This window comes from Bradyrhizobium sp. HKCCYLRH3059 (genome assembly GCF_051168035.1).
Lineage (GTDB): Bacteria > Pseudomonadota > Alphaproteobacteria > Rhizobiales > Xanthobacteraceae > Bradyrhizobium.
On the sequence record NZ_JBNPUF010000012.1, the window covers coordinates 1 to 55,669 of the forward strand.

Annotated in this window: 52 protein-coding genes and 2 tRNA genes (1 of these 54 cut by a window edge); 33 read left to right on the forward strand and 21 right to left on the reverse strand. The window is 64.1% G+C overall.

The window, feature by feature from the left end:
* The first annotated feature begins 297 nt into the window (after positions 1-297).
* Complete coding sequence (locus ACQR13_RS29085; RefSeq protein ID WP_434863482.1) at positions 298-891, forward strand: hypothetical protein; 594 nt, start codon at positions 298-300, stop codon at positions 889-891.
* An 84-nt stretch (positions 892-975) separates the two neighbouring features.
* On the opposite strand, the gene ACQR13_RS29090 is transcribed toward ACQR13_RS29085, so the two are convergent.
* The gene (locus ACQR13_RS29090) at positions 976-2,283 is read right to left on the reverse strand and encodes an NAD(P)H-dependent oxidoreductase (RefSeq protein ID WP_434863483.1); all 1,308 of its coding nucleotides are present in this window, start codon (positions 2,281-2,283) and stop codon (positions 976-978) included.
* Between the two features lie 96 nt (positions 2,284-2,379).
* Positions 2,380-3,183, reverse strand: a complete 804-nt coding sequence (locus ACQR13_RS29095) for a phytanoyl-CoA dioxygenase family protein (protein ID WP_315718085.1) — start codon at positions 3,181-3,183, stop codon at positions 2,380-2,382.
* Positions 3,184-3,392: 209 nt separating this feature from the next.
* Here ACQR13_RS29095 and ACQR13_RS29100 point away from each other — a divergent pair, with 209 nt between their 5' ends.
* Positions 3,393-3,935 (forward strand): methylated-DNA--[protein]-cysteine S-methyltransferase, encoded by a 543-nt coding sequence (locus ACQR13_RS29100; RefSeq protein ID WP_315753793.1) that lies wholly within the window; start codon positions 3,393-3,395, stop codon positions 3,933-3,935.
* Between the two features lie 31 nt (positions 3,936-3,966).
* Here ACQR13_RS29100 and ACQR13_RS29105 read toward each other — a convergent pair whose 3' ends face one another.
* The 4 genes from ACQR13_RS29105 to ACQR13_RS29120 form a co-directional block, all read right to left on the reverse strand.
* Entirely contained in the window at positions 3,967-4,833 is an 867-nt protein-coding gene (locus ACQR13_RS29105; protein ID WP_315753791.1) for an MBL fold metallo-hydrolase, read from the reverse strand.
* Between the two features lie 19 nt (positions 4,834-4,852).
* Positions 4,853-5,467 carry a glutathione S-transferase family protein gene (locus tag ACQR13_RS29110; RefSeq protein WP_315753790.1) on the reverse strand — a complete coding sequence of 205 codons (615 nt, stop codon included), beginning with the start codon at positions 5,465-5,467 and terminating at the stop codon, positions 4,853-4,855.
* A gap of 119 nt (positions 5,468-5,586) precedes the next feature.
* On the reverse strand, positions 5,587-6,429 hold the full coding sequence (locus ACQR13_RS29115) for a fumarylacetoacetate hydrolase family protein (RefSeq protein WP_315718081.1): 843 nt from the start codon (positions 6,427-6,429) through the stop codon (positions 5,587-5,589).
* Positions 6,430-6,506: 77 nt separating this feature from the next.
* Positions 6,507-7,370 (reverse strand): MBL fold metallo-hydrolase, encoded by an 864-nt coding sequence (locus ACQR13_RS29120; RefSeq protein WP_315753788.1) that lies wholly within the window; start codon positions 7,368-7,370, stop codon positions 6,507-6,509.
* 116 nt (positions 7,371-7,486) lie between these two features.
* Here ACQR13_RS29120 and ACQR13_RS29125 point away from each other — a divergent pair, with 116 nt between their 5' ends.
* Positions 7,487-7,936 carry a DUF3775 domain-containing protein gene (locus tag ACQR13_RS29125; RefSeq protein ID WP_315718078.1) on the forward strand — a complete coding sequence of 150 codons (450 nt, stop codon included), beginning with the start codon at positions 7,487-7,489 and terminating at the stop codon, positions 7,934-7,936.
* A gap of 293 nt (positions 7,937-8,229) precedes the next feature.
* Here the strand turns inward: ACQR13_RS29125 and ACQR13_RS29130 are convergent, their stop codons facing one another.
* Together ACQR13_RS29130 and ACQR13_RS29135 are read right to left on the reverse strand one after the other, a co-directional pair.
* Positions 8,230-9,012, reverse strand: coding sequence for an SDR family oxidoreductase (locus tag ACQR13_RS29130; RefSeq protein ID WP_315753786.1), 783 nt, complete (start codon positions 9,010-9,012; stop codon positions 8,230-8,232).
* Positions 9,013-9,153: 141 nt separating this feature from the next.
* Entirely contained in the window at positions 9,154-9,669 is a 516-nt protein-coding gene (locus ACQR13_RS29135) for a CvpA family protein (RefSeq protein WP_315718075.1), read from the reverse strand.
* A 110-nt stretch (positions 9,670-9,779) separates the two neighbouring features.
* Between ACQR13_RS29135 and ACQR13_RS29140 the strand changes: the two genes are divergently transcribed.
* Positions 9,780-10,541 carry an SDR family NAD(P)-dependent oxidoreductase gene (locus ACQR13_RS29140; RefSeq protein ID WP_315718074.1) on the forward strand — a complete coding sequence of 254 codons (762 nt, stop codon included), beginning with the start codon at positions 9,780-9,782 and terminating at the stop codon, positions 10,539-10,541.
* Positions 10,542-10,586: 45 nt separating this feature from the next.
* On the opposite strand, the gene ACQR13_RS29145 is transcribed toward ACQR13_RS29140, so the two are convergent.
* Both ACQR13_RS29145 and ACQR13_RS29150 read right to left on the reverse strand, forming a co-directional pair.
* Complete coding sequence (locus ACQR13_RS29145) at positions 10,587-12,188, reverse strand: GMC family oxidoreductase (protein ID WP_315753784.1); 1,602 nt, start codon at positions 12,186-12,188, stop codon at positions 10,587-10,589.
* A 176-nt stretch (positions 12,189-12,364) separates the two neighbouring features.
* Complete coding sequence (locus ACQR13_RS29150) at positions 12,365-13,798, reverse strand: coniferyl aldehyde dehydrogenase (RefSeq protein WP_315753782.1); 1,434 nt, start codon at positions 13,796-13,798, stop codon at positions 12,365-12,367.
* Between the two features lie 486 nt (positions 13,799-14,284).
* Between ACQR13_RS29150 and ACQR13_RS29155 the strand changes: the two genes are divergently transcribed.
* Positions 14,285-14,361 (forward strand) — tRNA-Met (locus ACQR13_RS29155).
* Between the two features lie 284 nt (positions 14,362-14,645).
* Here the strand turns inward: ACQR13_RS29155 and ACQR13_RS29160 are convergent.
* From ACQR13_RS29160 to ACQR13_RS29170, 3 genes are all read right to left on the reverse strand, one after another.
* Positions 14,646-15,731 (reverse strand): YeeE/YedE family protein, encoded by a 1,086-nt coding sequence (locus ACQR13_RS29160; protein ID WP_315718316.1) that lies wholly within the window; start codon positions 15,729-15,731, stop codon positions 14,646-14,648.
* Between the two features lie 121 nt (positions 15,732-15,852).
* On the reverse strand, positions 15,853-16,203 hold the full coding sequence (locus ACQR13_RS29165; protein ID WP_315718315.1) for an ArsR/SmtB family transcription factor: 351 nt from the start codon (positions 16,201-16,203) through the stop codon (positions 15,853-15,855).
* 24 nt (positions 16,204-16,227) lie between these two features.
* Positions 16,228-16,617, reverse strand: coding sequence for a thioredoxin (locus ACQR13_RS29170; RefSeq protein WP_315754880.1), 390 nt, complete (start codon positions 16,615-16,617; stop codon positions 16,228-16,230).
* Between the two features lie 121 nt (positions 16,618-16,738).
* Between ACQR13_RS29170 and ACQR13_RS29175 the strand changes: the two genes are divergently transcribed.
* A complete protein-coding gene (locus ACQR13_RS29175; RefSeq protein WP_315778323.1) occupies positions 16,739-17,473 on the forward strand; it encodes a cytochrome c biogenesis CcdA family protein in 735 nt (244 codons plus the stop codon).
* Here ACQR13_RS29175 and ACQR13_RS29180 read toward each other — a convergent pair whose 3' ends face one another.
* On the reverse strand, positions 17,474-18,190 hold the full coding sequence (locus ACQR13_RS29180) for a hypothetical protein (RefSeq protein ID WP_316166779.1): 717 nt from the start codon (positions 18,188-18,190) through the stop codon (positions 17,474-17,476).
* A 94-nt stretch (positions 18,191-18,284) separates the two neighbouring features.
* Here ACQR13_RS29180 and ACQR13_RS29185 point away from each other — a divergent pair, with 94 nt between their 5' ends.
* The 17 genes from ACQR13_RS29185 to ACQR13_RS29265 all read left to right on the forward strand — a co-directional run bounded on the left by ACQR13_RS29185 (position 18,285) and on the right by ACQR13_RS29265 (position 34,108).
* On the forward strand, positions 18,285-18,875 hold the full coding sequence (locus ACQR13_RS29185; RefSeq protein WP_316166780.1) for a thioredoxin family protein: 591 nt from the start codon (positions 18,285-18,287) through the stop codon (positions 18,873-18,875).
* Positions 18,876-19,004: 129 nt separating this feature from the next.
* Positions 19,005-19,448, forward strand: coding sequence for a sulfur oxidation c-type cytochrome SoxX (gene soxX, locus ACQR13_RS29190; RefSeq protein ID WP_434863484.1), 444 nt, complete (start codon positions 19,005-19,007; stop codon positions 19,446-19,448).
* 20 nt (positions 19,449-19,468) lie between these two features.
* Positions 19,469-19,921: a thiosulfate oxidation carrier protein SoxY gene (soxY, locus tag ACQR13_RS29195; protein ID WP_315718310.1), complete on the forward strand. Its 453-nt coding sequence runs from the start codon at positions 19,469-19,471 to the stop codon at positions 19,919-19,921.
* A gap of 18 nt (positions 19,922-19,939) precedes the next feature.
* Positions 19,940-20,266, forward strand: coding sequence for a thiosulfate oxidation carrier complex protein SoxZ (gene soxZ, locus ACQR13_RS29200; RefSeq protein ID WP_315718309.1), 327 nt, complete (start codon positions 19,940-19,942; stop codon positions 20,264-20,266).
* Positions 20,267-20,299: 33 nt separating this feature from the next.
* Positions 20,300-21,124 (forward strand): sulfur oxidation c-type cytochrome SoxA, encoded by an 825-nt coding sequence (soxA, locus tag ACQR13_RS29205; RefSeq protein ID WP_315772267.1) that lies wholly within the window; start codon positions 20,300-20,302, stop codon positions 21,122-21,124.
* Between the two features lie 24 nt (positions 21,125-21,148).
* Positions 21,149-22,843, forward strand: coding sequence for a thiosulfohydrolase SoxB (gene soxB / locus ACQR13_RS29210; protein ID WP_315718307.1), 1,695 nt, complete (start codon positions 21,149-21,151; stop codon positions 22,841-22,843).
* 5 nt (positions 22,844-22,848) lie between these two features.
* Positions 22,849-24,132: a sulfite dehydrogenase gene (gene soxC / locus ACQR13_RS29215; RefSeq protein ID WP_315826663.1), complete on the forward strand. Its 1,284-nt coding sequence runs from the start codon at positions 22,849-22,851 to the stop codon at positions 24,130-24,132.
* On the forward strand, positions 24,071-24,829 hold the full coding sequence (locus ACQR13_RS29220; protein WP_315754837.1) for a c-type cytochrome: 759 nt from the start codon (positions 24,071-24,073) through the stop codon (positions 24,827-24,829). The genes soxC and ACQR13_RS29220 overlap by 62 nt, the downstream gene beginning before the upstream one ends.
* A gap of 26 nt (positions 24,830-24,855) precedes the next feature.
* Positions 24,856-25,290, forward strand: a complete 435-nt coding sequence (locus ACQR13_RS29225) for a DsrE family protein (RefSeq protein ID WP_315718331.1) — start codon at positions 24,856-24,858, stop codon at positions 25,288-25,290.
* Positions 25,291-25,300: 10 nt separating this feature from the next.
* Positions 25,301-26,203 (forward strand): alpha/beta hydrolase, encoded by a 903-nt coding sequence (locus ACQR13_RS29230; protein ID WP_315718304.1) that lies wholly within the window; start codon positions 25,301-25,303, stop codon positions 26,201-26,203.
* An 8-nt stretch (positions 26,204-26,211) separates the two neighbouring features.
* The gene (locus ACQR13_RS29235) at positions 26,212-26,652 is read left to right on the forward strand and encodes a DsrE family protein (protein WP_409978004.1); all 441 of its coding nucleotides are present in this window, start codon (positions 26,212-26,214) and stop codon (positions 26,650-26,652) included.
* A gap of 68 nt (positions 26,653-26,720) precedes the next feature.
* The gene (locus tag ACQR13_RS29240; protein WP_315754833.1) at positions 26,721-27,821 is read left to right on the forward strand and encodes a YeeE/YedE family protein; all 1,101 of its coding nucleotides are present in this window, start codon (positions 26,721-26,723) and stop codon (positions 27,819-27,821) included.
* 418 nt (positions 27,822-28,239) lie between these two features.
* On the forward strand, positions 28,240-29,928 hold the full coding sequence (locus tag ACQR13_RS29245; protein ID WP_316171756.1) for a methyl-accepting chemotaxis protein: 1,689 nt from the start codon (positions 28,240-28,242) through the stop codon (positions 29,926-29,928).
* Positions 29,929-30,380: 452 nt separating this feature from the next.
* Positions 30,381-30,923 carry a YeeE/YedE thiosulfate transporter family protein gene (locus ACQR13_RS29250; RefSeq protein WP_315754875.1) on the forward strand — a complete coding sequence of 181 codons (543 nt, stop codon included), beginning with the start codon at positions 30,381-30,383 and terminating at the stop codon, positions 30,921-30,923.
* A gap of 10 nt (positions 30,924-30,933) precedes the next feature.
* On the forward strand, positions 30,934-31,491 hold the full coding sequence (locus ACQR13_RS29255; protein ID WP_315718301.1) for a YeeE/YedE thiosulfate transporter family protein: 558 nt from the start codon (positions 30,934-30,936) through the stop codon (positions 31,489-31,491).
* A 48-nt stretch (positions 31,492-31,539) separates the two neighbouring features.
* On the forward strand, positions 31,540-31,881 hold the full coding sequence (locus tag ACQR13_RS29260) for a rhodanese-like domain-containing protein (protein ID WP_315718300.1): 342 nt from the start codon (positions 31,540-31,542) through the stop codon (positions 31,879-31,881).
* Between the two features lie 259 nt (positions 31,882-32,140).
* Positions 32,141-34,108, forward strand: a complete 1,968-nt coding sequence (locus ACQR13_RS29265) for a methyl-accepting chemotaxis protein (RefSeq protein WP_316187105.1) — start codon at positions 32,141-32,143, stop codon at positions 34,106-34,108.
* A 98-nt stretch (positions 34,109-34,206) separates the two neighbouring features.
* Here ACQR13_RS29265 and ACQR13_RS29270 read toward each other — a convergent pair whose 3' ends face one another.
* The gene (locus ACQR13_RS29270; protein WP_315754829.1) at positions 34,207-35,046 is read right to left on the reverse strand and encodes an SDR family NAD(P)-dependent oxidoreductase; all 840 of its coding nucleotides are present in this window, start codon (positions 35,044-35,046) and stop codon (positions 34,207-34,209) included.
* A gap of 151 nt (positions 35,047-35,197) precedes the next feature.
* Here ACQR13_RS29270 and ACQR13_RS29275 point away from each other — a divergent pair, with 151 nt between their 5' ends.
* Positions 35,198-35,587 carry a response regulator gene (locus ACQR13_RS29275; protein WP_315718298.1) on the forward strand — a complete coding sequence of 130 codons (390 nt, stop codon included), beginning with the start codon at positions 35,198-35,200 and terminating at the stop codon, positions 35,585-35,587.
* A gap of 105 nt (positions 35,588-35,692) precedes the next feature.
* On the opposite strand, the gene ACQR13_RS29280 is transcribed toward ACQR13_RS29275, so the two are convergent.
* Positions 35,693-35,920, reverse strand: a complete 228-nt coding sequence (locus ACQR13_RS29280; protein ID WP_315754828.1) for a hypothetical protein — start codon at positions 35,918-35,920, stop codon at positions 35,693-35,695.
* A 227-nt stretch (positions 35,921-36,147) separates the two neighbouring features.
* Between ACQR13_RS29280 and ACQR13_RS29285 the strand changes: the two genes are divergently transcribed.
* A complete protein-coding gene (locus ACQR13_RS29285; RefSeq protein WP_434863485.1) occupies positions 36,148-37,383 on the forward strand; it encodes a GGDEF domain-containing protein in 1,236 nt (411 codons plus the stop codon).
* Positions 37,384-37,404: 21 nt separating this feature from the next.
* On the forward strand, positions 37,405-38,034 hold the full coding sequence (locus ACQR13_RS29290; protein WP_434863499.1) for a peptidoglycan recognition protein family protein: 630 nt from the start codon (positions 37,405-37,407) through the stop codon (positions 38,032-38,034).
* Between the two features lie 75 nt (positions 38,035-38,109).
* Here ACQR13_RS29290 and rpoH read toward each other — a convergent pair whose 3' ends face one another.
* Positions 38,110-39,009, reverse strand: coding sequence for an RNA polymerase sigma factor RpoH (gene rpoH / locus ACQR13_RS29295; protein WP_315754871.1), 900 nt, complete (start codon positions 39,007-39,009; stop codon positions 38,110-38,112).
* 219 nt (positions 39,010-39,228) lie between these two features.
* Positions 39,229-40,209, reverse strand: a complete 981-nt coding sequence (locus tag ACQR13_RS29300; RefSeq protein WP_434863500.1) for an RluA family pseudouridine synthase — start codon at positions 40,207-40,209, stop codon at positions 39,229-39,231.
* A 31-nt stretch (positions 40,210-40,240) separates the two neighbouring features.
* On the opposite strand from ACQR13_RS29300, the gene ACQR13_RS29305 reads away from it, so the two are divergent.
* The 6 genes from ACQR13_RS29305 (at position 40,241) to ACQR13_RS29330 (ending at position 47,653) form a co-directional block, all read left to right on the forward strand.
* Positions 40,241-40,579, forward strand: coding sequence for a hypothetical protein (locus tag ACQR13_RS29305; RefSeq protein ID WP_316183578.1), 339 nt, complete (start codon positions 40,241-40,243; stop codon positions 40,577-40,579).
* 404 nt (positions 40,580-40,983) lie between these two features.
* Positions 40,984-41,058: transfer RNA gene (locus tag ACQR13_RS29310), tRNA-Glu, on the forward strand.
* A 901-nt stretch (positions 41,059-41,959) separates the two neighbouring features.
* Positions 41,960-44,269 (forward strand): sensor histidine kinase, encoded by a 2,310-nt coding sequence (locus ACQR13_RS29315; protein ID WP_434863486.1) that lies wholly within the window; start codon positions 41,960-41,962, stop codon positions 44,267-44,269.
* A 3-nt stretch (positions 44,270-44,272) separates the two neighbouring features.
* A complete protein-coding gene (locus ACQR13_RS29320; RefSeq protein ID WP_434863487.1) occupies positions 44,273-45,379 on the forward strand; it encodes a hypothetical protein in 1,107 nt (368 codons plus the stop codon).
* A gap of 4 nt (positions 45,380-45,383) precedes the next feature.
* Positions 45,384-46,130 carry a hypothetical protein gene (locus ACQR13_RS29325; RefSeq protein ID WP_434863488.1) on the forward strand — a complete coding sequence of 249 codons (747 nt, stop codon included), beginning with the start codon at positions 45,384-45,386 and terminating at the stop codon, positions 46,128-46,130.
* Between the two features lie 98 nt (positions 46,131-46,228).
* Complete coding sequence (locus tag ACQR13_RS29330) at positions 46,229-47,653, forward strand: Eco57I restriction-modification methylase domain-containing protein (RefSeq protein WP_434863501.1); 1,425 nt, start codon at positions 46,229-46,231, stop codon at positions 47,651-47,653.
* 189 nt (positions 47,654-47,842) lie between these two features.
* On the opposite strand, the gene ACQR13_RS29335 is transcribed toward ACQR13_RS29330, so the two are convergent.
* From ACQR13_RS29335 to ACQR13_RS29345, 3 genes are all read right to left on the reverse strand, one after another.
* Positions 47,843-49,039 carry a cytochrome P450 gene (locus ACQR13_RS29335; RefSeq protein ID WP_434863489.1) on the reverse strand — a complete coding sequence of 399 codons (1,197 nt, stop codon included), beginning with the start codon at positions 49,037-49,039 and terminating at the stop codon, positions 47,843-47,845.
* A 363-nt stretch (positions 49,040-49,402) separates the two neighbouring features.
* A complete protein-coding gene (locus tag ACQR13_RS29340) occupies positions 49,403-54,172 on the reverse strand; it encodes a DUF3320 domain-containing protein (RefSeq protein WP_434863490.1) in 4,770 nt (1,589 codons plus the stop codon).
* 164 nt (positions 54,173-54,336) lie between these two features.
* Positions 54,337-54,981 (reverse strand): glutathione binding-like protein, encoded by a 645-nt coding sequence (locus ACQR13_RS29345; RefSeq protein ID WP_315753963.1) that lies wholly within the window; start codon positions 54,979-54,981, stop codon positions 54,337-54,339.
* Positions 54,982-55,071: 90 nt separating this feature from the next.
* Here ACQR13_RS29345 and ACQR13_RS29350 point away from each other — a divergent pair, with 90 nt between their 5' ends.
* Positions 55,072-55,669 carry the 5' portion of a TetR/AcrR family transcriptional regulator gene (locus ACQR13_RS29350; RefSeq protein WP_316166856.1) on the forward strand. 74 nt of this gene lie beyond the right edge of the window, so 598 of the gene's 672 nt are visible here — the first part of the coding sequence; its start codon is at positions 55,072-55,074; its stop codon lies beyond the right edge, outside the window.

The window sequence follows — 55,669 nt, forward strand, 5'->3', positions numbered from 1 at the left end:
ATGGTACTATGGCTCAAGCCCTGGGAGAGTAGGTCGCTGCCAGGCCTGCAAAGGACATCCCCTCTTCACAACCCAAAACGACAACGCCGCGCTGAAACCTCAGCGCGGCGTTGTCGTTTGTGCCGATGCCTGCGCCCCGTCGCTCGTTCGTCACGATGCGCTTGTTCGCGTCGCAAGTGCTGCTGCACAACCGTGTGATCGGAGTCTCCGGAACCGATTCAGGCGCGGTTCATTCCCCAGAACGTACGCAATGCTGCGCTCTCTGTCGTCGTAGCCATTGTCCCACAGGAGATCTTCATGCGCATGTTCGTCCGGACCACCTTCTTCGCGCTGGCCCTTGCGGGCTCAGGAGCCGCGATGACGGCCATTACAACGCTTCCGGCGCTTGCGCAGGCTGCCAAGGATTCGCCGGCCCAGCCGCCCGGACCCACGATCAGCCAGCCGCCGCAGCTCAAGCAGATCGCGCTGACCGACAAGCAGATCGAAAACGTGCTGGCATCGCAAAAGGACATGGATGCCGTCACCGACAAGCTTCCCGAAAATGCGCCGCCGGACCAGAAGGTGGTGACGCAGCTCGATGGCGTCGCCAAGAAATACGGCTTCGCCAGCTATGACGATTTCAACATCGTCGTCGACAACATCAGCCTGGTGATGGGCGGCATCGATCCGAAGACGAAAAAGTACATCGGTCCCGAAGCCGTCATCAAGCAGCAGATCGATCAGGTCCAGGCCGACACGAAGATGAAGCCCGACGACAAGAAGCAGGTCCTCAGCGATCTCAACGCGGCGCTGAAGGCGAAACCACCCGAGGTCGAGAACAAGGGCAACATCGATCTCGTCGTCAAATACTACGACAAGCTCGCCGCGGCGTTCGGCGAGGACGACAACTGAGCCCCGGACGTCATGTGAACTCAGAGCCCCGGCCTGTTGGTCGGGGCTTTTTATTGACCGTGAGAGGTCATGCGCGGGAGCGAATCAGCGCGCGAACGTCCTTTCCATCTCTTTGCGGGTCGCGACGATATCCTTGTCCATGTCGTCGACGTCGACGTCGCTCCACCGTACGACTGAACCATGAGCAACGCCGTCGGTGAGCTTCACGCGATGCGCCAATCCGATCGGCAGCGCCCCAAGCTGGAGGCTCTTACGCGCCGGAATCACCTTGCCCCAGACCGTGTAGCCGCCCTCACCATCGAGCATCTCGCCGGCGCGCAGATCCTTCTTGGCGACGGCGACGACGTCGCCGCGGAAACCGAGCGGCTGTCCGGTCGGCTCGCGCCGCAGCGCCGCCGACAGCACCGAGACGTTCAGCTCCAACCCGATCAGGTGATAGGGCTTGTACATCGCCGCATAGCGGCCGCTGGCGTCCGTCTTCAGGCCATATTGGCGGAAGCAGTCCGCGGCGTAGTCGTTCGGCGCCTCCAGCACGACATAGACGCCCCAGCGCAGATCGCGAAACACCGGCCGTCCGTCGCGCTCGAGCGATGACACCACCTCGACCATGCCCGATCGTTCCAGCATGCCGCCGCGGTCGCGCGGACGCAGGACATGGGGCAGATCATCGACGCCGCAGGGGGGAAACAGCAGTCCGTCCGTGGGCACGTCGAGCCCGGTCGCGTTGGCGATCGCGGCCATCTCGATCGCCGACTTGGTGCCGTCGAGGAAGGAATTGAACATCTGCGGATTCATGCCGGCGGACTGTGCTTCGCCGGCCGTCAGCCCGTAATGCTGCCAGACGCCATCGGGCGTCACGTCGTGATAGGCCGGCAGATATTTCGTGCCCTTGCCGGCCGCGACCACGTGGAAGCCGGTCGCGCGCGCCCAGTCGACGAGCTCGGCCGTCAGCGCCGGCTGGTCGCCATAGGCCAGCGAATAGACAACGCCCGCCTTGCGCGCCTCTTCCGCGAGAAGCGGCCCGGCCAGCACGTCGGCCTCGACATTGACCATCACGATGTGCTTGCCGGCCTTGATCGCGGCGCGCGCGTGGCGGATGCCGGCAGCAGGGTTGCCGGTCGCTTCGACAACGACGTCAATGCCGTCACCCGTCGCCTTCGAACCGTCGGGGCTGAAATTCGTGCGCGCGATCAGCTCGGCGCTCCAGCCGACCGTCCGGCACGCGTCGCGGGCGCGCTCGGGATCGAGGTCGATGATGACGGGGACCTCGAGGCCCGCGACGTGCGGCACCTGCGCCAGGAACATCGAGCCGAACTTGCCGGCGCCGATCAGTGCGACGCGCACAGGCTTGCCGGCGGCGGCGCGGGCTTGGAGGAGGGCGTGGAGGTTCATTGAAAGATCCAGTGCTTCTTCGACGCAAGTCGATGCGGCCAATACTCACTCGTCAAGCCCGGGCATGACGACCTGTTAGATGGTGGAGTGCGAGCCTCACTCCGCCGCCTCGCGATTTTTCGCGCGAGCGAGCTTCAGCAGCGCGTCATCCGGAAGCATCGCGATCGGGGTGAAGTCGCGATGCGCGATGTACTCCGGCCGCGTCGGGGTGCGGATATGGTTCGAGACGGCGTTGAGCGTGAGGTACACGATCTTGCGCGGGTAAGGCGTGATGTTGCCGGCGGAGCCGTGCACAAGATTGCCGTGGAACATCAGCATGCCGCCGGGCTTTCCGGTCGGCGCGACGATGCCGCCTTCCGCGACCAGCCGCGTCACCGTCGCCTCGTCCAAGGTCCACAACGGATAGGACGTGGTCGCGAGATCATGCGACGCCTCGAGGTCGCCGGCATGCTGGCTGCGCGGCACCAGCATCAAGGGGCCGTTGATCGGCATCACCTCGTCGAGGAAGATCGCGATGTTCATCGCGCGCGGCTCCGGCATGCCGTCGTCGCGCTTCCAGGTGCCGTAGTCCTGGTGCCATTGCCAGACATCACCGGTGAAGGCCGATTTGGCGTTGATCTTGAACTGATGCATGTAGACCTTCTCGCCGAAGATCTGCTCGATCGGCTCGATCATGCGCGGATGCGCCGCGAGCACGCGGAAGGCGTCGTTGTAGAGGTGGGCGGCAAACGCCGTGCGCGGCGCGCCGCTCTTCTCGCGCCAGACCTCGGGACGGTTAGCCGCATAGATCGCCTCGGCCTCGCGGGCGAGAAAGGCGGTCTCCTCGGGGCTGAACAGCTCGGGCAGGAACAGCCAGCCCTCGCGGTTGAAGAATGCGATCTGCTCCGGCGTCAGCTTCATGGCCGTCTCCCTCGCCTTGGTTTCCTCGGATGAGGCGCCCGCTCTTTGCGCCGGGCTGCCCCTGCGCCGTGCTCCCATCCTTTCGGCCTGCCGATGGACATCACGGTGCTTCCGCTGTCGACATTGGCAGAATCCGGGTGGATCGCAACATTCTCCAAGCCTAATTTGACTGGCAGATGATACGGGGCAGAGCGGCGATGGAGTCCGTCATGTCAGAGCAAAGCTTTGCAATTTTCGAGACCGCGATCGGCCCTTGCGCCATCGCATGGGGAGCGCGCGGCATCAATGCGGTGCAACTGCCGATGGGCGGCGTCGCGCAGATCCGCATCCGGATGCAGCAGCGTTACGAAGGCATCGGCGAAGCCGAGCCGCCGCCGCATGTGCGGCGCACCATCACGCGGATCACGGCGCTGCTTGCCGGAGAGCCGGATGATCTCAGCGATGTCGACCTCGATCTCGACGGCGTCAGCGCGTTCCAGCGCGGCGTCTACGAGATCGCGCGCCGGATCCCGCCGGGCCGGACCCTGACCTATGGCGACATCGCCAAGCAGCTCGGCGGCGTCGAGTTGTCGCGCGAGGTCGGCCAGGCGCTCGGGCGCAACCCGTGCCCGATCGTGGTACCCTGCCATCGCGTGCTGGCGGCGGGCAACAAGCCCGGCGGCTTCTCCGCCAATGGCGGTGTCGAGACCAAGCTGAAGATGCTGGCGATCGAAGGCGCCGCGGTGAACCATACGCCGAGCCTGTTCGATTGACGGGCGCGGTGACCGGCGCCGCGCCCGTGTCTCAGACCGCCTCGCAGGCGAAGCCGTTGCCCTTGCGGGTAATGCGGCCGACCGAGGGCGACGGGAAGTGCGCCGTGCAGCACAGCGTCGACGTGTCGCAATAGCGCTCGAGAAAGGCGCGGCGCGTCACCCCGGCCTGAGCCGGGTCGACGTCGAATCTCGGTGACAGCTCGGGAAAGCTGAGCTGCAGCGGCGTGTGGATCAGGTCGCCGGCGAACACCGCATCGTCTCTGCCCCTGCCGACGGCGACTGCGATATGGCCGGGCGTGTGGCCCGGCGTCGGCAGCAGCCGGACATGATCACCGATCGCGAATGCGTCGCCGACGATGTCGGCGCGCTTGGCCTCGACCACCGGCAGCACGCTGTCGGCGAATGGAGGCACCTCGGCCTTGGCATTCTGCGCCACCCAGTAGTCATATTCGCGCTGCGCGAACACGTAGCGCGCATTCGGGAAGGTCGGCACCCAGCGGCCGTTGTCGAGCCGCGTATTCCAGCCGACATGATCGGTGTGCAGATGCGTGCACATCACGACGTCGATGTCGTCGACCGATACGCCCGCGGCCGCAAGCGCAAGCATGTAGCTGTCGTCGGTCTTCATGTTCCAGACCGGCCGCGCGCGCGGCTTGTCGTTGCCGATGCAGCTGTCGATCAGGATGGTGTGGTGAGGCGTCCTCACCACGTAGGACTGAAAGCACAGGATCAGCGTGTCCTGCGCATCGAGGGCACCGGCCGCCTGCAGCGCGCTGCGCTCTGCCGCCAGCATCTCCGATGTCAGCTCGGGAAACATCTCACGCGCCGGCAGGAACGTGGTTTCCTGCTCGATGATGCGATGAATGGTCGTGTCTGCAACCGAGAACGTCAGCGTCACGGCAGCTCCTGTTCAGGGATCAAGCCGCCGGCGGCACCGAGATCTTCACCGATTCGCGTTCGAGCATCTTGTTGTGGAACGCGTCGAGTGCCGGAAATGCCTTGCGCCAGCCGCAATCGGCGAAGCGGAAATCGGCATAGCCGAGTACGCAGACGAGTCCGATCGCGACGATGTCGAACGGGCGTGTCATCAAGTCGGGCTGCGCATTGAAGCGCGCCATGCCCATCCAGGCCCTGTTCCAATGATCGTCGGACCAGGCCTGCCAGCGGAGGCCCTCGGGCCGCACCATCGCCTCGTAGCGGCATAGCAGCATGGAATCGAGCATGCCTTGCAGCATGGAATGCTCGCTCTTGACCTTCCAGCGCGACGGGCCGGAAGCGGGGATCAGCTTGTTGCCGCCGGCGAGCTCGTCGAGATATTCGACGATCACGTAGGAATCCAGGATCACGTCGCCATTGTCGAGGATCAGCACCGGCAGCTTCTTCAGCGGCGTGATCTTCGAATACTCCTCATTGGCCTGGCCCGGCACCACGGCTGCAGGCACGAATTCGAGCCGGTCGATCAGCCCGAGTTCGATGGCAGCGATGCGCACCTTGCGGGCGAATGGCGAGGCGGGCGAGAAGGTGAGTTTCATCGGAAGTGTCCTCTGGCTGGTCATTCCGGGGCGATGCGAAGCATCGAACCCGGAATCTCGAGATTCCGGGTCTGGCGCTACGCGCCATCCCGGAATGACTCACAAGTCGATATCGCGCCTTACGCCTCGATGATCTCCTGGCGCTGCTCGCCGAGGCGCTCGATGCCGAGCGTGACGACGTCTCCGACATTGAGGAAGGTCGGCGGCTTCATGCCCATGCCGACGCCGGGAGGCGTGCCGGTGGTGACGATGTCGCCGGGCAGGAGCGTCATGAACTGCGAGACGTAGGAGATGCACTTCGCCATCGAGAAGATCATCGTCGCGGTGGTGCCGGTCTGGCGGCGCTGGCCGTTGACGTCGAGCCACATCGACAGGTTCTGCACGTCTGGAATCTCGTCCTTGGTGACGAGCCACGGACCTACGGGACCGAACGTGTCGTGCGACTTGCCCTTGGTCCACTGGCCCAGGCGCTCGATCTGGAAGTTGCGCTCGGAGACGTCGTTGCAGATCGTGTAGCCCGCGATGTGGTTCAACGCCTCGGCCTCTGAGACGTATTTGGCGCGAGTGCCGATGATGGCGGCGATCTCGACTTCCCAGTCGAGCTTGGTCGAGCCGCGCGGCTTCTCGACCTGATCATAGGGACCGCACAGCGCGGTGTTGGCTTTCAGGAAGAAGATCGGCTCGGCCGGGATCGGGTTGCCGGTCTCCTTGGCATGGTCGGAGTAGTTGAGGCCGATCGCCACGAATTTCGAGATGCCGGTGACAGGGGCGCCGAGCCGCGGCTTGCCGGCAACGGCGGGCAGGGAGGCCGGATCGAGCGCGGCGAGCTTCTTCAGCGACTCCGGCGCATAGGCCGCGCCATCGAGGTCCTTCACATGCGCCGACAGGTCGCGCAACTGGCCGGATGCGTCGATCAGGCCCGGCTTTTCCGCGCCCTTCTCGCCGTAGCGAACAAGCTTCATTGGTTTCTCTCCCTCAATTCCCTGGTATTCCAGAGCCCTGTCATGGAGCATGGCGGGAGGAAATTCAACCTTGCGGGCTATGCGTCGCCGCTGCCCTGTAATGCCTCGAAGCGGAAGGCGGCGCCGTCCCGCCGGATATGGCCGGCATGGAAATGGCCGCCGATCACCAGCGTCTCGGTGTCGGCAAAACGCGAGAACAGCGCCCGCCGGGTCGCGATCGCCTGCGCCGGATCGGAATCGACCGTCGAGCTCCAATCGAGACGCGCCATCTGGCAGGGATGGTGGGCGACGTCCCCGGTGAGCACGGCCTGCGCGCCATCCGAGCGGATGTGCAGGCTGACATGACCCGGGCTGTGCCCCGGCGTCGGGATCAGGGTGATCTCGTCGGTGATCACCGCTTCGCTTCCGACGAACTCCGCGCGTCCGGCGGCGACGATCGGCTGCACGGAATCGGCGAAGGTCGCCGTCTCGTCGGCGGCCTCGCTGTGATCGCGCCAATGCTCATATTCGGTGCGGCCGAAAACGTAGCGCGCATTGGAGAAAGTCGGGACCCAGCGGCCGTCGACCAGCCGCGTATTCCAGCCGACATGGTCGACATGGAGGTGGGTGCAGATCACCATGTCGATGCTCTCAGGCGGGAGGCCGGCAGCGCTCATCGTTTCCAGGAACGGTGTCGCGCGGTTGTTCCACATTGGCACGCTGCGGCCCTGCTTGTCGTTGCCGAGCCCGGTGTCGACCACGATCCGCATCGTCGGTGTTTCCAGCACCAGGGTGTGGATCGACATCTTCAGCCGACCTTCATCGGTCGCAAAATCGGGCGTGAGCCAGGACAGCTCGCGGATCGTCTCGGGTGTTGCCTGCGGCAGGATGAAGCGGGTGCCGCCGACGGTCTCCAGCTCGACGAATTTGGTGACCCTGACCCGGCCGATCGTCCAAGACATGCGCGCTTCCTCGTCCTATTCTTGATGCCGGTCACGATGCCGCGCGGCTTGTTCCGGCGCAATGGATCAACTGCCCGGAACAGGCGTTGCTGCAGTCCGTCCATGAGGAGAACGCCATGCCAGAGCTGACGATATCGCCCGAGAAGGTCGCCTTCCTGATCGAAAAGGCGCGCGAGTTCGACGTCAAGGAGCAGGCGACCGATGAGGAATCCGGCTCGAATGCCGTCGATGACGACATGGTCGACGTGCTCCAGGATAGCGGCGATGATCCCGTGGTGCGCGAGATCACCGGCTTCATCAACGCGATGACCGAGGACGAGCAGACCGATCTCGTCGCCTTGATGCGGCTCGGCCGCGGCGACGGCGATATCGACGAGTGGGACGATCTGCGCCGCGAGGCCGCCGGCCAGCGCGACCGCCACACCGCGCGTTATCTGCTGGGCGAGCCGATGCTCGGCGACCTGCTGGCGGAGGGCCTCGATGCGTTCGGCATCGATTGGACCGAAGGCCGCACCACGGCGGATTCGTCGAGCCCAAGCCAGCGCGACGAGGACGAGAAGCGGTAGGTCGTTCGGAAAGGCAGAGTCGCTGTATTCATAGCGCGGATGGCAAACAGAACTCACAGCTTTATTAGTTGGATTCGAATTCCTATTGCGCCGGCACTGCGCTCCCTCGCCCCGCTTGCGGGGAGAGGGTTGGGGTGAGAGGGACTCTCCACAGACACCGCGTTCGCGGAGAGCCCCCCTCACCCCGATTGCATCTCGCGATGCAATCCGACCTCTCCCCGCAAGCGGGGCGAGGTGAAAGCCCGGGATCGGCGTAGCAGGTTTCCGCGCCAGACCGCCCAAGGAAGTCTGTCTTACAGCGTGCCTGGGAAGGCGCCGCCGTCGAGCAGGATGTTCTGGCCGGTGATGTAGCCGGCCTTGGCGCCGCACAGGAAGGCGCAGGCGAGTCCAAATTCCTCGGGATCGCCGAAGCGACCTGCAGGGTTCGTCTTGGCGCGGTCGGCGAGGATCTGCTCCGGCGTGACACCGCGCTTCTCGGCCTCGCCCTTTGCCGTCGAGAGCAGGCGGTCGGTCTCGAACGGCCCCGGCAGCAGCGCATTGATCGTGACGTTGTTGATCACGGTCTTGCGCGACAGGCCGGCGACGAAGCCGGTGAGGCCGGCGCGGGCGCCGTTGGAGAGGCCGAGAATGTCGATCGGCGCCTTCACCGCGGCCGAGGTGATGTTGACGATGCGGCCGAACTTGCGCGCCATCATGCCGTCGACGGTCGCCTTGATCAGCTCGATCGGCGTCAGCATGTTGGCGTCGAGCGCCTTGATCCAGTCGTCGCGGGTCCAGTTGCGGAAATCGCCGGGCGGCGGGCCGCCGGCGTTGTTGATCAGGATGTCCGGATCCGGGCAGGCCTTCAGCACGGCGGCGCGGCCCTCGGGCGTGGTGATGTCGCCCGCCACTTCCGTGACGGTGACGCCAGGATTGGCCGCGCGGATCTCGGCCGCGGTCTTCGCCAGCACTTCGGCGCCGCGCGCCGTGATCGTGACATGTACGCCTTCATTGGCCAGCGCGATGGCGCAGGCGCGGCCCAGGCCCTTGCTGGAGGCGCAGACGATGGCGCGGCGGCCCTTGATCCCGAGATCCACGATTGATCACTCCGATATGTCAGTGAGGCTGGAAGAAAGATGGGCGCATTCTAGCCAACCGAATTGCCGCTGATAAGAGCAGCCGGCCTGTGCCGAATTGCATGGCTCGCTATGACCGGAGAGGCGGCGCCGCCGTGTCCGTCAGATGCGCCGTTCCTGCTTCAGCCGGTCGATCAGGCTTGCGAGCTCCGGAGGCAGCGAGCGGAAGCCTTTTGCGCCTGCGAGCGAGAGCATCGGCCGCAGGCGTGATCCCTCGAGGAAGCGCGGCTGACGCTCGGGGGGAACGATCCTGTCGAACACCAGCACCAGCGTGGTCGCGACCATGCCGGTGCGCACGGCGCCCAGCAGAGCGCCGCCGAGCCGGTCGCCAAAACCGGCCTCGGAACCGATCGCTTCGTCGAGCAGGATGCGGCCGATCTTGCCCAGCGCCATGCCGATGACGACGAAGGCGGCGAAGAACTGCAGCCAGTTCTGTGCCAGCGGAGTGCCGTGCACGTCGCGCAGTTGCGGGCTCATCGCCGCAACCGCGCCCATCGCCAGCGGCATCGCGAGCAGGTAGGCCAGAATCGTGATGGCGCTGCGCAACAGCCCGGTCGAGAAGCCGCTGTAGACGGCAACCATCAGTGCGGCACAAGCGGCGAGGTCGAAAGCGTTCATGGTTGCTCCGCCGCGGTTGTAGGCCGGGCCCGGTAAACGATTCCGGTTTGCGCTACTTCAAATCGTCTGTATCAATGCGCCGCAACAAATGAGCAACCGTGGGAGGAACCATGTCCGAGCTGTTCGACGTCAGCCGCGAGGTGATCCTGATCACCGGCGCGAGCCAGGGGCTCGGCCGGCAGTTCGCCCGGGTTCTATCGGCACGTGGCGCCGCCGTCGCGCTCGCGGCACGCCAGACCGGCAAGCTCAAGGCGTTGGAGGCGGAGCTCAAGGCAAGGGGTGGTCGCGCCGCCGCGGTCGAGATGGACGTGACGAGCATGGCATCGATCGTCAGGGGCATGGATGCGGCCGAGGCCGCGCTCGGACCCGTGACGGTGCTGATCAACAATGCCGGCATCGCGGTAGAGAAGCTCGCGGTCGAGCAGAGCGAGGCGGATTGGGACGCCGTGATCGGCGCCAATCTGAAGGGCGCCTATTTTGCCGCAACCGAAGCAGCTCGGCGCATGGCCGCGCGCAAGACCGGCGGCAACATCATCAACATCGCCTCGGTGCTCGGCTTCAGCGTCGTCAAGTTCATCTCGCCCTATGCGATCTCCAAGGCCGGCGTGGTGCAGGCGACCAAGGCGCTGGCGCTGGAGCTCGCGGCGAGCGGCATCCGCGTCAACGCACTGGCGCCCGGCTACATCGACACCGACATCAATCACGAGGTCTGGGAGACGCCGGCGGGCGAGAAGCTGGTCAAGCGGATCCCGCAGCGGCGCGTCGGCCACGAGAGCGACCTCGACGGCGCGATCCTGCTGCTGGCGTCCAACGCCTCGCGCTACATGACCGGCAGCGTCGTCACGGTGGACGGCGGCTTCCTGCTGACGTGAGACCCTGCTGATCGGCAGGTTGATTTCCCTCGATGGCGAGCCGTCTCAGCCTTTCAGCTCGCGCTTGATCATGTCGGCGGCCTTCTCGCCGATCATGATGGTCGGCGCATTGGTATTGCCGCCGATCAGGGTCGGCATGATCGAGGCGTCGACCACGCGCAGGCCGAACATTCCGCGGACCTTCAATTCGGGATCGACCACGGCGAGCGGATCGTCGACGCCCATCTTGCAGGTGCCGACAGGATGGTAGACCGTATCGACGCGGGCGCGCAGGATGGCGCGAATGTCGTCGTCGGTCCTGACATCCGACGTGAACAGGTCGCGCTTGCCGAGGCTACGCATCGCCGGCGTCTGCATCAGCCGCAGCGTGGTCTTGTAGCCGGCCACCATGGTTTCGAGATCGTCGGCCTCGCCCAGGAAGTTGGGATCGATCAGCGGCGCGGCGAGCGGATCGGCATTCTTCAAGCCGACCATGCCGCGGCTCTTTGGCCGGAGCAGACAGAAATGGCAGGAGAAGCCATTGCCGTGGCGCTTGCGGCCGTGATCGTCGGTGACGGCCATGCCGAAATGCAACTGGATGTCGGGCACGTCGAGATCAGGCCGCGTCTTCAGGAAGCCGCCGCATTCGGCGAAGTTCGAGGTCAGGACGCCGCGGCGCTCGCGGCGATATTGGCCGATGCCCGCCAGCAGCCGGCGCAGGCCCTTCGGCGACAGCGAAGAAAAGTTGGGGTTGTCGGAGGTGTAGGCGAAGATGAAATCCGGATGGTCCTGCAGGTTCTGTCCGACACCCGGCAAATGGTGGACGCCGGCGATGCCGAGCCGCGCCAGGGCGCTCGCGTCGCCGATGCCCGACAGCATCAGCAATTGCGGGGTCTGGAACGCGCCGGAGGCGAGGATCACTTCGCGCCGGCAGCGGATCTCCTTGACCTCCTTGCCCTGGCGATACTTGACGCCGACCGCGCGCTTGCCCTCGAACAGGATCATCGACGCATGCGCCGAGGTCTCGACCCGCAGGTTGCTGCGGCTGCCGAGATGCGGCTGGATGTAGGCCCGTGCCGCGCTCCAGCGCTCGCCATTCTTCTGCGTGACCTGATAGAGCCCGAGCCCTTCCTGCGTGTCGGCATTGAAATCGTCGCGGACCGGAAACTGCGCTTCGCGCGCCGCCTGGAGAAAGATGTCGTGCACGGGATTGTCGGTGCGCAGCCGGCTGACCGGCAGTGGTCCCGATTGGCCGTGATACGCGCCGTTGAACTCGGCGTTGTTCTCGGCGCGCTTGAAGTAGGGCAGCACGTCGTCATACGACCATCCGGTGTTGCCGAGGGAAGCCCAATGATCGTAGTCGGCGCGGTGGCCGCGGATGTAGACCATGGCGTTGATCGCGGAGGAGCCGCCGAGCCCGCGGCCGCGCGGCTGATAGCCGCTGCGCCCGTCCAGGCCCTTTTGCGGCACGGTGGTGAAGGACCAGTTGTTGACGGGCCCCGCGACCATCAGGAACAGCATGTAGGGCGTGGTCACGATCCAGTTGTCGTTGCGTCCCCCGGCGTCGAGCAGCGCGACGGATGTCGCCGGATCTTCCGACAGGCGGCCTGCAACCGTTGCGCCGCCGCTGCCGCCGCCCACGACGATGAAATCGACCTCGTCCGTCACGCATCTCTCCCTGATGTTTGTCTTGCTTGTTGTTCGAATGTCGTTCCGGCGGCGCGCGGCAGGTGGCGAAGTCATTTGCGCTGAGCGTCGAACTCGGAATCGAGAGTTTGGTCTGCACCCGATCGTCTCGGGATTCCAGGGGGGGGGCGCGCCCTGCGCCCCCGAACGACGATTGGCTAGGACAGGAATCGCAGCAGCTTTTCGATCCGGGCGATGCTGGCGCCGTAGGGTGGATAGAGATCCTTCATGCGGTTGAAGGGAGAGCGGTAGAACACCGGCTTCAACTTGCTGAAGCTGTTGAAGCCCCATTCTCCGTGATAATGGCCGATGCCGGAGGCGCCGACACCGCCCATCGGCTGGTTCATCTGCGCAAAATGCAGAAGGCAGTCGTTGATGGTGACGCCGCCGGAGACGGTGTGCGCCAGCACCGTGTCACGGGCCGCAGCGTCAGTGCCGAACCAGTACAGCGCGAGCGGCCGGTCGTGGGCGTTGATGTGGCGGATGACGTCGTCGGATTGCCGATAGGTCATGATCGGCAGCAGCGGACCGAAGATCTCCTCCTGCATGATTGCCATGTCCGCGCTCGCACCGACCACGATCGTCGGCGGAAATTTCCGCAGCTTCTTCCAGGCCGGATCTTCCGGGCTGGTCGTGCTCAGCGTCCTGGCGCCGCGCGCGATCGCATCGCGCAGCAATCCTTCCAGCCGGGCATAGTGCCGCTCGGAGATGATCGACGTGTAGTCGCCATTGGCCGGGTTGGTGCCGAACATCTGCAGCATGTGCCGGTGCAGCTTGCTCGCGAATGCGTCCGCGTGCTGTTCGGGCACGAACACGTAGTCCGGTGCGATGCAGGTCTGGCCGGCATTGAGCAGCTTGGCATAGGCGATGCGCTCCGCGGCTTCGTCGATGTCGGCGGAGACGTCGACGATGGTCGGTGACTTGCCGCCGAGCTCGAGCGTCACCGGGGTCAGGTTGCGCCCGGCGGCCTCGGCGACGATGCGGCCGACGCGGGTCGAGCCGGTGAAGACCAGATGATCGAACGGCAGCGCGGCAAAGGTCTCCGCGACGCCGTCCTCGATGCCGGTGACGATGAGCTCAGTCGGGTCGAAATTCGCCGCGATGAGCTCCTCGAGCAGCGCGGAGAAGTGCGGCGTCAGCTCGCTCGGCTTGATCATGACCCGGTTGCCGGCGGCGAGCGCGCCGATTGCTGGCGCCAGCGTCAGCTGCAACGGGTAATTCCACGGCGCGATGATGCCGACCACGCCGAGCGGCTGCGGAATCAGGCGGTTGCGCGCCGGCCAGAACTGCAGCGCGGTGGCGATGCGCCGCGGCGCCATCCAGCGCGGCAGCACCTTGAGCGTGTGCCTGATCTCGGCCTGCAGGAACAGCGTTTCGGCAATCGTCGTCTCGACGGCGCAGCGGTGGCCGAAATCGGCCGAGATCGCCTGCTCCAGGCGCTTCTCGTTGTCCGACAGCATCGCTCGCAGCCGCTTCAGGCCGTCCAGCCGTGCCGCGAGAGCGGGCGGGGGCGCATTGCGGGAGGCCTCGACCTGGGCGTGGAACGCGTCGTCGAGCGCCGAGAGGGCTGGGCTCTTCAGGGACTGGTCCATGGACGTCTCCTCGCGTGTACCGCGGCCGCGTGCAGGGCCGTCATTCTGGTTGGCTTAAAGCTGCCGCGTTGCGGGACCCTTGGCAAGCGCGGCGTCGGTTTTGCGCCGGCTGGGCGCGAGCGTGGAGCCAATCCATTTGGGGTGGGTGTCGTCGGTCCCTGCCGCTGCCCCTCGAAGAACTTGTCCTTGTCCCCAGCCCGGCCCGTGCCGTGGTCCCGGTCGGCAAATAGGTCGCTCTCATATGTATTTGTAATGTTGAGGTAATTTCTGATGTGAGTCGTGAGAGAGGCGGTGTCACAATCCGGCAAAAAAACTTCCCGAAAGGCCTTTCCAAACCGGCCTCGCATTGGTACATACCGCCCGCACCCGACGGCCGGCTAGGCCAACGGGCTCAAGCCTTCTCAGGAAGCCTTTGGGATGGATCGGCAGCGCCTCGGTGTCTGCCAGGACCGCCCGGCGCTTCTCTGAAGGTGACGCACAAGTTAACGCGGGGTGGAGCAGCCCGGTAGCTCGTCAGGCTCATAACCTGAAGGTCATAGGTTCAAATCCTATCCCCGCAACCATTGAGACCGACACTCCCGTAGCCGACGAGGCTGCGGGAGTTTTGGTTTGTGAGCTGCTGTGCAGCTGAGGACAGTGCCGTCTCCCCCTGAAGCGTGGCATCGGAAGATCCGGGAATTATCACCAGGACGGCGCTCAGGCGACCATGCGAGCCGGCAGACAATCTGCGAAGCGCGTGAACTGAAGTATTGAGGCAACGGCGAAATCCACAATCCGTCTGCCTGCGGTACAACCCCATTGCCCTGGTGTGGGAGCGAGCTTGCACATTGCGCGAGCGCAGCCGCCGTCACGATGTCAGACGCAGCAGGTTGCGCACGGCAGGGCGCCATTCGCCGGTCATGGTGTATTCGAGGCCGAGACGTGCGCCGCAGGTGATCGCCAGCATCGTCAGCGGCGCCGAGATCGCCAGCGTCGAGAATGCCGACAGGCCCTGTCCGATCGTGCAGCCCATCGACATGATGCCGCCGGTGCCCATCAGCAGCGCGCCGGTCATGTGACGCTTCAACTCACGCGCGTCATCGCAGGCTTCCCAGCGGAAGACGCGCGAAAACATTGCCGCGACGAACGAGCCCAGGATCACGCCGGCGACGGAGCCGATCGCAAAGTCGGCCCGGCTGCCCGAAAGCGTGGCGATGTAGAGCACGGTATTGCCGAGCGGGGCAACGAAGGTCAGGGATGCCACGCGCGCCGGATCGAAATCGTCATTGCCGAGCCAGCTGGTGGCGAACCAGCCGAACGCCACCGCGCAGCCTACGGCGAGGCCGGAGAGCAGCAGGCGCGGCGATCTCACGAGGCGCCCGTCGGCCAATGCCCAGGCCGCGAGCGCGACCGCTGCGACGGAAACGGTTGCCGGCCGCGCATATGAGCCAAGTGCGGGCGACAGCAGCATATCCATGCCCTGGGTCATCGTTTCGGGCAGGCGTATGGAGAGCGGCTCGATCAGCGAGATGCGCAGGAATCCCGTGAGCCCGCGCATCGCGGCCAGGGCTGACACGCCCAGCACCAGAAACACGACGATGGCGCGCAGATCACCGCCGCCGATACGGACCAGTGTCCCGAAGCCGCAGGTGCCGACCAGGGCCATCCCGATTCCGAACGACAAGCCGCCGAGGATGGCGCCGCCGAGCGGAATGGACGACGTCAAGTAGATCGAGCGCGACAGGTCGATCAGGCCGAAGCTGGCGAGCAGCTGGGTTGCGACCAGCGCGACCGCGGCCGCCAGAGCGAAGGATTTGAGTCGCCGGGTATCGGCGCCGAAGAACGCGTCCTCCAGCATCGCGAGCGTACAGAAGCGGCCGGCGCGACCGGCGACGCCGAGAACGGCGCCCGCGAGGAGCCCACACATGAACGTCAGTGCTGATGGGCTGAGCATTCCTCTCCGACATCCTCGTTGGTTTCCTGGCATTGTGCGCCAGGAGCGGCGGGGACGCCAGACCTCTTGCGCCGCTACGGGGCGCGCCGATGCGAAGCCCGAGACCGCGAGGGCCAACCGGTCAGCGGCGGCGCTTGCGGACCGGCTCGCAATAGACGTCGTAGATCGCCGTCAGGATCTTGCGGACATCTTCGCTCGCAAGGCTGTAGTAGATCGTCTTGCCCTCGCGCCGCGTCGTGACCAGCCGGTCGAGCCTGAGACGGGCGAGCTGCTGCGAGACGGTCGACTGCCGCTCGCCCAGGAACTGCTCGAGCTCGGTGACGGATTTTTCGCCTTCGGCAAGGATGCAGAGCAGCAAAAGCCGGGACTCGTGGGACAGTGCCTTCAGCATCTCGCTGGCTTCCCGCGCCTTCTCGATCATCTGCTCGAGCTCGGCAGAGGTTTCGATGTCCTTCAACTTCGGCAGCGGCATGAATTCTGAATCCCTCGGTTGGCGTCAGGAGCGGGCCGGAGCCCCGCTTGTAGCATTCATTATGCGGCCGAGCAGCCCAAAGAAGAACGCATCGCCGGGATAACCGCGGATGCGTCCGATCTCGCGGCCCTGATCGACCACCACGAAGGTCGGGGTGAACGCTCCCGGATCGATACCGGAAAGGTCCGTCGGCAGCGGCTTGGCAAGGTCGACCCGTCGCAGCGGCAGCGCGCGCCCCTCGTCGGTCTTGTCATAGATCGGACCGATTTCCGCGTTGAAGCGGGCGCACCAGCCGCAGCCCGGACGTTCGAACATCACGAGCTCGGAGGCGAACGCCGGGGACGAGAGGCAAATGCCGGTCACTACGGCTCCTGCGAGCGTTGCGAATCCGCGCGATGCACGTCTGCTGGTCATGCCGAGATCCTCTCTGGACTTGGCGGCCAATCTATCATTAAATTCGAATATGTACTAGTGCGCGATTTCCGAATCCTGCCCGGCAGGCCGGGCACGTAGCGCTGGCCGACCGGGGGGAAAGATGGATCTCGACGTCACGCTGGGCGCCGCGCTGGCCGCGGGTCTGTTGTCGTTTCTGTCACCGTGCATTCTGCCGCTGGTCCCGCCGTTCCTGTGCTACATGGCCGGCGTCTCGGCGGCCGACGCGATCGGCGAAACCAGCATGGCCCAGCGGCGGCGGACGGTGCTGACGGCGCTGTGCTTTGTCGGCGGTTTTTCGCTGGTGTTCGTCGGTCTTGGTGCTACCGCCTCGGTGTTCGGGCGGTTCATCGCCGGCCATCTCAGCCAGCTCGGCATCCTCGCTGGCCTCGTCATCATCACGATGGGGCTGCATTTCCTCGGGGTGCTCCGGATCCCGCTGCTGTACCGGAGCGCGACGATCGACGTCGGAAGCAAGCCGGCCGGCCTGCTCGGTGCGTTCGTGATGGGACTTGCCTTCGCCTTCGGCTGGACGCCGTGTGCGGGGCCGGTCCTTGCCGCCGTCCTGATGATGGCCGGCGCGGAGGCGACGGTGGGTAAGGGCGCGCTGCTGCTCGCCGCCTATTCGGTCGGGACCGGCATCCCGTTCCTCATCGCCGCTGCCTTCACGGGACAGTTCATGACTATGCTCAAGGGCATCAAGCCGCATCTCCCCCTGGTCGAGAAGACGATGGGCGGCTTTCTCGTCCTGACCGGCGCGGCCTTTCTCGCCGGCGTGATCCCGCGGATGTCGGAATGGATCTTCGAGCGCTTTCCGTCGCTCGCCACCATCGGCTGATCAGCCGAAGCGGAAGTCCAATAGATTGACGAAGGACTGCAGTTCGATCTCATAGCGATGCACCAGGCCGGCGTCGCTCTCGCGCGCCGCGCGGCCGATCTCGCCGGCACTCGTCGTGGCGCCGTCGATCAGGCGGCGGAACTCGGCCTGGCTCGCCACGTCGGGCGCGGCGAGGCCGTTGCAGCGTTGCAGCCGGTCGCGCAGCGCTGTGCCGGCCTGGACGACCTCGCCAGGCTCGGCCTTGCCCGCAGCGAACCGCGCAGCTGCGTTGCGCAACGCGTCCATGACGGGTGACAGGTCGAACACGCAATCGCTGAGTTCGACCACGCCGGCGTCCTGCCTCAGGGCGTGAAGCGACCGGCGCAACGCGGCAATGGCCGCCGCAGCGCGTGCCCCGTCACCTGCGGTCAGCGCTTCGTCCGCCTGCTTCAGGCGATCGTTTCCGGTGGCGATCAGCTCTGCAAAGGATTTGGCCGAATAGGGCGCATTGGAGCGCTCGGCGAGCCGGCTGAGCCTGCCCCAGGCGATCCGGGCGTCGTCGAGCTCGATCTGCGCCAGGCCCACATTGCCGGTGCGGCCATAGCTCGCGGCGGTGCGCAGGCTGGCCATCGCCGAGCGCATGAAGGCAGCGACGTCCGTGTTCTCTTCGGCGCGCCCACGGACGCCGTGCGTGAGGCATGACAGCACGAGCGACAGCATGATGACGCGGCGCAGCATCGAATGTCCTTTTCACATTCTCTTATTCGAATATCATGTATCGAAATTCCGTGGACTTGGCAAAGTGGACTTGGCAAAGCGCGCGAGCAGGCTGATGACGACGAACCGGACGATGACGCGGCGCGATCTGGTTGCGCTGCTCTCTGCTGCGGCGGCCGTCGGCCCGGCGTCGGCGCCGGCGCAGGCCGACGCGGCGCTCGGCGACGACGGGCTCTATCACCAGTCCTGGTTTCTCAACAGCTTCCTGGACCTGCGCGAGGATCTCGAAAGCGCGGCGTCGGAAGGCAAGCGGCTTGCGATCATGTGGGAGCTGCGCGGCTGCCCGTATTGCCGCGAGACGCATCTGGTGAACTTTGCCGATCAAGAGATCACGGACTACATCCGCGCCAATTTCGAAGTGCTGCAGCTCAACCTGCTCGGCGCGCGCAAGGTGATCGACTTCGATGGCAACGAGCTTGCCGAGAAGGAGCTCGCCGAGCGCTACGCGATCCGCTTCACGCCGACGTTCCAGTTCTTTCCGCCATCGGCCGAGGGGGTCTCTGCGAAGGAGCCGCTCGCGCGCGAGGTGGCGCGCGCGCCGGGCTATCTCAAGCCGCCGCATTTCCTCGCAATGTTCCGCTTCGTGCGCGAGAGGGCCTATGAGCGCGGCACCTTCCGCGACTATCTCGCTTCGACCAAGGGTTGAGTGCAGTGCGGCATCGAAATACGCTTGACACCAATCACATTATCAAATCATAATTCTTGAATATGATGGATCGTAAGTCCGTCGTGTCATCGTAAGGCGAGGGGACGCCTCGTCGGTCAGGGTGGAAACATGCGCCGTTTGATTCCGGCCGCCTTGCTCTGCGTGTTGCTGTCGGCAGCCGCGCGGGGTGACGAGCCGATCAGGCTCGATGTCGTCGACTATGTCATTCCGAAATCGCTGACGGGCGCGCCCGGCAATGCCGATGCCGGCAAGAAGGTGTTCTTGACGCGGACGCTGGGCAATTGCCTCGCCTGCCATCAGGTGTCGTCGCTGAAGTCGGAGGAGTTTCACGGCGAGTTCGGTCCGTCGCTCGACGGCGTCGCGACCCGCTACAACGCGGCGCAATTGCGCCTGATCGTCGCCGATCCCAAGCGCATCTTCACCGATACGGTGATGCCCGCCTTCTACAAGAACGACGGACTCAATCGCGTCAGGCCGGAGTTCGTCGGCAAACCCGTCCTCACCGCCGCGCAGGTCGAGGACGTCGTCGCCTTTCTCGAAACATTGAAGTAACCGCCTCTGGAGGATGATGCATGGGCGCAATCAACAGACGACAGGCGTTCCTTCTCGGCGGCGGTTTCGTCGCCCTGACGGTGCTGCCGATGGCCGCCAACGCCGAGCCGAGCAACGACGCGGCCGAGATGATCAAGAAGTTCACCGGCGGCAAGGAAGCGGCCAAGGGCAAGATCACGCTCGATCTGCCTGAGATCGCCGAGAACGGCAACACCGTGCCGCTCGCGCTCTCGGTCGAAAGCCCGATGACCGCCGAGAACTACGTCAAGGAAGTGCTGTTCGTGGCCGACGGCAATCCGAATGCCGGCGTCGCCACGCTGATGTTCACGCCGATGTCCGGCAAGGCCGAGGCATCGATCCGCATCCGTCTGGCGCAGACCCAGAACGTGATCGCGGTCGCGAAGATGAGTGACGGCTCGCTCTTCACGGAGCGCAAGACCGTCAAGGTCACCATCGGCGGCTGCGGCGGCTGAGACAGGGGAGAGACGAACATGGCAGACAAGCCGCGGATCAAGCTTCCGAAGGAAGCCAAGAAGGGCGAGATCATCCAGATCAAGACGCTGGTCTCGCATCTGATGGAATCGGGTCAGCGCAAGGATGCGCAGGGCAAGCCGATCCCACGCAAGATCATCAACAAGTTCACCTGCGAGTTCAACGGCAAGCCGGTGTTCTCCTGCGCGCTGGAGCCGGCGATCTCCGCCAACCCGTACATCCAGTTCGACGCAAGGATCGACGAGGAAGGTACGTTCAAGTTCGCATGGACGGATGATGATGGCTCCGTGGTGACGGCCGAAGAGAAGATCGCGTTGAAGGCCTGATCGGCAGCGTGTGATCGCTAGGAGGAGTGACGGATGTCCATTCGCTACGGTTCTCTCGCCGTCCTGGCTTCGGCCGCGCTGGCCCTGTCGGCAGTCGCGACGTTCGGCCAGGAGGCCGAACGGAAGGGCATTCCGGCGCCTCCCGGTCACGTCTTCAAGACCATCATCTCGGGCTATCAGTTCCGCACCAAGGAAACGCGCGCGCTCCAGGATGACGACCTGGAGAATCCCGGCTTCCTCGCGGTGGAGCGGGCCGCCGACGTCTGGAAGACGGTCGACGGCAGCGAAGGCAAGTCGTGCATGAGCTGCCACGGCGAGGCGGAAAAGACCATGAAGGGCGTCGGCGCCGCCATGCCCAAATGGAGCGATAAGCTCAACAAGCCGGTCAATCTCGAGCAGCAGATCAACATCTGTCGCACCGAGCACATGAAGGCGCAGCCCTGGGCCTTCAAGTCGAAGGAACTGACGGACATGACGGCGTTCGTCCGCTACCAGTCGCGCGGCATGCCGGTGGCGGTGAAGACCGATGGTCCGATGTCGCCATGGTTCGAGAAGGGCAAGGAGATCTACTATACGCGGGTCGGGCAGCTCGATCTCGCCTGCGCGTCCTGCCACGAGAAGAACAACGGCAAGTTCATGCGCGCCGATTTTCTGAGTCAAGGCCAGACCAACGGCTTTCCGACCTACCGGCTGCGCGATCAGCGCCTGATCCCGCTGCACGAACGGTTCGAGGGCTGCATGTTCGACGTTCGCGGCGTGCCCTACAAGCCGCTGTCGGACGAGTTCCTCGCGCTCGAAGTCTACGTCGCCTGGCGCGGCATCGGGCTGCCCGTCGAGACACCGTCGGTCCGCAACTAGCCGCGGACACAAGGAAGATACATCATGATATCGCGTCGCGAATTCGTTCAGGTCGCATTGGCGGCGGCTGCCCTGGCGGGTGGCTCCGGTCTTGCGGGTGCGACCCGCGCCTTTGCTCAGCAGAAGCTGACCGAGAAGGAGCTGCTGGCGTTCGATCCGGTCGGCAACGTCACCTTGGTGCATGTCACCGACATCCACGGCCAGCTGATGCCGCTGTATTTCCGCGAGCCGTCGACCAATCTCGGCGTCGGTGACGCCAAGGGCCAGCCGCCGCATGTCACCGGCAAGGATTTCCTCACCCGCTTCGGCATCGCGCCGGGCTCGTCGTCGGCCTATGCGCTGACCTCGGAGGATTTCGAGGCGCTCGCCAAGACCTACGGGCGGATCGGCGGGCTCGACCGCGCCGCCACCGTCATCAAGGCCATCCGCGCCGAGCGCGGCGACAAGGTCGTGCTGCTCGATGGCGGTGACACCTGGCAGGGCTCATGGTCGTCGCTGAAGACCCGCGGCCAGGACATGATCGACTGCATGGCGCTGCTGAAGCCGGATGCGATGACGGGGCATTGGGAGTTCACCTACGGCACCGAGCGCGTCAAGCAGGCGGTCGATGGTCTGGGCTTCCCTTTCCTCGGCCTCAACATCCGCGACACCGAATGGAACGAGCCGGCGTTCGAAGCCTCGACGATGATCGAGCGCGGCGGCGTCAAGATCGCGGTGCTCGGCCAGGCATTCCCGTACACGCCGGTCGCCAATCCCCGCTGGATGATTCCGAACTGGTCGTTCGGCGTGCGCGAGGAGGATGTTCAGACCCAAGTCGACAAGGCACGCAAGGACGGCGCCGGCCTCGTGGTGCTGCTGTCACACAATGGCTTCGACGTCGACCGCAAGCTGGCCAGCCGCGTCAAGGGTCTCGACGTCATTCTCACGGGTCATACCCATGATGCATTGCCTGAAGCGGTCAAGGTCGGCAAGACGCTGCTGATCGCGTCGGGCTCCTCCGGCAAGTTCGTCTCGCGGCTCGATCTCGACGTCAAGGACGGCGAGGTGAAGGGCTATCGTTACAAGCTGATTCCGCTGTTCTCCGACGTGATCACGCCGGATCCGGCGATGGCGGCCAAGATCGCCGAGGTGCGCAAGCCGTTTGCCGCCGATCTCGCCCGCCCGCTGGGACGGACCGAGACGCTGCTGTATCGCCGTGGCAATTTCAACGGCACGTTCGATGACCTCATCTGCCAGGCGCTGCTGCAGGAGCGCGATGCGGAGATCGCGCTGTCGCCGGGCTTCCGCTGGGGCACCAGCGTGATGCCGGGCCAGGACATCACGTTCGAGGACGTCACCAACGCCACCGCGATCACCTATCCGGCCGTCTATCGCATGGGCATGACCGGCACGCGGCTGAAGGAGATCATTGAGGACGTCGCCGACAACCTGTTCAACGTCGATCCTTACTACCAGCAGGGCGGCGACATGGTCCGCATCGGCGGCATGTCCTACGCCATCGACGTCAACAAGCCGCAGGGGCAGCGCATCTCCGACATGCGCCTGATCAAGACCGGGGCCGCGATCGATCCGACGCGGGAGTATCAGGTCGCGGGCTGGGCCAGCGTCAACGAAGGCACGCAGGGGCCGCCGATCTGGGAGGTCGTGTCGAGCTATCTGCAGCGCCAGAAAACCGTTCGTCTCGAGCCCAACCGGGCCGTCAAAGTCTCCGGAGTGTGACGACGATGTCCAAGGACAAACTACTTCCCTCAGCCCCACGCGCGTCGCGCCGTGGTTTCCTGACTGCAGCCGGCGGTCTTGCCGCCACGGCGCTGGCCTCGCAGGCGCGTGCCGGCGTCGGCAATCCCGCCAACCAGCCGCCAAACGTGCCGGAATGGACGCGGACCCTCGGCGAGGGCGTCGCTGTGCGCCCCTATGGCAAGCCGTCGAAGTTCGAGAAGGACGTCGTCCGCCGCGACGTCGAATGGCTGACGGCTTCGCGCGAATCCTCGGTCAGTTTTACGCCGCTGCATGAGCTCGAAGGCATCATCACGCCGAACGGGCTGTGCTTCGAGCGCCATCACGGCGGCGTAGCCGACGTCGATCCGGCCGATCACCGGCTGATGATCCATGGGCTGGTCGAGCGGCCGCTGCTGCTGACGCTCGACGAGCTCAAGCGCTACCCGCGCGTCAACCGCATCCACTTCATGGAATGCGCGGCCAACTCCGGCATGGAGTGGCGCGGCGCCCAGCTCAATGGCTGCCAGTTCACGCATGGCATGATCCACTGCGTGCAATATACCGGCGTCTCGCTGCGCACCCTGCTCGAAGAGGCCGGCGTCAAGACCAACGGCAAATGGCTGCTGGTGGAGGGCGCCGACTCCGCGTCGATGGATCGCAGCCTGCCGATCGAGAAGGCGCTCGACGACTGCATCATCGCCTACAAGATGAACGGCGAGGCGCTGTATCCCGAGCAGGGCTATCCGATGCGCCTGGTCGTGCCGGGCTGGCAGGGCAATCTCTGGGTCAAGTGGCTGCGCCGTATCAAGGTCGGCGACCAGCCCTGGCACACCCGCGAGGAAACCTCGAAATACACCGATCTCTTGCCGAACGGAAAGGCGCGGCGCTTCACCTGGGCGATGGATGCCAAGTCGGTGATCACGAGCCCGAGCCCGCAGGCTCCGATCAAGCATGGCAAGGGCTTCACGATCGTCTCGGGACTGGCGTGGTCGGGCAACGGCAAGGTCAAGCGCGTCGACGTGTCGCTCGATGGCGGCCGCAACTGGTGGCCGGCGCGGATCGACGGCCCGGTGCTCGACAAGGCGCTGACCCGGTTCTACTACGAGTTCGACTGGAACGGCGAGCCGCTGCTGCTGCAGTCGCGCGTCCAGGACGAGACCGGCTACGTCCAGCCGTCCAAGGCCGAGCTGCGCAAGGTCCGCGGCTACAACTCCATCTATCACAACAATGGCATCCAGACCTGGCATGTGCAGGCAAACGGTGAGGTCGAGAATGTCGAGGTCGCCTAAGCTCATCATTGCCGCCGCAGCGCTGGCAACGCTTGCGGGCTCGGTGGCGTTCGCCGGCGGTCCGAGCGAGAAGACCGAGGCCAAGTCCGATGCCAAGGCGCCGCAGCGCTTCAACATCGGCCGCGCGCCGAGCGCCGAGGAGATCCGCGGCTGGGACATCGACGTGCGTCCGGACGGGCAGGGGCTGCCAGTCGGCAAGGGCACCGTCGCCCAGGGCGAGAAGCTGTTCATGGACAATTGCGCCAGTTGCCATGGCGAATTCGGCGAGGGTGCCGGCCGCTGGCCGGTGCTCGCCGGCGGCAAGGGATCGCTGACATCAGACAATCCCGTCAAGACGGTCGGTTCCTACTGGCCCTACGCCTCGACGCTGTTCGACTACGTCCGCCACGCGATGCCGTTCGGCAGCCCGCAGTCGCTGAAGGTCGACGAGTACTACGCGCTGGTCGCCTATGTGCTGTATCTGAACGACGTGATCACCGATCAGAACTTCGAGCTGAGCAACAGCAATCTCGCCACGATCAAGATGCCGAACGAGGGCGGGTTCATCATGGATGACCGGAGCACGAGCGAGAAGGCGTTCTGGCAGAAGGATCCTTGCATGAAGAACTGCATCGCGCCGGTCAAGATCACCGGACGCGCGACAGCGGTCGACGTCACGCCGGAAGACAAGGACGGCAAGCCGCGAGGCGTCGAGTGAGGATTGCCGGATGCAGCCGCCGCCAGATGCTGTTGGCGGCCGCATCCGTCGCCCTGGCCGGAAGCGGGGTTGCGTCCATCGCCACTGCAGCCGAGCCACATAGGCTCGCGTTGCAGATCAGCGACGAGGATCCTGCCAAGATGCGCGCGGTGCTCGACGTGGCCGCGAATGTCTCCCGCCACTATTCGGGCGAGGGCGCGGAGGTCGAGATCGTGATCGTTGCGTTCAATGGCGGCCTCGACATGCTGCTGGCCGACCGCTCGCCGGTGAAGGAGCGGGTGCTCGGCTTCGCCAAGTCGATGCCCAATGTGAGCTTCATCGCCTGCGGCAATACCTTGGAGACGCTCGCGAGCAAGGAGGGACGGCAGCCGCCTCTGCTCGACGGTGTCACGGTCGTCAAGACCGGGGTCGCGACCCTGCTGGAGCTGTCCGAGAAGAACTGGACGATCGTGCGTCCCTGAGGAATTTGCGATGCGGTGGTGGCTCGCTCTTGTCGTCTCGTTCATTGCGTCGATCGCCTTCGCGGCCGAGGAGCCGCGCGAGCTCACGATCGGCGGGCGTACGGCGCTCGGCACGCTCCGACTGCCGGCGCAGTCTGGACCGGATGTACCGCTGGTGCTGATGACGCACGGCACGCTCGCGCACAAGGACATGGAGACCATCCAGGGTCTGTCCAAGGCGTTGGCCGAGCGGGGGATCGCGTCGCTCGCGCACAATCTCGTGCTCGGTCTCGATCGCCGCACTGGCATGTACGATTGTGCCAAACCCCATGACTATGTGACGGACGATGCTGTCGTGGAGATCGCCGCCTGGCTGAGTGAAGCGCGCAAGACGTCGTCGCACGTCTTCGTCCTCGGTCATTCGCGCGGCGCCAATCAGGTCGCGCGCTATCTGGCCGCCAATCCCAAAGCGGCGGTCGACGGTGCGATCCTGCTGGCGCCCGCGACGGCGAGCATCGAGGCCGGTTTGAGAGACGCCTATGCGGAGAGCTACGGCCAGCGATTGGCGCCGCTGCTCGACAAGGCTGAGGCAGCGATCGCCGCCGGGCGCGGCGGTGATTGGATGTCGGTGCCGGGCTTCATCTATTGCCGCGATGCCAAGGTGACGGCGCGCGCATTCGCAGCATTCTATCGCGCCGACCGGCGCCAGGATACGGCGGCGCTGGTCGCCGATGTGAGCCTGCCGGTTCTGGTGCTTGCGGCAGCGCAAGACAAGACGGTACCGGACGTGGCAGCGTCGTTCGCGCCGCTGGCGTCACGCGCCGGCAGCCGTGTCCGACTGGAGACGATTGACGACGCAGATCACTTCTTTCGCGATCTCGCCGCCGAGGATGCCGCTGATCGCATCGCAGGATTCATTGCAGCCGCGCGTTAGGAGCCACCATGGAACGTCGATCTTTGATGCAAGCCGGTCTTGCCGGCCTGTTTGGAATCTTCGGTGTCAGCAGCGCACGCGCGGCGACGGAATCTCCGCGCCAGCGCGTCGCCTATCATCTCGCCGATCAGGACCGCGCCCTGTTCGTTCTCGGCAACCTCCAGAACCACGTCGACGGGACCGGAGGACCTGGACGCGCAGACATTCGCCTGGTGATCCACGGTCCGGGCTTGCGGGCCTTTCATGCGATTTCGGCCGACCAGACCATCTCGGCTCTGGCCGAGCGCCTCATGAAGGCCGGCGTCGGCTTCGAGGCCTGTGCGAACACCATGAAGGCGCAAGGCGTGAAGCTCGACGATCTCTTGCCAGGCTTCGCGGTGGCGGAGAAGGGCGGCGTCGTGCGCCTCACGGAGCTGCAGCAGAGTGGATACGCCTACCTGCGCCCGTGACGGGCGCATGCGTCCTTGCCGATGCCGCCCGGCATGTTGAGCGGCAGGCCTGAACGACGGGAGCGCCTGTGCTCACCGCATTGATCGACCTTCTGGGTGAGGAGCTGGTGTCGCTGCTGTGCGGGCTCGCGGCCGGCGGCGCGTTCGGCTTCTTCGCCCAGCGCAGCCGCTTCTGCCTCCGGGCGGCCACGGTCGAGTTCGCGCGCGGGCAGGGCGGTCCGCGGCTGGCGGTGTGGCTCCTCACCTTCGCCTCGGCGCTGCTGGGCACCCAGGCGCTGGTGGCGATGGGCCTGCTCGACGTCTCCGAAGCGCGCCAGCTGGCGCAGCAGGGCAGCATTTCCGGCGCGATGATCGGCGGCACGCTGTTCGGCTGCGGCATGATCCTGGCGAGAGGCTGTGCCAGCCGTCTGCTGGTGCTCTCGGCCAACGGCAATCTGCGGGCGCTGCTGTCCGGCCTCGTCTTCGCGGTGACGGCGCAGTCGGCCTATCGCGGCCTGCTCGCGCCGGCACGCGAGTGGCTCACCAATCTTTGGCTCGTCGACGGCGGACCGTCGCGCGACATCATGAGCCTGTTCGGCGGGGGTACGCCCGAGAAGCTCGGCTTCGGCATGCTGTGGTTCCTGGCCGGGCTCGCCGCCGTGTCGAAGTTTCAGGTTGGCCCGAAGATCCTGCGCTCGGCGGTGGCCGCGGGCGCGGCGGTCGCCGGGGGCTGGCTCCTCACCTATCAGCTCGGCCAGGCCTCGTTCTCGCCGGTGCCGCTGAAGAGCCTGACATTCAGCGGTCCTTCGGCGGAGCTGCTGATGCAGGTGCTCGCCAGCCCGCAACTGAAGCCGGGCTTCGATCTCGGCATCATTCCGGGGGTGTTCATCGGCTCGTTCGTTGCGGCTGCGCTGGCGCGTGAACTCAATCTCGAAGGCTTCTCGGATGGGCGCGGCATGCGCCGTTACATGATCGGCGCCGTCCTGATGGGATTCGGTGCGATGCTGGCGGGCGGCTGCGCCGTTGGCGCCGGCGTAACCGGGGCATCGGTGTTTGCGCTCACAGCGTGGATCGTGCTCGGTGGCATGTGGTTGGGTGCGGCCGTCACCGATTTTGTCGTCGACCGCTGGCTGTTCGCCACCAAGCCGGCGCAGAGCCCGGTTCAGTCGCCCTCCGTCATGCCTTCTTGAGGCATCCTGCGGAAGCGAGCCTGCTTCTGCTGAGCGGCATTGGACATGCAGCGTCAAGGCGCAGCATCCATGAATCTCCGGGACCTGTCTGTCACAGGCTCGTCGACGCGTGGCGTGTCGGCGCACTTCAAGCCTCCGACGAAGAACATTGTCTGATCAGATCGGATCGAGCCCGAAGACACGCGTCTTTGCGTCGTCACGCCGGAGCGCAGATCGCGTAGTCCGCGGATTGGCCACAGGAGATGCGTGCCGAACACGGCATTCGGACCATCGTGCCCGATCATGACGTTGGTAGATTCCAGTCTGGAAATCCCGCCCGTTAACCAATTTGCGAAGGTCGGGTGATACCGTCGCGAGGGGACGACGCAATCATGCGGCGGACCGATACGAATCGCCGGGACTACGAAAGGCACGCGTGATGTCGCAACTCTCCATTCGAGCAAAAATGGCGGCCGTCATTGCGCTGCTGCTGGTGGCGATGACCATCGTCGGGTTGCTGGCCGTCCGCGGCATGCAGACAATCAATACGCATACCGAACAGATCGCCAAGAACTGGCTGCCGAGCGTGCGCGTGCTCGGCGAGTTGCGTTCGGCGATCAATCTCAATCGGGCGCAGCTGCGAGCCTACATGACGGCAGATACGACTGAGGAGAAGGACAATCTCGACCGCAACATGAAGGCAACGCTCGCCGTCATCGCGACGGCGCGCCGCTCCTATGAGGCGATGATCTCGTCGGCCGAGGAGCGCAGCCTGTTCGAGAGCTGGTCGCGGGGCTGGGAGCAATATGTCAAGGCTGCCGATGGTGTGCTCGAGGTGCTGCGCGCAGGGAACGGCAACGCGACCAAGCAGGCGAGCGATCTGTTCAACAAGACGGTCCGGAGCGTCGCCAATCAGTCGGACGAATTTCTTCGAAAGCTGATTGACCTCAACAATCGTGGCGCCGACGCCGAAACCAAGATCGCCGCGGATGGCTATGCCGAGGCATTTGCATTGATGTCGACGGTCATCGTCCTTGCCGTTCTCACCGGCATCGGCGTCGGAAGCTGGTTCGTTCGCGACATTTCCCGGTGCATCGCTTCCATCATCAGGCCGATGCAGGCGCTCGGTGAGGGTAACCTGGCGATCGAGATCCCCTATCGCGGTCAGAAGACCGAAGTAGGCATGATGGCCGACGCCCTGGAGGTTTTCAAGACCGCCTTGATTGCGAAGAAGCAGGCCGACGATATCGCTTCGAGAGAGGCAGAGGTGAAACTGGAACGCGGCCGGCGCCTCGACGAGATCACTGGCCGCTTCGAGGCCGTGGTCGGCGAGATCGTCGACACCGTGTCCACGGCATCGAGCACTTTGGAAGGTCACGCCGGCGGGCTCAGCAACACGGCGAGCCGCGCACAGAACCTGGCCACATCCGTCACCGCGGCTTCCGAGGAAGCCTGCACCAATGTGCAGTCGGTGGCATCTGCGACCGAGGAGCTCTCCGCGTCCGTCAACGAGATCAGCAGGCAAGTCCAGGATTCAGCCCGGATGGCCAATGAGGCGGTGGCACAGGCCCGCAGGACCAATGAACAGGTCAGCGAGCTCTCGAAGTCCGCTGCCCGCATCGGCGACGTCGTCGAGCTGATCAATACGATTGCCGGACAGACCAATCTGCTCGCGCTGAATGCAACGATCGAGGCCGCACGCGCCGGCGAGGCCGGCCGTGGATTTGCGGTGGTCGCATCCGAGGTCAAGGCGCTGGCCGAGCAGACGGCGAAGGCCACGGGCGAGATCGGCCAGCAGATCTCCGGCATCCAGTCCGCCACCCAGCAATCGGTCGGTGCCATCCGCGACATCAGCATCACCATCGAGAAATTGCAGGAGATTTCGTCGACGATCGCATCGGCCGTGGAGCAGCAGGGCGCTGCCACGCAGGAGATCTCGCGGAACGTCCAGCATGCGGCGGCGGGAACGCAGCAGGTCTCAGCCAACGTTGCGGATGTGCAGCGCGGTGCCGTCGATACCGGAGCCGCCGCGTCCCAGGTGCTGTCCGCCGCGAAATCGCTGGCCAACGACAGTGCCAGACTGAGCATGGAAGTGAAGAAGTTCATCGCCGGCGTGAGAGCCGCCTAGGAACTCGCAGCGACTGAGAGCCGCGCAGACCCGATCTCGCCGCCATTCGCCGGCCCGCGTCGGAGTGCTGGACAGGTGCGCAGGCCCGGCCACCACGCGCCGGGCATCGCTTCTGCGTTGGCCTGCGAGCCTCATCTCGAGGACTTCTCCCGCGGCCGCGGCAAGCGGCGCGACCGAGTCGCGTGGTGACGATGGACCTGCGAGAGGCCGCGCCGACATGAACAGAGCGTGGGGCTGCGGCGGATCATGCTCCACTGCGGCTTGCTCGGGCCTGCCATCCCCGAGGTCGTCCGTGCCGCTGATTCCTCGCCGTCACGCTGCCGCAGGACCTCGCCTTTCACCTATCGGCACCGGCCGATTTATAATTGCATAAATTCGAATATATGCATATAGTGGCGTACGTCGGTCGCGGCGCTGGGCCGCGTCAGCAGGGAGGACCCGTCGTGGCAATGATGAACGACGTCATGGTCAAGGATCTGGGCGAGTCCGGGCGCATCGACTGGTCGCCTTATCTGGTCGGCGCCGGCATCGGCATCCTAAGCTGGGTGGCCTTTGCCGGGTTCGGCGATCCGCTCGGCGTGACGACGGCGTTCTCGCGCATCGCGTCGCTGTTCGCCGTGCCGGTGATCGGATCCGACGCCGTCGCCGCCAACAGTTATTGGAAGTCGATGCCGCTGAAATGGGATTATGGCGTCTGGTTTCTGGTCGGCATTCCGCTCGGCGCATTCCTGTCCGCGGTCATCTCCGGCACGTGGCGACTGGAGCTGGTGCCAGAGGTCTGGAGGGAGCGCTTTGGCCCGTCGGTGTTCAAGCGCTTCGTCGCTGCGTTTCTCGGCGGCATCGTCATCATGTATGGCGCGCGTTTGGCCGGCGGCTGCACCAGCGGCCACGGCATTTCAGGCGGTCTGCAACTGGCGCTGTCGAGCTGGCTGTTCCTCGCCGTGATGTTCGCGACCGGCCTGGTGGTGTCGCGCGTCATGTTCCGCAAAGCATAGGAGAAGGGCCATGACGTCATTGATGAGCATCGCCGGTCCGCTGTTGATGGGCGCCGTGTTCGGCTATCTCCTGCAGCAGGGCAAGGTCACGAGCTGCAACGTGATCGAGAACCAGTTCCGGCTGCGCGACTTCACCGTGCTGAAGGTGATGGGCACGGCGATCGTGGTCGGCGGCATCGGCGTTCTGCTGCTGGTCGATACCGGCAACACCAAGTATTACGTCAAGGACGCCAACATGCTTGCGGTCGCGCTCGGCGCGGCGCTGTTCGGCGTCGGCATGGTGGTTTACGGCTACTGCCCGGGCACTGCGCTCGGCGCCATTGCCAGCGGCAGCGTTCATGCTGCAGTGGGCGCTTTCGGCATGATCGTCGGGGCGATCCTCTATGCGCTGAGCTTCGACTGGGTGAAGGCCCATGTCCTGAATGTTTGGGCGCTCGGCAAGGTGCGGCTGCCCGACATCACCGGCGTGCCGGATGGCGTCTGGTTCGCCGCGCTCGCGATCGGTGCAGGTGCGTTCTTCTTCTGGGTCGAAGCGTCCGCGGCCAAGGCGAAGCGGACACAGGGCTAGGCTGAGTCGCCCGAGTGCCCCTATGTCAAACAGTGAGAGGTTCCTCCCATGCTATCAGGACTGTTCAGCAGGTTGACCGGGTCGACCAGCGTGCCGGCGATCGAGCATGATGAGCTGGTGCGGGCGCATCAGCAGCGGAGCTGCGTCATCGTCGACGTGCGCGAGCCGCATGAGTTCAAGGGCGGCCACATCCCCGGCGCCGTCAATCACCCGCTGTCGCGTTTCGACCCGGGCAGCCTCGTGCACGACAAGCCGGTGGTTCTGATCTGCCAGGCCGGCGGCCGCTCGGCCACCGCCCTGCGGCGGGCGCTGTCGGCCGGGCGGCAGGATATCCGCCACTATGCCGGCGGCATGAGCGGCTGGCGGGCGCGCGGCGGTCCTGTCGCCTGAACGCGCCCTGCCGGACAGGTCGGACGCTCTGCTCTGTCAGCATGTTCCGACGGGACTTGTGAAGGGTTGAGGTGAAGTGATCTGCAACCAGCATGGATTGCGGCAGGTTAAGAGCAAAGTGTGCGGCGGAAGGCTCCGATAGCCGTTCCCGCCCCGCAGCAGCTAATTTGTTGTTGGTCCAGTCCATTGGTTGACTCGTTCAGGAATAATTAGTTGCAACGCTGCAATACTCGAACACCGGTCGACGTTCGAGGATCGCATGTTGAAGTTTGTTGGCTTGAGAACCCGGATCACCCTTTCTCTGGTGATCGGTGCGGCAGCGACGGCCCTCTTCGTGCTGCTGGTCGCCATGTGGATCATCGGCGGCATCATCGACCGCGCCAATGAGCGCGAGCTCCACGCCCAATATGACGCCTTCAATTCGCGCCTGCAGCTGGAGTCGACCCGCGCGGAAGCCATGAGCGCGGTGGTCGCCAAGATCCCCGCAGTCCAGGACGCCATGGCGCAGAACGACCGCGACGCCTTGATGCGGCTGTTCGGCGCGGGCATGGCCAGCCTGAAATCCGATTACGGCGTCGACCAGTTTCAGTTTCACACGCCGCCAGCGATGTCCTTCCTGCGGGTGCACCAGCCGGCCAAGTTCGGCGACGATCTGTCGGGATTCCGCAAGACGGTGGTGGCCGCCAACACCGACCGCAAGCCGATCGTCGGGCTGGAGGGCGGCGTTGCCGGCCTCGGCCTCCGCGGCGTCGTACCGATCGTTTCCGCCGGCAGGCATCTGGGCTCGGTCGAGTTCGGCCTGACCTTTGGCCAGAACTTCTTCGACGAGTTCAAGCGCAGCCGGAATGTCGAGGTCGCGTTCCGCCTGGCTGGCGACACCGGCTTCAAGCTGTTCGCGACGACGATCGGGGAGACCTCCTTCTTCGCAAGCGGCGACTATCGGGAGGCATCGGCCGGCAGCTTCCTGTCGCGCCAAGGACAGCTCAAGGGTGTTCCGGTCGTCGCGCTGCTGGGCCCGATCAAGGATTTCTCCGGCAAGCCGATCGGGGCCGTCGAGATCATCATGGACAACAGCGAGTTCATCCAGGCTCGCAATCGCGCCGGGGCGTTGGCGATCGGGATGACGCTGGCCGGCCTCGTGCTGATCGCGCTCGCCGGGCTGTTGATCGCGCGCGGCATCTCCCGCCCGATCGTCCAGATGACGAGCGCGATGCGCGAGCTCGCCGACGGCAACTTGGACGTTCGCGTCCCGGCCGACTGGCGCAAGGACGAGGTCGGACAGATGGCACGCGCCGTTTCGATCTTCAGGGACAACGCCGTCCGGATGAGGGATCTGCAGGCGGAGCAGGAGAAGGCCCAGGCTCGTGCCGAGGAGGACCGGCGCCGCATGCTGATGGAGGTGGCCGATGGCTTCGAGGCCAGCGTCCGCGGCGTCGTCGACGCCGTGTCGGCTGCGGCCATCGAAATGGAGGCGACCGCCCGTTCGATGTCGGTGACGATCGATCAGTCGAAGCAGCAGGCCCTGACGGTATCGCAGGCGTGCGGCTCCGCGTCGGACAATGTCAACACCGTTGCCTCGGCGGCCGAGGAGCTGTCATCCTCGATGAACGAGATCAGCAAGACGCTCGAGCGTGCGTCGTCCGTGGTTCGCAAGGCCGCGGACGAAGGGCAGCAATCCAACGACAAGGTGCAGCGGCTCAACATTGCGGCCAGCAAGATCGGCGAGGTCGTCGCACTCATCACCCAGATCGCCAGCCAGACCAATCTGCTGGCGCTGAATGCGACGATCGAGGCCGCGCGCGCCGGCGAGTCGGGCAGGGGATTCGCCGTCGTCGCTAGCGAGGTGAAGACGCTGGCGACCCAAACGGCCAAGGCGACCGAAGAGATTGGTGCTCAGATCGCCGCGGTTCAGGCCGAAACCGCCGCCGCGGTCCAGAGCATCGGTATGATCTGCACCACGATCCAGGAGGTCGACGAGATCTCGACCATCATCGCCTCATCGATCGCGCAACAGGACGCCGCGACCCGCGAGATCGCCGGCAATGTGAACGTCGTCGCCGGCAAGACCCAGGACGTCACGCGCAACATCGCGGGCGTCACGTCCGGGGTCGTGCAGACCGGCCACGCCGCCAACGAGGTGCTGTCGGCGGCCGGCGAGCTCGCGCAGCAGTCGACCCGGCTGCGTAGCGAGGTCAACCAGTTCCTAGCCCATATCAGGGCGGCCTGACCGGTCGTTGGGTGGCTGAAGTATCAAGCTCGCCGACACGCCGATCGCTCCGGCGTAGCCACGGGCGCGAGCTGGGGTGGGGGCTCCTGTCCCGTGGCTCATCCCTGCTTCGCGGCCGCCTTCTCGAGCCGCTTCGCCATCACGCGCCAATAGGTGCCCGGCATGAAGCGCTGCAGGAGATCCATGAAGCGCGCATCGCCGCCAATCAGGATGCGGGGCTCATTGCGCTCGATGCCCTCGATGATCCGCAACGCGGCGTCGCGCGGGCTGGTCCTGGCAAGCCGCTCGAACCGCTCGATGGCCTGCACGCGGCGCGCATTGTCGGTCATGCCCTGGCCGGCGCGGGCATTGCGCGCAATCGCCGTGGCGATGCCGCCGGGATGCACGACGGACAGCCGCACGGGACTGCCGGCGGCTGTGAGCTCGTGACGCAGGCTCTCGGAAAATCCCCTTACCGCGAACTTTGCCGCGGCGTAGGCCGATTGACCGGGCGGAGCGATGATGCCGAAGATCGAGGACAGGTTGACGACGTGCGCTTCGCGCTGGCGCGAAAGATGCGGCAGGAACGCGCGCGTGCCGTGCACGACGCCCCAGAAATTGATGTTGAACAGCCACTCCATCTCCGCCTGATCGATCTCGGCGAAGCTGCCGAACAGTGCCACGCCAGCATTGTTGACGACGATGTTGAGGCCGGGATGCGCGCGGGTCGCGTCTACTGCGAACTGGGTGACTGCAGCCACATCGCTGACGTCCAGCCGGTGCGTGGTCACCTTGCGGCCGGTTGCGGTGAGCTCGGCGGCGAGGCTTGCGAGGCCCGCCTCGTCGCGGTCGGCGAGCGCGAGATCGCAACCGCGGGCCGCCAGCTCCTGCGCCAGCGCACGGCCAATGCCGCTGGCTGCGCCTGTCACGGCGGCAGATGCGCCTCGAATGATCGTCATTGTCGCTTCACTCCCCTGATCGACCGGTTCTACGTGCCTGTTCCAATTGCAGCTGGGTTTTCGGCCACTTTTTCTGATTGGAACCGAACCATCCGGCCGTTCAGCTTTTAACTCACATTACTTTGCGAGCACACATTCGTGGAGGACCTGCATGGGACAGTCGCAACCTTTTCGCGCCACCGCACTGATCGTGGAAGACGATCTGGCGCAGCGCGAGATGATCACGCTGCTGCTCGAAGAGAGCGAGTACGACGTGATCGCGTGTGAGAGCGCGGAGGCCGCCGAACTCGTCCTGAACAAGCCGGGTCATCGCATCGTGCTGCTGATGACCGACGTCAATCTGGCGGGCCGCATGAACGGGGTCGAGCTTGCCCATCTCGCCAAGGCGCGTCACCCCCACATCAATGTGGTCGTCACTTCTGGCCGGCCGTTGTCGCAGCCGCTGCCGGGCGGCACGAAGTTCTGGAGCAAGCCGTGGGCGCCGCTGGACGTGCTGCGCGAAGCCGAGGTGACGCTCGAGCGCACGCCCGATATCAGGTGAGGCGTGTTGCGTGGCAACCGCCGACCGGTGGAGACGTAGGATCGGCTAGCGGGTCGAGCTGACTGAGAGCCGGGTGGAAGCCGCGCTCCCACCCGGGAAGTGCAACTACTTCTTCTTGGCAGCCTTCTTGGTCTTCTTCGCAGCTTTCTTGGTGGCCTTTGCGGCCTTCTTCGCCTTCTTCGCCATGGAATCCTCGTCAGGAGTTGATGGATTGCAACGCGACTTCGAGGCTTCGCTGGCGCACGCCAGCCATGCATCAGCCTCGGGTGTCGATCCCAGCAGATTCGCGAAGCTCTGCCTCACGCTGTCACCAGCGTGGTTGCGCTTATCCACAGCTCGATGCATTCGCCGGCCAGTTGCGCCACTGGCGCTGGGGGCGTGACAAGGTTAGCGGATCGTAAAAGGTGTCTTCATTGATTCAAAACCAAGGCGCAACCTTGGTTGGGCCCTTGAGGAACCGTTAACTGCGCCGCGCCCATGTTGCCTCGAGCAACAGGGTAGCTCATGAGCGCGGCGTTATTGAACATCGAGGACAGGACCTGCGGCGTCCTGCTGTCGGGATGCTGAACGTTCCGACGCTGTGGACCGCCTTCGTGGTCAATTTCCTCGCGTTGGGCCTGATCTGGGCCTACGTGATGCGCAGCTATCCCAATCTGGATTCGGCGCGGTACTGGACGGCATCTGCGTTCATGTGCGCGCCGGCGGCGGCGTTCGCGCTGACGCGGTTCTATTTCGGCTCGTTCGTTCCGCTGCTGGTCGGCGGCTCGCTGATGACCTTCGCGATCTGCCTCGCGGCGATGGGCGTCGAGCGCTTCTATGGCTCCAGGGCGTCGTGGCGACTGAGCTTGACCGTCGTCGCGATGACCTGCTCGTCGATCGCATTTTTCCAATACGGATACGACCACGGCCCGCTGAGGATCCTGTGCTACTCGATCGGACAGGCGGTCCCCATGGCGATCATCGCGCGGCTGGTGCTGGATGCGAGGCGCGGGCCCGTCAATCCGGGAGCGCGGCTGGCCGGCCTGCTGTCCGTTCTGATCATCGCGGTGTTTGCCGCGCGCTCGATCGGGGCGTTCATCGGCGCCGATTTCAATTTCAGCCGCTCCACCAGCGGTCAGGCCGCCGCGGTGCTGCTGCTGATCTTCCTGTCGATGTCGCTCAATTTCGGCTTCCTGCTGATGGCGGTGGACCGGCTGCGCAACGAGGTCGCCGACCTCGCGCTGCTCGACGATCTCACCGGCGTCGCCAACCGCCGTCACCTGATGCAGCGCCTGAGCGAGGAATGCGCGCGCGCCGAGCGCTCGCGGCGGCCGTTCGCGCTATTGGTGATCGATCTCGACGGCTTCAAGATCATCAACGACACCCATGGCCATGCCGCCGGCGATGCCTGCCTGCAGCACTTCACGCTGATGGCCCAGACCCGGCTGCGCCCCGGCGACATGCTGGCGCGCACCGGTGGCGACGAATTCTGCATCGTGCTGCCGGCGTCCGCCTTGCGCGAAGGCGCGATGATCGCGCGGCGCATCCTGCAGGTCTGCCGCGACGATGCGGAGGCCTGTGCCGGCGCCGAGGTGCCGATCGAGGTCTCGATCGGCGTCGCCGAATGGACCGAGGATGTCGGCGCATTCCCCGACCGGCTGATGGCGCGGGCGGACCAGGCGCTCTATGCCGCCAAGAAGGAGGGCAAGAACCGCTATGCCGTCTTCGCCGCCGACCACGAGACGCCGGCACTGGCGCCGGACCAGATCGAGCCGATGATGGCGCCGCCGCGTCGGCAGGATGCCGCCGCCGGGTAGCCGGTGCTATCGTTGCCGACCATGAGGCCGGTCCCGTTCTCCCACCGCGCAGCGCTCGCGCTGCTTCTCGTCGCGCTGCCTCTGCCTGTTGCGGCTGAGGATCTCACGTCGCTCGCCCGTTCGTCCGGCACGCCGGACATCCCGGGACTGAAGATGGTCTGGCTGGCGCCCTGGGGCGATCCGCACCTCGCCCATCCCTGGACCAACATCATCGTCCACCAGACCGAGGGTCCGGCCGGGTCGGCGCGAGCCGGGGCGCTGGCGCAAGCCAAGAACCCGAAACGGCGCGGCGTCACCGTGTGGGTGGAAACCGACGGCACGGTGTATTGGGCGGTGCCGGAAACCCTGGTGACCCTGCATGGCGACGGCGCCAACCGCAACGACAACCGCTATATCGACAACGGCCCCACCTATCGCAAGGTCGTGCGCGACAATTCCATTGGCGTGGAGTTCGCCGGCAACTATCCCGACGTCACCACGCCTCCGACGGACGCCCAGGTCGCCGCCTGGCGCGTGCTCTCGAAGCTGCTCCGGCTGCGCTATGGCATCGCCCGGGAGCGGATCTATGCGCACAACTGGATCGACTACAAGGACGCCCGCTACTGCGAGGGCTGTGCGCTCGCCGAGCTCGCCCGCGCCGCGCCCGACTAACTGCACCTAACAAGAAGCCGGCGTCTCCGCCGGCTCCGATCGCATCCAAAAACCACCTTCAAGCAAGCCGCGCGTCTAGTGCGCGGCCTCCAGGGCCGCCGCCTCCTGCCTGGCGATGGCGCCCTTGACGGCGGACTGCACCTTCTCGAACGCGCGCACCTCGATCTGGCGCACCCGCTCGCGCGACACGCCGAACTCGGCCGCCAGGTCCTCGAGCGTCATCGGCTCGTCGGCCAGGCGCCGCGCCTCGAAGATGCGGCGTTCGCGGGCGTTGAGCACGCCGATCGCGCCGTTCAGCGCCTGCCGCCGGTGGTCGTATTCCTCGTGCTCGGCCATGATGGCTTCCTGGTTGGGCGTATTGTCGACCAGCCAGTCCTGCCATTCGCCCGCTTCGCCGTCGTCGCGGATCGGCGCGTTCAGCGAGGCGTCGCCGCCGAGGCGGCGGTTCATGTCGACCACGTCCTGATCGGTCACGCCGAGGCGCTTCGCGATCAGCTTGACCTGATCCGGATGCAGATCGCCTTCATCCAGCGCGTTGATGCGGCTCTTGGCCTTGCGCAGGTTGAAGAACAGCTTCTTCTGGTTCGCGGTGGTGCCCATCTTCACGAGCGACCACGATCTCAGAATGTACTCTTGTATCGACGCCTTGATCCACCACATGGCGTAGGTGGCGAGGCGAAAGCCCTTCTCGGGCTCGAACCTTTTCACCGCCTGCATCAGGCCGACATTGCCTTCCGAAACGACTTCGGATATCGGCAGGCCGTAGCCGCGATAGCCCATGGCGATCTTGGCCACGAGCCTGAGGTGGCTGGTCACGAGTTTATGCGCTGCGTCGCTGTCGTCATGCTCGCGCCAACGCTTGGCGAGCATGTACTCTTCCTGCGGTTCCAGCATCGGGAACTTGCGGATCTCGGCGAGGTAGCGTGAAAGTCCCGATTCTCCGTTGAGAACCGGCAGTGTAGCTGTACGGGCCATCGAGCGCCCTCCAGTTGGTTCAGGCCCCCGATAGCGGCGGGCCAGGCAAAGCGGTCGCTTGGTTAAAGCCGGCCGGTTTGCGACGTTCCATGCGTCGACCATTCGACGCAGGCGCAACATACACCATTTTCGCCCCCCGGTGGAAGGATTCCGGGGGTCACGACCCCGTGTGGCTCCATTAAGTTTTTGACATGCTTGCGTTTTTCTGAAGGTCCTGCGTCATAGCGCCGCTCGCAAGGCGCGCCCCAAAAGAGAAAGATCCTCCGGAAGCTCCGATTCCCAGCGCATTATTTCTCCCGTCCGGGGGTGCTCGATCACCAGCAGATAGGCGTGCAGGGCCTGCCGCCCGAGCGCCGCCAGCGCGTCCCGCGCGGCCGGCGCGAGCTGGTTCGCCTTGGTCTTGAAGTGCGGGCCATAGACGGCATCGCCGAGCAGCGGATGGCCGAGATGGGCCAGATGCACCCGGATCTGGTGGGTGCGCCCGGTCTCGAGATGGCAGGCGATCAGCGACGCCGCCGGCTTGCCGTCGCGGCCAGGAAAGCTCTCCTGCACCTCGTAATGGGTGATGGCCTCGCGCCCTTTTGCGCGCACCGCCATCTTGTCGCGGGCATGCGGATGCCGGTCGATCGGCGCATTGATGGTGCCATGCGGCCGGTGCGGCACCCCCCACGCGAACGCCAGATAGCCGCGCTCCATCGCGCCGGTGCGGCCGTGGTCGGCGAACTGTGCGCTGAGCGAGGCGTGCGCGTGATCGTTCTTCGCCACCACCATCAGCCCGGTGGTGTCCTTGTCCAGCCGGTGCACGATGCCGGGCCGCTTGACCCCGCCGATCCCGGAAAGACTGGCGCCGCAATGCGCGATCAGCGCGTTCACCAGCGTTCCCGTCTCGTGTCCGGCGGCGGGATGCACGACGAGGCCGGCCGGCTTGTCGATGACGACGATGTCGTCGTCATCGTAGATGATTTTCAGCGGGATCGCCTCGGCGGCGGGCTCGGCCGGGACGGCCTCCGGCACGTCGATTGTGATCGTGTCGCCGGCGGCGACGTGATAAGCGGGGTCCCGCACCGCCGCCGCGCGGAGCGACACCTGGCCGGCCAGGATCAGCGCCTTCAGCCGCGACCGCGACAGCTCCGGCAGCCTGGCCGCGAGCACGCGATCGAGCCGCGGCGAGCCTTCGTCGCCGGCGACCGTGACCGTCATCAGACCGTGGGATTGTGAAGTCGAGATGTCCATGAATTCTACCGTTGCGCCCGAGCCGTCCTCGCCCGAGCAGGCCCAGCTGATGGCGCGGCTGCGGCGCATGATGATGATCGCGGGCGTGACCACCTCGATCGCGATCGCAGTGCTTCTGGTCGCCATCGGCTACCGCCTTTTCCGCGGCGAGGGAAGCACGGCGTCGGGCCCCGACCTCACCGCCATGCTCCCGAAGGGCGCCCGCATCGTCGCCACCGGCACCGCCGGCGACCGCCTGGCGGTGACGCTCGATGTCGGCGGCACCACCGAGATCCGCACCTTCGACGCCAAGACCCTCAAACCCACCGGCCGCCTCCGCTTCGCCGTGGAGCCGTAAGGGCAGGGCGGTTTCGCCCGGCCGCCAGCCATTTTTTGCGCTGCTGCCCCATCCTGTCCACTCGGGCGGTCAGCGCCTCCCCCGCCTGCGGGGGAGGTCGCATCGCATCGAAGATGCGATGCGGGTGGGGGAACTTCTCTCCACTGGCACCGGCGCCCGCGGCGCCCCCACCCCAACCCTCCCCCGCAAGCGGGAGAGGGCGCCCACCGCCGCCTTGGCCGGCTGTTTCCATCCTATGATGGCCGATCCCTTCGCCACCCGGGCAGTCCACTCCCCTCCCCCTTGCGGGGAGGGGGCGGGGGTGGGGGTCCCCACGGGGAAAGATCTTCGGGGCACCCAATCCCACAAATTCTGCATCCCCGTCTTGCGGCGCGGCGCGTTCAAGGCTATGCGGTTCACCTCACGCTCCCTTCGTCTAGCGGTTAGGACGCGGCCCTCTCAAGGCTGAAACAGGGGTTCGATTCCCCTAGGGAGCGCCATTCCCCGGCGCTCAACCCTCGATCTCTGACCTGCACGCGCGGCTCCTCAGCCTCGCGGCGCGCTTTCGCGTCCGAGCTTTGCTCTCGGGCACGCCCTTCAACAGAAGGGCGCAGGGAAGGCCGGGTGCAGGCCGCACCCATGGCCCGCCTGCAGAAAAGAAAGCAGGCGGCAGTCACCACAGGATTGGCCGGTACACGCCGGCCTTCCCTGCGCGATGGGTTGAACGGCTGCTCCGTGCTCTCCCAGGGGACCGGGCTTGCTTGCCCCCGTCATCGGGATGTCGCCGACCAAGACACCAGCGTCGGGGTGTCGGGACCACACGGCTTGACCGTCCGCTTGGGGTTCGTTCGTCCGCACGCGAAACGCGCACTGCGACCCCAGGCGGCCACCGCATCTCCCGCTCCACGGTCCGTGACGATCGCGAAACGCCCCTTCAGCGAGCAGGAGACGGCGAGGAGCATCGATCTGATTTGCCCGACGACACAAGGCCGGATTTGCCCGACGGAATGCGGCAAACTGGCACGACGGGCAGTTTGGGTATGGGTGGGATGCGCAACGCTCGGCTTCTTGACGTCGGACATTCTTGGAGCGCAATTCACAAAGCTACTGCGTAAAGCCGTGCGACGATCGCCGGGCGCATATATTCTAAGGCAGTTGCACGACGGTACCGCATCGCCCACCTTACGAACTTCGCATATGCTTGCACCCTACCGGGGGAAGTCATGTAACGAGGTTGAGGTGCCCTGTCGAACTTGTTGTCCGATCGAAATGCGTACCGATGCGTCGCTCGCACGTCCCCGCTCCCGTGCCAAGTCCGCCACTCGCACGGCCATCCTAGCGCGAGAACGGCGTATTAATGAATAAAGAGTAACTTGAGCCTCAGCGACTACGAGCGACTTCATGACGACTTTTTCGGTTGACACTCATCTTTTTCGCGAATTGGGAGAGCTGTTGGTCGGCAGAGACTCAACTGCACTCATCGAGCTCATCAAGAATGCCTATGACGCCGACGCAACTTCAGTCGTGGTATACGCCGAATCGTTGTCTCACTTGGGGCGCGGCTTCATAACGATTCGCGACAATGGCATCGGAATGTCTGAGGCGGAATTCGAGAGGGGCTTCCTGACCATCGCCTCACGAACGAAGGACGATAGAGCGCGTCGATCCAAAGTCTTTCAGCGCCGCTACACTGGTCAAAAAGGCGTTGGTCGCCTTGCCGCTCATAAGCTGGCCAGGCGATTGGAGATAACCTCAACTAGATGGTCCGGTGAAAATGACCGAGGGCGCCATCCCGGACATTTGCCTGCCGAGGGAGAGACCGTGGATGCCGTGATCGACTGGGACAAGGTTGAGGCGAGCAAGACACTAGCGGAGGTCAACGACACTGACGCCATCTCGGTCCGATCAATTCAAACTCACCAGAAGTCGGCTGGTACATCGATCACGCTCCGCAACCTACGCCGCAATTGGACCCCAACAGAACATGGTCGGTTTCTAGAAGAATTGCAGGCTTTTCAGCCTCCTCCCTCATTGACCGAACCGCTACCCAGGAATGTATCAAAACAGCTTCTGTTCGCGTCTCCTCAAGTTCGCGATATCGGGCAGGCTGCGGGTAATCGATTCTTCGTCGAACTAGAGGGCGAACTCGCTCCTCCGGATGACTATTGGACCTCTATCGTGGAGGCCGCCAATTGGATCATCGAAATCGACGCAGATCGGAAAAGTAAGCAAGTCCGCTTCTCTATTGCTCCAACGTCTTTGACCTTGGATGACGAAACTATCGATGCTGTATCGCGCGAATTTGTCATGCCACATCCTTTCCCAACTCTGGGGCCTTTCTTCCAAGCGCGCATTTTGAAGAGAACCGGAAGAGGTCCTAGTGGCTCACTGAAACAGTGGGCCGGCAGATCCAGCGGCATTCGTGTGTTCATGGAAGGCTTTCGAGTTCTTCCATACGGTGAGCCTACCGACGACTGGCTTCAACTTGATAAAGAAGTTGCGGAGCGAGGCCGTTGGCATCTCGATTCGGATGCGGATGTCGCGGCTCAGTTGAGTGAGGCGGAGAAAGACCCAAAGGCAGGCTTGAATCACTTACCGAACAAACACTACTTTGGCGCGGTATTTCTGACAGAACGTGATTCTTTGGGGTTGCAGATGCTCGTTAATCGTGAGGGGTTTATTCCGAACCAGGCTTTTGCAACCCTTACGTCGATCGTCCGTACGGGAATAGACCTTTCAACCCGCGTTCAAGCAGCAGCGACTGAGAGGAAGCGTGCTGATAGAAGAGTTCAGCGTCGGACACCGGATGGGTCTGTCTCCTATCTATCGCCTACCCAATTGACCCAACAGCGCATGAGCGAAGCCAAGGCTCATGCCGCGAAAGCTCGAGAGCTTGTTTCAGCTGGCAAGGTCGAGTCGGCCAATAAGGAGATCCTTTCGGCCCTCTCAGGGGTGGAAGAGATTGCGAGCAGTGCCGAAGGGGCGTCGCAGGAGCTGGCGATGTTTCGAGTGCTGGCCTCTGTTGGTACCCAGGTCGCGTCGTTCATTCACGAGATCAATGGGCTTCGTGATATGGCGACCGCCGTGGAGCGCGCCCTAACCAGCATATTGGACATGCCGGGACTTCCCCGAGAGCACAGGCGCGAGATAGCTGCCCTGCAGAGGGACGTTGGCGATTTGAAGCGTTCAGTTGAGCGACAAGCAGCCTATTTGATCGACGTGGTTACGCCGGACGCTCGTCGACGACGCTCGCGTCAATCAATTTCAAATCGTTTCGACACTGGAGCAAGATTGGTCTCCGGTGAAGCGGAGCGACGAAAGATCAAGATTCTTAACAAGATTCCGCACGACCTAAAATCGCCGCCAATGTTTGCGGCTGAACTGACGACAATTTTTTCAAATCTTCTTTCGAACGCGGTGAAGGCGGCGGGAAACGGGGGAACCATTCGAGGCACTGCGCGGCAGCGCTCTGATGGCACTCTTCAAGTCCGAGTTGAAAACACTGGACAGGTTGTCAAGGCGCGTGACAGAGAGCGATTCTTCCTGCCATTTGAGTCTACAACCACCAGCGTTGATGCCGCTCTCGGCCAGGGGATGGGACTTGGGCTTACCATTACGCGGAGCATGTTGGAGGAATATGGCGCCACCATTCAATTCGTGGAGCCCACCAGCGGTTTTGCGACAGCGCTAGAGATCATATTTCCGGAGTAGGCTATGGTCAAGCAGGGGGGAGTTATCCTCATAATTGATGATGAGGACGGACGAGTTACAAAGCGCATGCTGGGAACGTCAATCGAGTCCACCGTGCGCCACCCAAATGATGTAACTGCTAGCGATTTGCGCAAAGCAAAGCTCGTGTTGGTCGACTACAAGCTTGAGCATTGGCCACAGAGAGACGTGCTCGCGACGCCTTCTCTGAAGCCAAAAGATGGAATCTCGCTTATTGCTGTGCTTCGTTCCAATTTGGCGGGCAGTACTAGCCCCGTCGCATTTGCTTTGAACTCCGGCGCACTCAAGCAATTGAACGCCGGGCGTGATCCGAACGGCAGCGAACACGCCATCGCACGCGCCATTGATGTCGAATGGGTATTTTCAAAAGGCTCAAACCGCGAACATTTTCCTTTGGCTGTTTCTCGGCTGGCTGAGGCTGTTAAGTCTCTTCCTAAAGATTGGACTGACAGCTCTAAGACTAGAGATATGCTGAATGACCTGTTGGCAGTGCCGTCACGTGCAACTTGGCGCCAATCGGCCATTGAAGCCATCGATCGGTCCTATCCGCCGCACGATATCATGATCGGCAATGGGTCGGGCATTGCAGTGCTCCGCTGGCTCCTACACGTCATTTTGCCGTATCCGACCTTTTTGCTTGATGAGCGCTATCTTGCAGCGCGATTGTGGATCGAGCCGACATCATTTTCGCGACTTATGAAAACCGAACGAGACGATATTCGTCGCGTTCTCGGATTTTGCGAGTACAAAGGGATACTGAATGGCTTTGCGGGCCTAAGATGGTGGCGACCCGGAATCGAGCAATGGATTTGGGACAACACCAAGGGGAAAGCATTTGATCGGGAAGCGGTTCAACAGCTCGTCGCAGACCGGTTGACAAGAAAAGCAAGGTTTAGCGAATTGAATAACCCTGTTATTTCTGTCAGCTCGAATTTGCAGCCTAGCGATGACCTGACCGAGCTTTCCGAAGCGGTCGAGATCAAACCTGACGGTTGGCCACCGTTCGCCGAGTGCGCATGGATAGCTGCAGTAAACGCTAGCGATCCCGCATTTGTTGGTTTGATACCCCAAATCGAAAAGAATAAGTTTTGAGACAATGACAGCGCTGCGATTCCAATTTCAGGATGTTCTGAACGAGGTGAGTTCATTCAACGAACTTGCAAGGAAGTACATTGCGCCGGCCTCGCTGGAGGTTTTGCCGCGCTTCTACCAAGCGCTCGAGAACTACCGGAACATGCCAACCAAAGAGGCTATTGATTGGAAAATAGCCGATTCGTGTCCGCTCTGTACGATTCCCGCGAAGGAGTATGAACCTGGTGGAGGAGGCCATAGAGCGATAGTTGGTGAGATTACCTGTATTTGGCGGATCAAACGGGAACCCCTCAAAAAGACTACCCAACCAGCCAAGCACTTCAGCCTAATTGGGAATGCCTCAACGAGGGTTCGCCTAAAGTATCCGGCAACCGACAGCGAACCGGCGCAAGAGGTTGCAATGTGGAGAATGGAGGTGGCAGACGGGAAAGCTCCTGGATGCTATTTTCATGTACAAATTCTTGGGCAGTCGGATGAGCTTCCGTTTCCTAAGTCGATCCCAGTGCCTCGCCTGCCTTCAATTATTTTGACGCCGCTCGCCGTAGCTGAATTTGTCTTGGCAGAGTTGTTTCAGGACGCATGGGGAAAGCACACCGCAGCTCTCGTGCCGCACTTACAACGCTGGGCGCCGATTCAGCGTGAGCGGCTCAAGCGCCTTCTGTACTGGAAACTAAAGGAACTTGAGCAGACTTCGGGTTCCCCTTGGTCGGCTCTTAAGGCCGCTAAGCCAGACCCCGCTCTTTTTATTTAACAGGCTGAGGGGAAATGAAACCCGCCAACTTCGCTTCACGGGTAGTGACCGTACCCACTTCTTGTGTAGTGCAGACTCCGCCATCTCTCGCTGCAGCAATGGTAGCTGCTCTAGGCCATGACAAGGCCGACAAATGGCTTGAGCCTTGCATCGGACATGGTGCCCTCTTGGCCGCCCTCTCACAGATTGGCGTCGGAAGAGATCAAATCATTGGCTTGGATGTCGACCCATGCGAGCGGGCAAACGATCGTCTTGCATCCGTCCGTCGAGGGAAAGAGTTTTTGCGGTGGTCTAATCGAACGCGCTTAAGATTCGATAAGATCGTCGCCAATCCTCCCTATATTGCACTGGAACGTCTAGATCCGACTATCCGCGATGAAGCCGTGAATGTGTCTCTGTCGAATGAGATCAGGGTAACGTCAAACGGAAATGCTTGGTACGCGTTCCTTTGTGCGGCAATTCGATTGTTAAAGAAGGACGGGAGCCTATGCTTTCTGTTACCTGCAGCATGGGATTATGCGAACTACGCCGCATCGTTACGTAACTCCATTTGGAGGTATTTCACGGCCGTCGATATCTTTCGTACTGCAACCCCCGTCTTCCGAGCTGAAAATGTTCAGGAGGGATCGATTGTACTCGTTGCAAGAGGGCGCCGAAACGAAAATGGAGGAGGTTTACAAAGGGTTCTACGGCACGAAATTCACGCGATCGACGATTTGGTCGAGGCTCTCTCGTCCAATCGATCGAGGAGCGCACGAGGACCTAAACTGCTTGCAGCACCGGCGATCATGCATCGGAGAGTCAAGCGTGAACTGCTTGGGAGTCTAATATCTGTACGGCTCGGCACTGTAACCGGTGATTCGTCCTATTTTCTTTTAAATGAAAGCCGGCGTAGCGAGCTAAGGATTCCGGTCTGCGCAGTGAGACCCGTCCTCTCCAAAGCTAGACATTTGTCGTCAGCTAAGATTACAGCGTCTCAGTGGGAGGCTCTGAAGGACGCGGACGAGAGAGTGTGGCTTTTCTATCCGGGGGCGAAGAGCTTGCGGAATAGATCTGTTCTATCGTACCTCGAATACGGATTAAGCGGTGGATGCAAGGTCGATAACCACAAAGTGTCAAGTCGGCAACCATGGTTTCGCTGCTTGGGAGTCGCTGCGTGCGATGCCTTTGTTAGCGGTATGTCAAAAACAATGCCGACTCTGAGTATTTGTGCAATGCCGCAGCTGGCAGCTACTAATACGTTGTATACTGTTAGTTTTAGAGACCCGAACTTAAGCGAGCAAGGCCGGTTAGGAATAGCTATGTCCCTACTTCAGTCGGACGTACGAAAGCAGTTAAGGAGCTACGGTCGAACCTACGCAGACGGCCTTTTAAAGCACGAACCCTGTGATCTTCTTCGCTTGGAGGTGCCCGCTGTTGGGGAGGTAAGGGCTAACTGGAGCAAATATCGCCTTGCGCTCGAGGCTTTGAAAAATGGTGACGAACATACAAGCTCACGTATCGCGGATGATTGCTTGTTCTAGTCGATCTCGATGGGGCAGTCTCATCGCACACATCTTCCATCTTGCCGTTGACTTGCTGCAGGGCATGGCGCCTCTCCGGTTTGCCAGCTTCATGGCTGCGTCAAAATCGTGCTGAGTGATCCGGGCCGGTAAATGCATATCTTAAATGCGGCGGGTGCCATTGCAAGAAGAACGCCCGCCGCCCCGTTCCTACTGCAACCTCACTGCCAAGTTCACCGGCCCCCGAAAACCAAATCCATGCCACCGCACGCTGGCCGCATCCACCAGCTCCATCTTCGGAAACCGCTCGAACAGCATCGGCAGCAAAATCGCGCCGACGGTGCGGCGGGAGAGGTGGGCGCCGGCGCAGTGATGAGGGCCGTTGCCGAAGGCCTGGTGGGGGTTGGGGTCGCGCAGGGCGTTGTAGTGCTCGCCGTCGGTGAACAGCTCCTCGTCGCGGTTGGCGGAGGCCTGGATGGTCATCACGGTGTCGCCCTTCGGGATCAGGCAGCCGCGGATCTCGGTGTCCTCCATCACCAGGCGTGAGCTCGCCTGGATCGGCGCCACCCAGCGCACGCCTTCCTCGAAGGCGGAGCGCCATTTGTCCTGCGCGCGCACCGCGGCGAGCTGCTCCGGATTGGTGAGCAGGCCGTAGAGGATCGTCAGCAGCGCGTCGCGCGGCTCGTTGATGCCGCCGCCGATCGCGATCTTGATGTTGGCGATGATCTGGCTCTCGGGGATCGGGTTCTTCGCGTTGACCATGAATGACAGCGCGGAGGAATCCGGCGCGGCGCGCACGCGCGCCATGTTGGCGCGGATGCAGCGGTCCATCTCGGCGTTGGCGATGTCGGACGCGTCGAATGGCCCCGGCGTCCAGCCGAAATTGCCGGCGCCGTCGATCAGCGCCTGCGACCAGCGCTGCATGTCCGCATCGCTGGCGTCGGGAATGCCCATCACTTCAGCGAGGATGCGCGCGGCCAAGGGGCCTGCGAGGGCGGGGAACAGATCGACGATCTCGCCGCGCGGCAGCCGGTCGAGATAATCAGTAGCGAATTTGGTGTAGAGCGGCTCCCAGACGGCTTCGATCGTCTTCGGCATCAGGGCCGGCATCATCGCCATCCGCTCGGCGCGGTGCTCGTCGTGATCCTTGCGCATCAGGGTATGCGCGAGGAAGGCGCGCTTCATCGGCGTGTTCGGATCGTTGGACGAGAACAGCGACGCATTGTCCTTCACATATTTGGTGTCGGCCGCCTTGGTGAGGAACGTCCGGCCCACCGACTTGACCCGCAACACCGGCGCTTCGCGGCGCAGGCGCCGGTAGATCGGATAGGGATCGCGCGTCAGCTCCGCGATGGTGATGGTCTCGTCCAGGGGAGCCAGGGTCTGAGCCGGGGTCGCGGTCGGCATGGGGCGCTCCTGTTGGATGCGGGCCAGCGCGTGTCTCGCCTCAAGGATAGTGGCCGGGACGGACCCGTGCAATCCTGGTCCGATGCATTGGCCGGGACGAGCGTCCGTGCTGAACGAATTCTGACCTCGCCTGTTCCGTTCCTTCAGCGATTCCGCGGGTTTGCGGTGACAGCCGGAGGGGCGACATTCCGCCCTGCGGGGCGTCAGCTCCGACATCGTCGGCGCTCCACCGCCATTGCAGGACGCGGATGGATCGCGAGATCGTCGTTGCCAGCGCCTCTGCGCAACGCGGTGCGACGTGCGCTCCGCGGGGCGGCTGTGACGCGGCGTTCGGGCCGAGAATCCCGGCACGCATTCAGCCGGTCAGTCCTGCGCCGCCGGCGAGGCCTCCTGCGGCCTGGTCAGCAGCGCTCCTTCGCGGCGCAGGTGTCCTGCGTCGAGAAGACTTCTGAGACTGCCCTGCACGGTCTCCCGCAGCTGGGCGCTGGTCGACCCGAAGCCGAACAAGCGGGCCACCGCCTGGATCAACTGGTCCTCCTCGGCACCGAAGTTCTGCTCGACAATCTGCATGATGGCCGCCTTGATCTCATCCGGCGGCAGCATCTCGGGCTTGCGCAGGGACTGCGATTGCACGTCCTCGCGCGTGCGGACGACGATCGCCTGTCCGGGCACGGCGTAGAACGGACCTCCGGCGATCTGTCCCCTCGCAACTGCCGATCCCAGCGCCGCTCTCACGGCATCGCGGATGCGATTGCCGGCGCGGGCAAGGCCCCAGGCCGATCTGATCCGGACGATGATTTCCGATTCATGCACCGGCCCCTCGATGGCGACGATCTCGACGACATGCCGCGTCATGTCGGCAAGCGGCGTCTCGTGCGGCTCGATCTCCCGACGGACGCGCAGCTTCGCCTCTTCATAGGGGGCCACCGTCGGTGCCTGTGCGAGGATCTCCTGAGGGCGCTGCTCGGTCTGCTCCGGCGCCGGCACATCGGAGGTTGCCGGAGGCTCGGGTTGAGCTCGCGCAGTCCCTTGGTCGATGTCCCGCCAATGCGCCTTCGCAGCGTCGATCGCGCGGAGGACTTTCTCGGTTTCCTCCTTGGGACGGAGAAACCAGTCGGTCGACCAGATGCGATGCAGCACCCAGCCATGCGCTTCCAGCACATTCTGCCGCAGGCGGTCGCGGTCTCGCGCCGAACGAGACGCATGGTACTGGGCGCCGTCGCATTCGATTCCGAGCAGGAAGCGGCCCGGCTTGTCGGGATCGACGACAGCGAGATCGACGAAGAATCCGGCGGTGCCGATCTGGGTCTTCACATCGTGGCCGAGCGCCCGCAGCCTTGCGGCGACCTGCTCCTCGAACACCGAGTCGGGATCGCGCCCGGTCTCCTGCGCGATGCCGAGCCGCCCCGTCTGCGCGAAGGTCAGGAACGTCTTCAGCGCCGCGATGCCGCGGCCCTTGGCGCGCGACAGGTCGATGTCGTCGCCGGTGATCGACGAGAACACCTCGCATCGGAGCTTGGCGCGCGAGATCAGCACGTTCAGCCGGCGCTCGCCTCCGTCCGAGTTGAGGGGACCGAAGCTCATCGAGACGAAACCTTCCTTCGTTCTCCCATAGCCGATGGAGATGAAGATGACGTCGCGTTCGTCGCCCTGGATGTTCTCGAGGTTCTTCACGAAGAACGGCTCGCTGGCTCCGCGGACGAAGAAGCTCTCCGTTGCCGGGTTTTCCTTGCGCAGGATTTCGAGCTGATCCTGGATCGCCTGGCGCTGCGCCACCGAGAAGGTCGCGACGCCAAGGCTTCGGTCCGGCGTCTCGCGCGCATGGCGCATGACGGCCTCGGCGACGAGCCGCGCTTCCCTGGGGTTGGTCCGGCTGCTGCCGCGTTCGTAGTGTGCATCGGGGTTGTAGTTGAACTTCAGCCCCATTCCCGCGACGGCGTCGTACGGGCTCGGCACGATGAACAGCCGGTTGTCGTAGAACTGCTTGTTGGAAACGGCGATCAGCGACTGGTGTTTGCTGCGATAGTGCCAGTTCAGCATCCGATGCGACAGGCCCTTGGCAAGGCAGAGGTCGAGAATGCTCTCGGCGTCCTTGACCTGGAAGGTCGGCTGATCCTCGTCGTCATTGTCCTCGTCGTCGTTACCTGTCAGCTTCGCGAAGAAGCGCGTCGGCGGCAGCTGCCGCTCGTCGCCGACGACCACGATCTGCCGGCAGCGCGCGACCGCGCCGAGCGCGTCGACCGGCTCGATCTGCGAGGCCTCGTCGACCACCAGAAGATCGAAGGCGATCGCGCCAGGCTTGAGGAACTGTGCCACCGACAGCGGGCTCATCAGGAAGATCGGCTTGATCTGCTGAATGACCGGACCTGCCCGTTCCAGGAGCTGGCGGATGGGCAGATGATTGCGCTTCTTGGCAAGCTCGCCGTTCAGCACGCCGAGCGGCCCGATGCCGCCGGCGTTGCGCGGCAGGGCCGCGGCATGCTCGTGAGCGATCTGATCGCGGGCCAGTTGCATCCGCGCGACGTCGAGCTTGCGGAAGCCATCGACCAGCCGATCGTGCGATTCGCCGTCGAAACGTTTCAGTTCAGGATGATCGGCGAAGATCACGCTGCGCATGGCGTCGTAATAGGACCGGTCGAAGGCGGCTTCGAGCGCGTCGCCCGGCAAGGAGCCGTCGAGCGTGCGGTCGACCAGCGCGGCGAGGCCTTGCGCGCGCGCAAGGCGGACCCGGTCCATGAACGCGATCCAGCGGGTGAGGCGCTCGGTCGCGCTCTGCCACTCCGACAAGGTCTGCGACAGGCCGTCCAACCGGATCTGGTCGCCGGCGTCGAGCGGGATGCGGGCAGGCTCCAGCTGGAGAAAGTCGATCAGCCTGCCGAGGCCGGACCTCAGACTTGCGAGGTCGTGGTTGAGCTGTTCGATCGATTGCCGATCATCGGCCGACAAGGCCAGCTGCGTCAGCCGCTGGCGCGTTTCGTCGTTTGCGAACGGCTTGGGGAATGCACTCCACCAGCTCGCCAATCTGGAAAGCGCATCCCAGTCCGACCGTTCCTTCTGCCACGCCGTTCCGAATGCGGTGCTGCCGGCAGCTTCGACCTCCGCGAAGGACCGGCGTGCGGCTTGCGCCGCGATGAGGCCGTCGAGCAGCAGAAGCCGCTGCTCGAGCGTTTTCGGCATCGGCACCTTCAGGTACGAGGCCAGCAGCGCCACCTGCTCGCGATAGCGCGGGCTGAGCAGGCGCAGCCAGGAGCGGCCCTTCTCGGCGATGACCTTGCGGCACTCGGCGATCGGTGCATCCCAGGCGGCCTCGACGAAGGCGCTCTCGAAGGCCGTCCTCAATTTCGCGTAACGCAGCCCCTTGTCGATGATGTCCGTGATGAGTCCGGTCTGGCTCCAGACGCCGTCGCGGAAGGACGTCCGATCGCACTCCGGCATCGCGGCCGCGGCCTCGGCGAAGGCGAGTATCCCCGCGGCATCGGCCAAGGTGGCCGGCGGCGGGAGATCGAGCAGCGTGCCGAGGCGGGCCGCGCCTGTGGATACGCTGCCGACACCGCTCGAAATGTCGCCCAGCGAGCTGCGCAGCTCGGTCATTTCGGCGGGATCAAGCGCGTCGCGGCCGACACCGCGCCAGGGATGCAGGTGAGGCGCGCCGTCGGCCGCAATTCGTCCGGCGAGTTCGGCGATCAGCTCACGCCGCCGCTCCAGATCCAGAGGAGACCAGGAGGGGGCGCCCTGCAACGGATAGGGAGGCTGCGCGGAGTTGTCCCCGCAGCGCACGAGATGACCCAGCAGCCTGAACGGTGTCAGCTCGCTCGGCTGATGCGGCTGGTGCATCATCTCCGCATGCCGGTTGAGGCCGTCACGGCTGTCGGTCAGGCGCTGCACCAGCGTGGCTTCGCCGCGCGGGACCGCGACCTCGGCCGATTTGCAGCGCCTCAGCTCTTCGAGCAGAACGCGCTTGTTGGCCTTGTTGGAGTGCAGCTCCAGCGCGAGCGCGCCGAGACCGACATGCTTCAAACGCCGGTGCACGACCTCGAGCGCCGCCATCTTCTCGGCGACGAACAGCACCGTTTTCCCCTCGGCGGCAGCCGACGCGATGATGTTGGTGATGGTCTGCGATTTGCCGGTTCCAGGCGGTCCCTTGACGACGAGGTCGCGTCCGCGGACCACTTCCTCGATCACCACCGCCTGCGACGAATCGGCATCGACGACGTGGTTCATCGCCACTGGCTGGATGACGGAATCGATCTTTCCGTCGTCGGCCACGATCGGCTCCGCGCCCTCGAAACCGTCCTGAAGCAGCGCTGCGATGAGGGGGTGACGATCAAGGCCGCCATCTGCGGGCCAATTCTCTGGATCCAGATCGCGATACATCAGGAACTTGGAGAACGAGAAGAAGCCGAGGACGATCGCGTCCGTCCTGACCTCCCACCGCTGTTTGTTGGCGACCGTCTCCGCGACGCCGGCGAGATAGGCCGCGATGTCGACATCGTCCTCGTCGCCAAAATCCTCGATCTTGAGTCCGAACTCGGCGTCGAGCTTGGCCTGGAGCGAGAGGTTCGGCGACGGCGGCTCAGCGCGCGAGACCAGGTGAAACCGATCGGCGGCGCTGCTGCGTTCCAGACGGACGGGCAGCAGGACGAGCGGCGCGAAGCGCTCGACATCGGATTTGTCGTCCTCGAACCATTTCAGTAGCCCGAAGGCGAGATAGAGGATATTGACGCCCTGTTCTTCCTCGAGCGTTCGTGCGTCGTACCAGATATCCAGCAGGCGCTTCTGCAGCGCCTCCGATGACAGCCGGGTCCTGAGCCGGGTGTCCGGCTGCCGCGTCTGCGACTCCGAATCATCACCTTCCTGGTCCACCTTGGTGGTCGGCGTGTCGGATCGAGGTGCCGGCACGCTCAAGGGCAGGGTGCCTTCCGCCTCCGCCGTCTCTGCCTTCGTCGGAAGGAACGTGAAGCGCTTGCCTTCGCCGAGAAGCTCGAAGAGCGCAGCAGAGCGCGCGCCGACGATGTCGATGGTGCGGATGGTCTTGGTCTTGAGCGGGATGTGCACGAGCCGGTTGCGCGTGCCCAGATCGAGCAGCGCGCGCCGGTCCGCCAGCAATCGGTCTCGTACGGATGTGGTCGCCACGTGCAATCCTCCTGCGATTCGAGGATTGCAACCCGGAATGATCGCGGTCAAGCATCCGGCGCGGTGGAGAAGGGGTCAATGAGCGATGGTTCATCTTCCCCGTGAAGAGGTCTCATCTCCCAATCGAGGGAGACGAGACTCGTATGTTCCCAGGCCGCCTGTTCCTAGGCCGCTGCCTTATGCCGCGCCAGTTCCGCCTTGTAGAGCTCGAACTCCTCGGCGATGGCACGGGCGATCGACGGCCGCGCGCGCAGGCGCTCGTAGTACGCCTTCACGGCCGGCCATTTCGCGAGCTGGACCGGCGGCGTTGCCATGGTCCAGTTGATCACGGTGACGAGATACGCGTCGGCGACCGTGAAATGATCGAGCAGATAGTCGCGATCCCGCAGATGGTTCTCGAGATGATCGAGCCGCGACAGGTTCTTTTTCAGGACATGAGCCTTCATTTCCTCGGGCGCGGTCTTGTCGAGGATCGGAATGAACAGGCCCTTGTGCAGCTCGGTGCCGATGAAGCAGAGCCATTGATGCAGCCGGCTGCGGTCCATGCCGGGGCCGGTGCCGAGCTTGGCCTCGGGGAAGCGATCGGCGACATATTGCAGGATCGCGGCGTTCTCGGTCAGCAGGTCGCCGTCATCGGTGCGGAGCGTCGGGACGAGCCCGAGCGGGTTGACGGCGCGGAAATCGGAGCCGTCGTTGAGGACGATCTTGGTCTTGGGATCGACCTCGAGATAGTTCGCCGCGGCGTCGGCTTCGTAGAGCGCGATGCGGGTGGCGAGCGAGCAGGCGAGCGGCGAGAAATACAGGTCCATGGACGTCTCCCTCGGGCTCCGGACCGGAGCATTGGTTGATTTTTATACTGTCTCGCATAATATGAGCTCGGTCAAGGAATTTAGTGCGAAATGGTACAAAAAAAGAAAGGGCCGCCGCAGGGCGACCGTCCGATAGAAAAGGCGGGTGCCCCCGACCAGCCGAAGCGGCGCGGGAGGCCGCGGGCGTATGAGCCGGATGTCGCGCTCGGCAAGGCGCTCGACCTGTTCCGGTCGACCGGCTTCGCCGCGACCTCGCTCGACGATCTCAGCGCCGCCACCGGCATGAACCGGCCGAGCCTCTATGGCGCGTTCGGCGACAAGCGCGAGCTCTACATCAAGAGCTATCAGCGCTATCGCGACAATGCCCGCGTCCTCATGGGCGACGTCTTCAGTAACGATTGGCCGGTGCGACGGCAGCTCGAGCAGATCTTCGCCACGGCGCTCGACATCTATCTGTCGGGCGAGGAGGGACCGCGCGGCTGCTTCACGGTGATGACGGCGGGCTCGGAGGCTGTCGCCGACCCCGACATCCGCGCCATGGTGCAGAACGCGCTGACCGAGCTCGACAAGGCGTTTGCGCATTGCTTCCGCCGCGCCAAGGAAAAAGGCGAGCTGCCGGCCGACGCCGATCCCGTCGTGTTGGCGCGTCTGGCGTCGGCGACGATCCACTCGATCGCTGTCCGGGCGC

Bases quoted from the DNA above. Each gene is read 5' to 3' on its own strand.
- ACQR13_RS29085 (WP_434863482.1), top strand. From the start codon at position 298: ATGCGCATGTTCGTCCGGACCACCTTCTTCGCGCTGGCCCTTGCGGGC.
- ACQR13_RS29090 (WP_434863483.1), bottom strand. From the start codon at position 2,283: ATGAACCTCCACGCCCTCCTCCAAGCCCGCGCCGCCGCCGGCAAGCCT.
- ACQR13_RS29095 (WP_315718085.1), bottom strand. From the start codon at position 3,183: ATGAAGCTGACGCCGGAGCAGATCGCATTCTTCAACCGCGAGGGCTGG.
- ACQR13_RS29100 (WP_315753793.1), top strand. From the start codon at position 3,393: ATGTCAGAGCAAAGCTTTGCAATTTTCGAGACCGCGATCGGCCCTTGC.
- ACQR13_RS29110 (WP_315753790.1), bottom strand. From the start codon at position 5,467: ATGAAACTCACCTTCTCGCCCGCCTCGCCATTCGCCCGCAAGGTGCGC.
- ACQR13_RS29115 (WP_315718081.1), bottom strand. From the start codon at position 6,429: ATGAAGCTTGTTCGCTACGGCGAGAAGGGCGCGGAAAAGCCGGGCCTG.
- ACQR13_RS29120 (WP_315753788.1), bottom strand. From the start codon at position 7,370: ATGTCTTGGACGATCGGCCGGGTCAGGGTCACCAAATTCGTCGAGCTG.
- ACQR13_RS29125 (WP_315718078.1), top strand. From the start codon at position 7,487: ATGCCAGAGCTGACGATATCGCCCGAGAAGGTCGCCTTCCTGATCGAA.
- ACQR13_RS29135 (WP_315718075.1), bottom strand. From the start codon at position 9,669: ATGAACGCTTTCGACCTCGCCGCTTGTGCCGCACTGATGGTTGCCGTC.
- ACQR13_RS29140 (WP_315718074.1), top strand. From the start codon at position 9,780: ATGTCCGAGCTGTTCGACGTCAGCCGCGAGGTGATCCTGATCACCGGC.
- ACQR13_RS29150 (WP_315753782.1), bottom strand. From the start codon at position 13,798: ATGGACCAGTCCCTGAAGAGCCCAGCCCTCTCGGCGCTCGACGACGCG.
- ACQR13_RS29160 (WP_315718316.1), bottom strand. From the start codon at position 15,731: ATGCTCAGCCCATCAGCACTGACGTTCATGTGTGGGCTCCTCGCGGGC.
- ACQR13_RS29165 (WP_315718315.1), bottom strand. From the start codon at position 16,203: ATGCCGCTGCCGAAGTTGAAGGACATCGAAACCTCTGCCGAGCTCGAG.
- ACQR13_RS29170 (WP_315754880.1), bottom strand. From the start codon at position 16,617: ATGACCAGCAGACGTGCATCGCGCGGATTCGCAACGCTCGCAGGAGCC.
- ACQR13_RS29175 (WP_315778323.1), top strand. From the start codon at position 16,739: ATGGATCTCGACGTCACGCTGGGCGCCGCGCTGGCCGCGGGTCTGTTG.
- ACQR13_RS29180 (WP_316166779.1), bottom strand. From the start codon at position 18,190: ATGCTGCGCCGCGTCATCATGCTGTCGCTCGTGCTGTCATGCCTCACG.
- ACQR13_RS29185 (WP_316166780.1), top strand. From the start codon at position 18,285: ATGACGACGAACCGGACGATGACGCGGCGCGATCTGGTTGCGCTGCTC.
- soxX (WP_434863484.1), top strand. From the start codon at position 19,005: ATGCGCCGTTTGATTCCGGCCGCCTTGCTCTGCGTGTTGCTGTCGGCA.
- soxY (WP_315718310.1), top strand. From the start codon at position 19,469: ATGGGCGCAATCAACAGACGACAGGCGTTCCTTCTCGGCGGCGGTTTC.
- soxZ (WP_315718309.1), top strand. From the start codon at position 19,940: ATGGCAGACAAGCCGCGGATCAAGCTTCCGAAGGAAGCCAAGAAGGGC.
- soxA (WP_315772267.1), top strand. From the start codon at position 20,300: ATGTCCATTCGCTACGGTTCTCTCGCCGTCCTGGCTTCGGCCGCGCTG.
- soxB (WP_315718307.1), top strand. From the start codon at position 21,149: ATGATATCGCGTCGCGAATTCGTTCAGGTCGCATTGGCGGCGGCTGCC.
- soxC (WP_315826663.1), top strand. From the start codon at position 22,849: ATGTCCAAGGACAAACTACTTCCCTCAGCCCCACGCGCGTCGCGCCGT.
- ACQR13_RS29220 (WP_315754837.1), top strand. From the start codon at position 24,071: ATGGCATCCAGACCTGGCATGTGCAGGCAAACGGTGAGGTCGAGAATG.
- ACQR13_RS29225 (WP_315718331.1), top strand. From the start codon at position 24,856: ATGCTGTTGGCGGCCGCATCCGTCGCCCTGGCCGGAAGCGGGGTTGCG.
- ACQR13_RS29230 (WP_315718304.1), top strand. From the start codon at position 25,301: ATGCGGTGGTGGCTCGCTCTTGTCGTCTCGTTCATTGCGTCGATCGCC.
- ACQR13_RS29235 (WP_409978004.1), top strand. From the start codon at position 26,212: ATGGAACGTCGATCTTTGATGCAAGCCGGTCTTGCCGGCCTGTTTGGA.
- ACQR13_RS29245 (WP_316171756.1), top strand. From the start codon at position 28,240: ATGTCGCAACTCTCCATTCGAGCAAAAATGGCGGCCGTCATTGCGCTG.
- ACQR13_RS29250 (WP_315754875.1), top strand. From the start codon at position 30,381: ATGAACGACGTCATGGTCAAGGATCTGGGCGAGTCCGGGCGCATCGAC.
- ACQR13_RS29255 (WP_315718301.1), top strand. From the start codon at position 30,934: ATGACGTCATTGATGAGCATCGCCGGTCCGCTGTTGATGGGCGCCGTG.
- ACQR13_RS29260 (WP_315718300.1), top strand. From the start codon at position 31,540: ATGCTATCAGGACTGTTCAGCAGGTTGACCGGGTCGACCAGCGTGCCG.
- ACQR13_RS29265 (WP_316187105.1), top strand. From the start codon at position 32,141: ATGTTGAAGTTTGTTGGCTTGAGAACCCGGATCACCCTTTCTCTGGTG.
- ACQR13_RS29270 (WP_315754829.1), bottom strand. From the start codon at position 35,046: ATGACGATCATTCGAGGCGCATCTGCCGCCGTGACAGGCGCAGCCAGC.
- ACQR13_RS29275 (WP_315718298.1), top strand. From the start codon at position 35,198: ATGGGACAGTCGCAACCTTTTCGCGCCACCGCACTGATCGTGGAAGAC.
- ACQR13_RS29285 (WP_434863485.1), top strand. From the start codon at position 36,148: ATGCTGAACGTTCCGACGCTGTGGACCGCCTTCGTGGTCAATTTCCTC.
- ACQR13_RS29290 (WP_434863499.1), top strand. From the start codon at position 37,405: ATGAGGCCGGTCCCGTTCTCCCACCGCGCAGCGCTCGCGCTGCTTCTC.
- rpoH (WP_315754871.1), bottom strand. From the start codon at position 39,009: ATGGCCCGTACAGCTACACTGCCGGTTCTCAACGGAGAATCGGGACTT.
- ACQR13_RS29300 (WP_434863500.1), bottom strand. From the start codon at position 40,209: ATGACGGTCACGGTCGCCGGCGACGAAGGCTCGCCGCGGCTCGATCGC.
- ACQR13_RS29305 (WP_316183578.1), top strand. From the start codon at position 40,241: ATGAATTCTACCGTTGCGCCCGAGCCGTCCTCGCCCGAGCAGGCCCAG.
- ACQR13_RS29315 (WP_434863486.1), top strand. From the start codon at position 41,960: ATGACGACTTTTTCGGTTGACACTCATCTTTTTCGCGAATTGGGAGAG.
- ACQR13_RS29320 (WP_434863487.1), top strand. From the start codon at position 44,273: ATGGTCAAGCAGGGGGGAGTTATCCTCATAATTGATGATGAGGACGGA.
- ACQR13_RS29325 (WP_434863488.1), top strand. From the start codon at position 45,384: ATGACAGCGCTGCGATTCCAATTTCAGGATGTTCTGAACGAGGTGAGT.
- ACQR13_RS29330 (WP_434863501.1), top strand. From the start codon at position 46,229: ATGGTAGCTGCTCTAGGCCATGACAAGGCCGACAAATGGCTTGAGCCT.
- ACQR13_RS29335 (WP_434863489.1), bottom strand. From the start codon at position 49,039: ATGCCGACCGCGACCCCGGCTCAGACCCTGGCTCCCCTGGACGAGACC.
- ACQR13_RS29345 (WP_315753963.1), bottom strand. From the start codon at position 54,981: ATGGACCTGTATTTCTCGCCGCTCGCCTGCTCGCTCGCCACCCGCATC.